Genomic DNA, 43653 nt, shown 5'->3' with positions numbered 1-43653 from the left:
AAACTCCAATGGAAACTCCAATGGAAACTCCAATGGAAACTCTAACGGAAACTCCAACGGTAACTCCAATGGCAATTCCAACGGAAACTCCAATGGCAATTCCAATGGACACTCTGATGGTAACTCCAACGGAAACTCTAACGGGAACTCCAACGGAAACTCTGATGGTAACTCCAATGGAAACTCTGACGGCAACTCAAATGGAAATTCGGACGGTAACTCCAACGGCAATAGCGATGGAAACTCGAATGGCAACGGAGACGGAAATGCCGATGGTAATTCCAATGGCGATGACGACGGCGGCGATAACGGTGGTGAAACCAATCAGCCTCCAGCTCAAAAAGAAGAAGCTAAGAAAAAGCTAAAAGCAAAATTGCTTCCTGCTTTCTTCTTGAACTTTGACTTCGGCACTCAGATCGTAAATCTAACTCAATACGATGCAACTAAGGCTAAACCGAACACAGTTGCAAACTACAACCCTGTTTTGGACACCATGGTTTACGGTGACTATGCAGGTGGTTTCCAAGTCACTAAATTCTCGACTCTTGCGGGTGGCTTAGGCGCCAACATTCTTTTCTATTTCGAAAATGCCACGGGCCTGCAAAAAGCTCTATGGGCGTCTGTCGGTTTGATCCCTTATGCGGGTCGCGATGTGGTGTCTGTGCGTTCCGCAAAAACGCTTCAACAGGCGTACGAACTTAAAGCTTTGACTGTGCCGCAAAAAGCCAGCGAGTTGAACACTTGGGCTCCTGGTGATTCCGTTACTTATGCGTCAAATGGTGGCGTGATCTTCTCTTCAAGCATCGGTGCCGCAATTGCGGGATTGGGCAACTCTTATGTAGCGCAAGGTTCTTTCCAAACTTATGTTGAGAAAGTGGATCAAAACAGTGTGTACGTCCGTTTGACTGATATTAACGTTAATACGTTCTCAGTTCAGACTTCAGCTTCCTTAGCGACTTTGAGCACAAGCAAGTTCAAGCAAGTTGATCAAGGTATGTCATTCCTTATTAACTTCAATGACACGACTGGAGCTAAGGCATTCAACGACCTTGTCAAAGGTAACGTTGCAGCGATCCAACAGTTAGCCGAAAAGAATATTGCTTCTGTGAAGAAGTACGAAAAACTGACGCATAAACAAGTCGGCAGAATGAACAACTTCTACTTCGGTATCCCTATCTTGGCTTACAATAGTTGGTCAGCGGGTAAAACATACGACATTTCAAATACCCAGGCGTTCTATGACAACACGAAGTCCACTGTTCAATACGGTATCTACTTGAAGGAAAAACGTTCTCGCCTATGGAATACTCATAGCGCAACAACTGAGGCCTTCTACGGCGGTATCTTTAAAGTCACTGACTTCGCAAACCGTCCTCTTACTAAAGGTGTTTTCGGTCAGTATACTTGGACTTCTGATGATGATTCTTCAAGCCATGGCGACATCCGTTCAGCAGTTAAAGGTCTTATCAGAAAAACGGGTCTGGTCCGCGAATTGTCTATCAACGTGCCATCGCTAAAAGACCTTCAATATTCAAAGGTGAGCTTCCAAGTAACGTTGAATGAAGAACAAACATTCCGTTTGATCAAACGCTTTACGTCTCTTTCTGCGAATGAAGTACGTGCTCTTGCGACTAAGAAATCTCGTGCTTACTTCGTTTCTAAAGCAGATCCCTATGAAATCTGTTTTTCTTCTGAACAAGAGAACGACAACTGCGAAAGCCGTATCGAAGGCGAAACTCGCAGTGCTGCGGCAGACATGTTCCAAGCTATCAACGTGATGGAATATCACTACCGTCAGTCTTACGATAAGGGCTTCGTGATGGCTTATGCCGATTTCGGTAAAGCTATGTTGAAGAATCCTTTCTTGTTCCAAACTGTTCTTGAGCTTGCTGGTTCAGATGTGCAAATGAACTACTCTATCAACAACACTTACTTGTCTTCTTACAACATCCAGTTGACGACAACAGGCGTTCCTGGAAAATACGTGAAGACATTCGTGCAAAATCCATTGATCAGTCTTCCAGCGCGCGCTGGCACTAACGCAAGTGGCGGGGTTTCTACTCTTCCATCCTTTGGTGCTCCAGTAGCTCCGTAAGAATCTGCATCATAGAAATAGAAAAGGCCGGTATCCCCGGCCTTTTTTTTTAAAATTGCATCGCTTTTTATTTCTTTTTCGATTTACGATACGCGAACCAACCTAAAGAAATAAATGAAAAGGCAATGGCCAGAATCACGTACACGCGGCCTTCTGCTGTATCATCCTGTGCGGACTTAATTCCAAAATAGAAAATCGCTGTTTTCGTGACAAAGGTCGCCTGAAGTAGAATCCAAATATAGGAAAACATCTCCCAGAAAACGCGATCTTCCTGGGTCTCGGGTTTCTTTTCTTTTTTTTGGAGTCTTTTCTCACCCCAGTGCGCCAGATGAAAATCCCGAATTACCGCAACCCAGGCTGCTTGAAAATCAGCCTGCGTCTTTCCTTGGACTTCGCCAGCCAGCTTTTGCATAGCAGCTTTTCTGAACTTTTCTGTGGATTCACGGCTCCAGATTCCTCCGGCGCTCTGCCAAAGATCTTGAGCAATATTTCTTTCCAGTTCCGCTAGAAAAGCCGCTCCCTCGGGAGATAAATCTTTGTGAAGCTTGAATTCATCTTGTAGGGAATGGCTCATTCAAAATTTTTACTGCAAAAGCTGACACCTGACAAGTCACCTTCACTATCGATCTTCGACGATGACGAGCGTACGATAGTTGACCCTGCGTATCACATTGCCGCGGCGATCACGAGAGACCGTGCCATTGCGATTGATCACAGGAACCAGGCCTCGGCCTTCCGACTGAATGCGATTAAAGACAAACGCGGCATTTTCGTGATGAAGGCGCACGCATCCGCCCGAAGCTCGAGTGCCCAAGTATTTATAAAGTCCTGGAGTCGTCGCATGAACAGCAATGCCACCATTAAAGAACACGCTGTAGGGCATCGGCGTTTGCCAAGTTTCTGAATAGTGATCTTTGTTCAACATATAAGGATAGAAGAAGCCCGCGGGAGTGACGGAAAAATAAGTGCGCCCACTTTTAGCAGTTTCCCATCTTTCTCTTCCGGTCGAAACGGGCCAATCATAAGTCAGATAGCCGTTCAAATAGACTTTCATGCGCTGAGCACCAGGCCCACTTTCCTTCTTATTAATGATCAGTATCACCGGATACTCGCGGAATATATCCAAGGCCTCTGTACGAGCGACGTCCTCTACTGTTTTTATGACCAGGGGGATTTCAGTGCGGGGAAAGCCATTTTCCTCGGCGATTTCATCCGGTGACATCAAGTCATCTAGCGGTCGATAATCGGCGGACTCTTGGGCGTTTGTCGTCAATGACATCAAGAGCATGAATGACATTAGGTACTTTTTCACGGTGTCTCCTTCGTAAGTTTTTCTGAGTCGTCAAAATGACTGGATCTCAGACGCTAACCCCGGGTTTTAGAAACACTCAAGAAACTATTGCTGATTTTGTCTGAATAAAGTTCTGACTAATTTAATAAGATGGCCGCAAAGGCAGCATCTAAAAATGCAAATTCACGTTAACAGTCAGTCCCGGATTCACGGCGAAGTTTCTTTCACGCACAAAATCCAAATTGGGAATGACATCGTAGTCCAAAATTCTTTTTAAGAGAATATGCCTCCAGGTCACAGAAAAGTTATATCCAGCCAACTGGTAGTTCGGACGATTGGACGAGGTTACGAATATGGCGTAAGACAAAGACCTGCTTTTCGTGAAACTCTGCCCCAGGGATAAACCATTCGTTGCGGTAAAGACATGGGGTCGACTTTGATAGTCGCCTTCATTAATCAAAGTCAAAGAGTACATGGCACTTAAGGGCCAGTTGAAGTTCAAAGCCTCAAAGATACCGGCCCCTTTCCCAGGGGTGGCATAAAATTCTAAATGGGGATTAATTCGATATTTCTTTTGTTCAATAATGGTTTCAAATTTCAGTGAATGCGATATTGCCGGCGTACCCTCGAAGGTAATCCGTGGCTGAAAAGACGTTCTGATTTCACCCATTCTTTTAAAAAGACTTAGCGACGCTCCATAATTTCTTTCGCGGGGTTCTGTCCGAAGATATTTGGTTTTGGCGTCCCGCTCTTCGTTTTCGTCGTAACTTGTAAAGGTCAGCTGCCAATATTCTTCCACATTGGGAAGACGCAAATCTATATTGAAGTTGAACGCCCCGGAAACCCCATCCGCCTCGGTGTAATAACCAGAGTTTTCCAGAGTCACCGCTGTCTTATTGGGCCTAGTCGTGTAGCGCTCACCCGCTAAAAACAAGTCCAGACCGTCAGCCACGCTATCCAGCCACTCTGATACATTGATATTCTGACGAATGAGAGTTTCTTCGACAGTCTCGTAGGCGGCCTGACCCGAGACCGAAGACAGCGAAACAATGCCGGCGCAGAGAAACGCCCGCCATTGCCGTCTCATTGAAAATTTTGATTGTATTTTTCCGATCAAAACTTAATCTCCCTACATGGACCACTGTAAACTAGTTTTTAGTATCTTGTCCTTTATTTTGTTGTTTTCTTTTTTAGAGGACGCTGAGGCCTATACTCCGCAAAGAGGAAATGTTCACACCTCAATGGGGCCTTATTTCTATCGGACAAACTACGATGGGGAAGGGGCTGAGCGTGGATATCGGACTGGTTTGAATTGGGTGATTATTGGCGATGTGAATGATCGAGGCAGCCTGGAGTTCACAACTACATTTATGAACAAAAGTTTTGTGGGACGCAAAGACGGCTATGTAGTTATCGAAGACACTCAAGTGGTCCATGCGGCGGCAGGATATCGGCGCTGGTTCGGCAGTCGCTATAGCGCCGTGATGTCACTGTATACTTCTTATCCCTTGGGAGATTCAGAAAAGGTCTATAACTCTTTCCCCGTCGATCCTGTAAAAACATATGCGCACGAAAATGCCGAAACCGGCTTGGACTTCGGCGCACAAGCCGAACTTTGGGCCCAAGGACGCTATGCCCTGACGACAGAAGCGCGCTATTCCTGGGCCTTAACAAAAAATCATGATGAGTTTTCGGATCAATACGGGTTCATGATTGTTCTGCGCTACTTCTTCCAGGGCCAGAACACTCCCCGCGAAGAACTTCTTAAATAAAAAAAGCCCCGGCCGACGCCGAGGCTTTTAGGATATCTAATATTCAAATTCCGCTTAGTATGATTTCGCGAACAGGACCCACTTGGTCGCCGGTTTTCCCGAGAATATACAATTCCCCGTCACCGCTTCTTGCTGCAAAGGCGCACAACGTGGCGTTACTTTCAGCTTCGCTAACAAGTCATGTCCCATTCCCTCTTCACACCAAGGCACCATCGCGAATCCCGGAGCCGAGGCCTCGTCGCCAGAGAAGTACTTTTCAAAGTCTTGTAAAGAAGTGATGCGCTTAATGTTCTCATCACGGAACTTTTTTGCTTTCTCGAAAAGCCCATCTTGGATTTCTTGCAGAAGATTTCCAATATTCGCAACAAAATCCGCCTTCGTTTGTGAAGCCTTTTCTTTAGGACCACGGTCACGACGACCGACGAAAACTTCACCCTTAGCCATGTCCCGAGGACCCACTTCCACGCGCAATGGAACACCCTGTTTGATGTACTGCCATGCTTTTTCTCCGCCGCGCAGATCACGATCGTCGATTTTCACGCGCACCGCAGAGCCTGAGAAGTTTTGTTGCTTAAGTTCTTTGGCCAAAGTTTGTACATAATCAAGAACTTGTGCCTTTTCTTCGTCATTGCGATAGATCGGAATGATGACAACGTGCAAAGGCGCAATTCTTGGAGGAGCCACAAAGCCATTATCATCACTGTGGGTCATGATCAAACCGCCGATAAGACGGGTTGAAACACCCCAGGACGTCGTCCATGCGAACTCTTCTTTTCCTTCCGCACTGAGATATTTGATCTCAGAAGCTTTTGCGAAATTTTGACCTAAGAAATGCGATGTCCCTGCTTGCAGGGCCTTACGATCTTGCATCAACGCTTCGATTGTATAAGTATCTACCGCGCCCGGAAATCTTTCGTCTGGCGTTTTCATACCTTTAATAACCGGCATCGCCATATACTTTTCAGCAAACTCGGAATAGACGTCCAGCATCTGCAAAGTTTCTTCCTGAGCCTCTTTCGCCGTCGCGTGAACGGTATGTCCTTCCTGCCATAGGAACTCTGCCGTTCTTAGGAACATGCGCGTACGCATTTCCCATCTCATCACGTTACACCACTGGTTCACCAAAATCGGTAAGTCACGATAAGATTTCACCCATTTTGCGAATTGGTGGCCAATGATAGTTTCAGAGGTTGGGCGAATGATAAGAGGCTCTTCCAGTTCTCCGTCCGGAACAAGCTTTCCGGTCCCATCGCCTTTAAGACGGTGATGAGTCACCACCGCACATTCTTTCGCAAAACCTTCGACGTGAGCCGCTTCTTTTTCTAGGAAGCTGAGCGGAATCAACAAAGGAAAGTAAGCATTCACATGCCCGGTGTCTTTGAACATACGATCTAAAACAGCCTGCATGTTTTCCCAAACAGCGTAGCCCCAAGGTTTGATCACCATGCAACCGCGAACCGGAGAATTTTCCGCCATGTCAGCCGCAGTGATGACCTGTTGGTACCACTCAGGATAATTTTGTGCTCGTGTAGGAACAATCGCTGTATCTGCCATTTTTTTGTCTCTTTCTCGTGAAAAAAGTCTTTGGGATCCTTTTTCCCCTAGTTGTCTTTAGTATCAATACCGTATGCTTTGATCTTTCTGTGAAGATAACTTCTTTCCAGACCGATCACTTCTGCTGTTTTACTGATGTTACCGCTATTTTCGGAAATCTTGCGAAGCAGATAATCTTTTTCAAATTGAGCGCGGGCTTCGCGGAATGTGGAAAGATCCTGCATCTCGACCGCTTTTTCATCGTCTTTGTCAATCAGACCGGCAAAGCGCACATCATGCACGTCCACGAATTCACCCGGAGTCAGGATGTAAACGCGCTCAATAAAATTTTTCAGCTCGCGCACATTGCCTGGCCAAGTGTAGGCAATCATTTTTTCGATCGCTTTTTCAGAAAATACTTTTTTCAAATAACCGCTTTCACGTGCCACGTTGTCAGAGAAGTAAGACACCAATACTGGGATGTCTTCGACATGTTCACGAAGTGCAGGAATGCGGAAAGGAATAACGTTCAGACGATAATAAAGGTCTTCGCGGAAGCGCCCCTCCTTAACCTCTTTCTCGAGATCTTTGGAAGAAGCAGCAATAACACGAACATCATTTTCGATCAGTTCATGACCACCAACGCGGGAGTACTTCTTTTCATCAAGATATTTTAAAAGTTTCGCCTGACATTCTTTATTCATCTCGCAGATCTCGGCGATATAAAGTGTTCCCCCTTGGGCCAGATCGAGTTTGCCTTTTTTTACTCGGTCCACGCCTGGCATAGCGCCCTTTTCGATACCGAAGATTTCGGAATCAAGAAGGTCCTCCGGGATACCGCCACAATTGATTTCAACAAAAGGACGGCTGGCGCGCGCGCTCATATAGTGCACGTTCTGCGCGACCAGCTCTTTGCCGGTGCCGACTTCCCCCTGGATTAAAATCCATGAATTGGTCGGCGCCACGCGGGCAATGATCTGCTTTGTTTGCATAATCGAAGCGGCTTCTCCGATAAGTGCAATCGACTTACGAAGTTTGTTTAATAACAACGCCTTTTCTTCTTTTTGTTGCTGGTAACTTAAAATATTCGAAATCACGATCAGGATTTTATCCATGGACAGAGGCTTTTCGATGAAATCCCAGGCGCCCAGCTTTGTGGACTTCACGGCTGTTTCGATCGTCCCATGACCCGAAATCATCACGAACTCGAGTTGGGGGAATTCTTTACGAGCCATCGTTAACACTTCGATGCCATCGTATTTACCCGGCATCCAGATATCCTGAAACACGATATCAGGTTGAACTTCGCGAATGGCTTTGAGTCCTGACTCTCCGTCATGGGCAAGGAAAACTTGATAGCCTTCGTCCTTCAATGAAGCCGAGAGCACATCACGAATCGGAGCTTCGTCATCAATAATCAGAATTTTTGTATTTTGAGCTGTCATCTAGGACCTCTTTCTACTCGCCAGCAGGTTTCCAAGCACCCACTTCATTGACTGGCATTTCGATCACCATTTTGACCCCTTTGGGTTCATTGGCTGTCGCACGAATGAAACCATTATGATCTTCGATGATCCTTTTCACAATGGCTAAGCCTAGCCCAGTTCCGCCCTCTTTTGTAGAGTAGTATGGCTCAAAAATGCGACTTCGATCTGCCGCAGGAATACCTTCGCCATTATCAGACACCGTTAAACGGACAGTTTTGATATCCTTGTCGTATCGAGTCACGATTTCCACTGTGGCCTGTGGCTCTTTTGCAACAGCTGAAACCGAATTGTCGACCAAATTTACGATCACGCGTTTAATCTGGTCAGGGTCAAATTTGAAGTCCGGCAATTCAGCATCCTTCGAAAAAACAAATTTGACGTTACCATGCGCTTGCCGATAAAGGCCCAGTGATTCCTCAACCACGCTATTAAGATTGGCGACCACAGGACGAGCTTGCGGCAGACGTGCAAAATTACTGAACTCGTTCACCAAGTTTTTCAAGCCATCGACCTGCTTTACGATCATCGTCGTGCATTCACGGAAAGCCGGATCGGTCACAGTGGCACCAAACTTTCTTTGCAGACGTTCTGCGGAAAGTTTGATCGGCGTCAAAGGGTTCTTGATTTCATGGGCGATACGGCGGGCCACTTCAGTCCAGGCCGCAGCCCGTTGAGCATTGGCAATCGGAGTTAAATCGTCAAAAACCAAAATCTTACCCATCTCGTGACCTCTTTCATCTTTCAAAATTGAAAGAGTCATCAAGAGTGGCAAAGCTTCGCCCTGGACGTTCAAACGAAGTTCTTTTTGGATACTTTCAACCTTGTGATCCACCATGGTTTTTTGCAGCTCTGCGAAGGTGCGGAAGTACTCTAATGTTAAAAGATCACGCACCGATTTTCCAATGTACCTGTCAGGATCAATTTTCAATAGATGAGCCGCATGACGGTTGATCGTAGAGACGACACCATGCTCATCCACCGAAATCACTCCGGCACTGACGTTCTTCAGGACGGTATCGGTATAACGCGCATGCTGATCCAATTCTTCCAGCGTCTTTTCGAGAGTCACCGTCATTTGGTTAAAACTTGAAATCAAATCATTGATTTCCTCTGAACCCGACTGAATTTGCAGGGGTGTATAGTCGCCGCCCGCGACACGACGAGTGGCTCGTCCCAATTGCACGATGGGAATCGACAACTGCTTCGCTAAATAGAACCCGAACCAGGTCGCGGCTAGCAAGATCACGAAAGTCATCAGAACAAGAATGTACAGATAGATCGACTTCAAAGGATATTCAAGAGGGTTGATATCACGAAACTCATCATAAGCCGTCGAAATATCATTCATCTTTGAGATCAGTGACAAAGGCAGAAAGCTAGAGACAACGACCGCGCCTTTTTCCGCCCCTTCTTGCACGGGGACAATCACACGCACCAGATTGCCGTCCCCGAACTGATGGATGATGCTGGCTTCCGCCTGCAATTTAATCCCTTTTTGCAAGAACTCTAAAGAGACTGCAGGAACGTTCGGAACCGTGTCGTCTTCCGCCGCCACCACCACGCGCTTACCAAAGAGCGAGGGATAATATTCGACGGCATCCAAACTGAATTCTTCCCGAAGATTTTCAATGCGCTTTTTTATTTCGTTCGGGTTCTGCACATTGCGAATGGAATCTGCGATTTTGTGTGCGAAGTGATAGTTGTCCTTCTTCGCATTGAAATAGTAGGCATTGGTCACTTCAATAGAGCTTTTTAGAACCCCCGCCATCTTGGCGCTGAACCATTTGTCGAAACTGGAGTTGATGTAGAAGACTGAAATAATGAACATCAGCACAGTCGGAACGAAACTGAAGGCCACAAACGCGGCAATCAACTTCGCTTTCAGACTGCTTCCGAAAACCTTGCCCTGTCGTTCGACGAAAACCTTCACGACATTGCGGAAGATCATGAACAGCAAAAGCAATAGCAGGATGATATTGAAGTTCACCAGACCAAAGAAGAAAATACTGTGCACGAATGGCAGTTGTTGGCTGGTGGCGAAAAGACGAATTTCAAACCAAGTCAGAAGACCGAATAAAAACGACACCAAAAGAACCAGAAAGATCTCGCGGCGTCGCTTCTTAAATTCCTGAGGACCAGGAGGCTGAAAATCGTCGTTTACGGGGGTGTTTTCCATCCCCCTTATGCTAGATTACTTTTTAGCATTTTTCTTCTTTTTTTGTGTTTTTGATGCAGCTTTCGAGGACTTGGCCGCCTTAGGTTTGGCCAAGATCGCCGCGGTTTTCAAAGTCGCCGGAATCTCTTGAGTCAAACCGATCATTTCCATAACCACCTGAGCGGCTTCTTCACCTTTATTACCGTGAGCACCACCCGCACGAGCCAAGGCCTGCTCTTCGTTCTCAGTCGTCAAAACACCAAACCCGATAGGTTTTTTGTAATCAAGCATCAACCGAGTGATTCCATCCGTTACCGAATTGCAGACATAGTCGTAATGAGAAGTTTCGCCACGAATCACGGCTCCCAGGGCCACGACGCCATCACAACCAGCATCCAGGAAAGCCTGACAAGCCAAAGGCAACTCGACTGCACCAGGAACAAGAGCCGCGAAGATTTCAACGCCTTCACAAGACTCAAGATAAGAGATTGCTCCTTCTTCCAGTTTTTCCGTGATTTCATTATTAAAACGAGCTGTGACTACACCAACTTTAAGACCCATTACTTGTGCCCCTTTACATTTTCAATAGCTACGATTTCTACAATTTCGATTCCGAAGGCCTTCAGGCCCACTTTCTTTTCAGGTTTGTTCGTTAGAAGACGAATCTTGTGCGCACCGATTTCACGCAGAATTTGCGCCCCAATGCCGTAATCCCGCTCATCCATCAACGGCGTTGATGGACGAACATCTTCCATTCCCGCCAGCATATTCAGCTCTTGAGTCAAACCATGCGTGCGGTTGTTACCACGAAGCAAGACAAAGGCGCCCGATTTTTGTTCGCTGATCAGCTTCAGACTTTCCAGAACTGTCGACGCACCTCTTTGTAATACCGCCATAAAGTCCCGGGTGAAATTATCGACATGCACACGCACCAAGGTTTCCTGATCCGGGGAAATCTCGCCCTTCTGGATCACCAAATGTTCAAGTCCATCTACAGTGCTGCGGAAAATGCGTGCCTTTAAACCTTCACCAAAAGAAGACGGCAGATCAATGGCCGAAAGCTCTTCGACCAAAGTTTCATTCGCCAAACGGTAGGCGATCAAATCGACGATGGTGCCGATTTTTAAGCCGTGTTTCTTGGCGAACTCTTTCAGATCCGTCACACGCGCCATGCTCCCGTCAGGATTCATGACCTCACAAATGACGGCCGCAGGATTCAGCCCCGCCAAACGAGCCAAATCTACGCTGGCTTCGGTATGTCCCGCGCGTTTAAGAACCCCGCCTTGCTGAGCGCGGATCGGGAAAATATGTCCCGGCATATGAATGTCTGAAGGCTTTGCATGCGGGTTCGCGGCCACTCGCAAAGTGTGCGCTCGGTCGGCAGCGGAAATCCCCGTCGAAATGCCCTCTGAGGCTTCAATGCTGACAGTGAATGCTGTTTTGTTGGGAGCAAAGTTCATGTCATCACGAACCATGAGCGGCAATTGCAAACGCTCGATCTGCTGGGCCGTCACTGTCAGACACACCAGACCGCGTGCTTCGGTGATCATAAAATTCACCGCTTGAGTCGTCACATGGTCCGTCGCAAGAATCAGATCGCCTTCGTTTTCACGATCTTCGTCATCGACAAGGATGACCATCTTTCCGTTGCGAATATCTTCGATGATTTCTGGAATAGTATTAAATGACATTAGTCTTTCCTTACTTCAAGAGAACGCTGGATCGCTCGCGCCATATAATCAGGCTCGACATTCACCGAGGAACCTTTTTTCAACTCGCCCAAATTCGTGCGTTTGATGGTTTCCGGAATTAAACACACCGAGACCACATGGTCTTGCAATTCGTTGACGGTCAGACTGACTCCATTCAGAGTGATGCTGCCCTTTTTCCAAACAAATGGTAGAATGCTGTCTTGCACTTTGACGTCGATAAACAACGACTCGCCATCAAGATCAGACCGCAGAACTTCACCAAGGCTGTCCACATGACCGGTCACGAGATGGCCGTGGATACGATCACCAAAACGAAGAGACCTTTCCAGGTTCATTTTTTTGCCAATCCAGCTTTGCGGATTCCAATTCAAAACTTTGATCGTCTCGGCGGCCAAAGCAAAGGTCATCAGGTCGTCGCTGAAGGCTTCCACCGTCAGGCAAACACCGTCGCAGGCAATACTGTCGCCCAATTTTATATCATTGAATTCTTTAGGTTTTTTAACTTGAATGCGGAAGGCATTATGAAGTTCCTCAGAACTTACAATAGGCATCACCGCTTCGACAATTCCTGAAAACATAACGGCCTCGGTTTGATGCCCGTGAAACTACACTCTTGCCCTCTTGAAGGCAAGGAACTCGTTCCCTGTTCCCAGACGTTATACAGAGGCCGCCCCAACTCGCGTTTTTTTGCCGCCAAATCAAATATAACGCGGCCTCAGGCCAAGAACATGAAAGAAACGGCTTTCAAGATGCTTTCGAATTGAGAAAAAAGAAAGGGAGAGTTCTTCAACTCTCCCTTTTTGCTTTAGCGACCTGGCTTGGTCGGATTGGAGGAACCTGAACCGGGATTTGTCACCACGGGAGTGACTGGCGTTACACCAGGATCTGCGGGTTTATAGTCGGCCGCGTGGAACTTGAATAATTTAACTTTTGCGCCGATCACGGCGTTCTCGTCATTTTGTTCAATCACTCGACCGCGCGAAATCTCATCACCCACCCAGTCGATTTCGATTTTTGCAACCGCAGAGCTTGCTTGTGCCCCACCGCCCAGATAATGGGAATTACAGGGTTCGCCTTCCCAATAGTAGTCTTCGTTGTAAACCAACAATTGGTCACCGGCTTCCAGTTTCACGTCTGATCCACCGACAATGATAAGATGAGTGTCGTGATTTGCCATCACTCGGGTGTACCACTCTTCAGACTTGAGCTGTTGATTCACGGAAGTCACACCTAAATTCAGCGCGTTCTTCGTAACATTCGCCAAAGGAGTTTGATAGTAGGCGCTGGGTCCTAAAGTGAAAGCGCCGAAGTTCAAACCAAAGCTTACTTTGGTTTTAGTTTGTTTCGAAGTCACGTTAGCCGCCGCAATGACTTTTGAAGTTAAAGGACGTGTCGCCACCATGGAAAGATCCAACTGCGCCCACTCCAAGTTGATTCCCGCTGACGCCAAACCATTTGTCGGATAAGCGCCGCTAGGATTGAAACCCAAGGTGATACCGCCGCCGCCAATCAATTCGAAAGAATTCACGGAGCCAGAGATTTTCGCTTGGGGAATATTCACCATACACCAGGCTGTCTTGGCGTACTGTACGTTGTAATTGTCTTTACCTGCAGCTTCGGCAAAGGCTTTCATCATCTGACCGTCTGCTTTGGTAAGATTGAAAAATCCCACATCGCCAGGCACAGCTTGCGAAGGCGGCACGGCAATCGGCGGGTTGTACTTCAAAGTAAATTCTTTGCTGTCTAAAAGAACACTATAGATCTGTTGATTGGCCACAAATTGAAAGTCGAAAGCGCCACCACCGGGAAACATGACCGGACTGGAGCGGATGGAGCCCAGCTCAACAATTTTTTTCAAAGCGCGAGGCGGTGTCACTGCTTGCTGTTGTTGCTCGCACTTTTGATTTCCCATCGTCATGGCGGCTCCCGCCACTAGAATCGATGCTTTAAAAATCTTCTTTGATAAATTTTGTGCTTTCATGAGGTTCCATCCCTTTCCACTCATTGCGCCATCTGCTGTACAGGCACAGTATACGGAATAGAACTGCTAGACCTTAAACTTACGCTAAGTGTTCGAAGCGACTTGCAAAAACAAAACCGATATCGTTATGAGACACGCTAAGTTGTTGAAATCAATTGCATCCTAAAAAATTCGCATTCACTAAAAAAAATGGATGTGTCGAAACTTTGAACTGTTTCACTAAACTTTATACGGACTGTTCGCGAAGTGTTCACTTGGAATGTAAAACTCTTTTTCAGAAACTTGGGAAATGCTTCACGCTAAAAAGTTCCGCCGCCGGAAAGGGTGATGAAGTACTGCACTTCATCCTTGCCCAGAACAAAATCATTCTTATCCGTGCGATCCTCTAAATAATGAAAAGCCTGCACACCACCACCGATACGCAGTCCCCCCAAGCCAAAAGTGATTCCGGCTTTGCCGAAAACCGCATTCGACTTTTCTGTTGCCAATCGCACACCGGGTCCCGCAAAAAACTCGACACCAAAGGCGCGATTTTGCGTGTAAAGATCGTAGTTCAAAAGGGCCGCAGAATCCAGACCATAGACAGTTTTGATTTCGCTTCCAAACTGCGTGAATAAAGAATTGCGCCAATTCAGCCAGTTGGTCGCGTAGTAGTTCAGCCCTAAGTGAATTTCTGAATAGCTTTCGCCGTCGCGCGAACCCGACGATCCACTGACATCGTAGGAAAAATGATTTTGCGCAAAGGCGACTGTAGACAGCAACAAGCTTACAACGAAAACAACGGCTGATTTTTTCATAAAACTATTTTGCGAACGGGCGCAAAAAAAGGTCAAACTTTTTTTTGTTCGCGCGTCCGCACTAAATAGACCACCACGACGATATTGACTAAAGTAATAGCCACCTTGATCCATGAAAAATGAAACCACGATTCATAAAATTCATAGGGCAGATAAATGCCTCCAGACACAATCCCCAACCACTGAGCCCAGGACCGTTCCCGCCAAAGCCCGTAGGCCTCAACCCACCGAAGTGCGCAGTAAGCCACAACTCCGATGGCTAAAATTTGCATGTTGTGATCCGAGATGCCGGAAAGGTACTGAGCCAAGGGTTTGGGAATCTGATGATGCGCGTTCAAGCCCGCGTGAGCCAGGAATTGTTCTCCGACATGCTGAGCCCGATAATGCAGAAGCTCCAGAAAGCCCAGGCCCGCTGTCAACACCGTCAACCCTTTTAAGAATTCAAACAGTGCTATGACTCGCAGGCCTGACATAGTTCGCTCATCCTTTAAAAGCTCAGTTTTTGATCGCTTCCTTTGACGTGCACGCTATCGCCAGCTTTGACTTTGCCGGAAATAATTTCTTTAGAAAGCGGATTCAAAAGTTCTGTTTGAATCACACGTTTTAAAGGCCGGGCACCGTAAATAGGATCGTAACCTTTCTTCGCCAGGAAATCGACCGCGCTTTGATCGAAGTCGATGCTGATTTTCTTTGCTTTCAAACGTTGCGCAACCAGATCCAGTTGCACCTTCACGATGCCTGAGATTTGCGATTCACCCAACGAGTGGAACATCACGATTTCATCAATACGATTTAAAAACTCGGGACGGAAGCGTTCGCGCAAAGCTTCATTCACGGCAGCACGTTTGTCATTTTCGTTCATACCTGGAGCCAAGATGGACTGCGATCCCACGTTCGACGTCATGATCAAAACCGTGTTCTTAAAATCCACCGTGCGCCCCTGACCATCGGTCAAGCGTCCGTCATCCAACACCTGCAGCAGGATATTGAAGACATCGGGGTGCGCTTTTTCTACCTCATCCAAAAGAACAACACTGTAAGGTCGGCGACGAACAGCTTCTGTCAACTGACCGCCCTCTTCATATCCCACATATCCCGGAGGAGCACCGATCAAACGAGCGACGGCATGTTTTTCCATGTACTCACTCATATCAATACGCACGACGGCCTGCTCGTCATCAAACAAGAACTCGGCCAAGGCCTTCACGGTTTCGGTCTTCCCGACCCCCGTCGGTCCCAGGAACATAAAGGTTCCAATCGGACGATTTGGATCGGAAATTTCCGCACGTGCACGGCGAATAGCATCGGATACAATCGTTAAAGCGTGGTCTTGACCAACAACGCGTTTTTGCAAAGCCTCTTCCATGCTCAAAAGCTTTTGCGATTCGCTTTCCAACATTTTGCTGACAGGAATTCCCGTCCACTTTGCCACGACTTCAGCCACGTCTTCAGGCCCCACCTCTTCCTTGAGCATGCGCTCTTCGGTGGCGGACTTTTGCTCTTTGCTTCGCTCTTCCAAACCTTTAAGCTTCTTTTCGGCTTCGGGAAGTTTGCCGTATTTTAATTCAGCCGCTTTCCCTAAATCCCCTTCGCGTTCCGCGCGAGAGACTGCCAATTTCAAATCTTCGATATCCGATTTTAATTTTTTAATCTGGTCGATGCCGCCCTTTTCGAACTCCCATTGTTCGCGCAACAGTTGGTTCTGCGCGTTTAAGCGGGACAGCTCTTTTTCAATAACCCCTAGGCGTTCTTTGGAGCCTTCATCTTTTTCTTTTTTTAGAGCTTCTTTTTCGATACGAAGCTGCATGAGTTCGCGCTCGATCTTATCGATCTCTTCCGGCACAGAACGGGTTTCAATTCCCAACTTGCTGGCCGCTTCATCGATAAGGTCAATCGCCTTATCCGGAAGGAACCGATTGGTAATATAACGATGGGATAACTTCACCGCCGCAACTAAAGCAGAATCAGTGATACGAATTCCGTGATGGACTTCGTACTTTTCCTTCAGGCCCCGCAAGATCGTGATGGCATCGTCCACGCTGGGCTCTTCCACCATGACCGTCTGGAAGCGTCTTTCCAAAGCGGCGTCTTTTTCAATGTATTTACGATACTCATCCAAAGTCGTCGCGCCGATACAACGCAACTCTCCGCGCGCAAGAGCCGGCTTCAACAATTGTCCGGCATCCATGGCGCCTTCGGTCTTACCCGCGCCGACAAGAGTATGCAGCTCGTCGATGAAGAGGATGATCTGACCGTCACTCGAAGTGACTTCTTTGATGACAGCCTTCAAGCGATCTTCGAACTCGCCGCGATACTTCGCACCCGCGATCAAGGCTCCCATATCCAGGGACATTAGTTTTTTTCCGACTAAGTTATCGGGAACGTCATGTTTGATGATTCTTAAAGCCAAGCCTTCCGCAATCGCGGTCTTACCCACCCCGGGCTCGCCGATCAAAACGGGATTGTTCTTTGTCCGACGGGAAAGAACCTGCACCACACGACGAATCTCTTCATCGCGACCAACCACGGGGTCAAGTTTGCCCTCGGCCGCCAGAGCAGTCAAATCACGTCCATATTTATTTAAGACTTCATATTTGTTTTCAGGATCGTCGTCCGTGACCTTTTGGCTGCCACGCATTTCCTGCAACGCTTGCTTGATCGCATCACCATTGATCTTAGCTTTCTTAAAGAGGCCGGAAAGTTCCGTATCCCCGCTTTTCAGCATCGCTAAAAAAAAGTGTTCAGTGGATATATAGGAGTCGCCCCACTGATTGGCTTCATCTTCGGCAAGTTTAAAGATTTTTTCTAATCTGGCACTGGCGAACATCTTCTGGCCGCCACCCGTTACTTGTGGAAAGCGGTCGATTTTAGCCCTGAGATCGTTCAGGAACTGGGCTTGTTGGACGCCCACTTTATCCAGCAAGCGCGGGACAATGCCTTCGGACTGCTGCACCAGCTCCATCAGAAGATGTTCTGGCTCGACAGAGGGGCTGCTTTTACGCTCGGCCAATTTTGCGGCCGCCTGCATGGCCTCCTGGCTTTTTCGCGTCATTTTTTCAATATCGTTGCTCATACAACCTCCATCTGGAATAAAGGATGAGTCTTATTTTGACTTTGTCAATGAGGGGTTTGTGAATGAATGCAGGTATTGTGAATCGCAAGGGAAATGGCAAGAAATCCCAGCCCCGCATCACGCCTTCGATCAAAAAAGACACTGTGAATCCTCAAGACTATTTGCGCTATGAAACGCGCTTTTCCTGCGAAGACTGTTCACACTTTGATGGTGAAAAAGTCGTTTGCACCATTGGCTACAACCCGCAACATCACCTGAAAGCCGTACAAACTCATCAGTATGAAACTGCGGGCAATATGGCCTTTTGTCGCTTTCTAGAAATTGACTGAGCCTACGGCCAGTAAATCACCTTTTTTCCCTCTGAAAGTATTGTATCTAAGTGGTTCAGGACAATCTTACGTCCTGAAATCCCGATCTATCGTTAGACTAGTATTGTAAAAAAAAAACAAAACCCGCCTGACGTCCTGTCAAGACATCGTCTCAAATCCCGATCTTATGACTATCAATGATTCACTCAGAAGGAGTCAGAGAGAGATGGTCACTCTCTCTGTATTACCGAAAGGAGGGCCTTCAAGGATGAAATAAAAAAGAACAACAGATTGTTCAAGCGCTGGGATGCAGGAACAACGAGAGGAAACTCTACCGGAACGATCCAGCGAAGGTTCTTAGAACCGAAAAATAAAAAGGCCATTAACTTAAGCACAGACTCGGATGTCAGTGCTCGGCAAAGCAGAGTAGGTTCTGCCTAGCCAAAAAAACAAATCAAGGAGGGTATTGAAAATGAAAAATAAATATTAACGGAGGAATTTAAAATGGGAATGAGAGTAACAACTAACATTAGCGCGATCAATGCACAACGTAACCTAGTAGGTTCACAAAGAGCGATCAACGATTCAATGGCGAAACTGGCTTCTGGCAGCCGTATTAATAAAGCTGCTGACGATGCTGCTGGTCTAGCGATCTCTGAAGGTTTGAAAGCTCAAATCCGCTCTGCGACTCAAGCTCAACGTAACGCGAACGATGGTATCTCCATGGTTCAAACTGCTGAGGGTGGCTTGAATGAGATCGGTAACATCGTGGTTCGTCTTCGTGAGTTGGGCATCCAGGCAGCTTCTGACACTGTTGGTGAGACAGAGCGTGGCATGTTGAATAAAGAGGTTCAACAATTGAAATCTGAGATTCAACGTATCGCTTCTGTAACTACTTGGGGTACTACTAAACTTCTAGATGGTTCATCTCCGAAGTTTGATTTCCAAGTTGGTTTGTTCAACAACGCTGAAGAAGATCGTATCTCTTTCAACGCGAGTGAGAACGTAGCTACTTTGGACGCTCTAGGATTGTCAGGCATTGACTTCTCTTCCAAAGAAGGCGCTCAGGATTCACTTGCAATGTTGGACAACGCTCAGACTTCAATCTCTGGAACACGCGCTAATCTTGGTGCCCTTCAGAACAGATTGACTTCGACAGTTGACAACTTGGGTGTGGCTCAAGAGAACTTGTCTGCAGCTAACAGCCGTATCCGTGATACTGACGTAGCTCAGGCTTCTTCTGAGATGACTCGTAACAACATCTTGTTGCAAGCTGGTACTTCAACATTGGCTCAAGCGAACCAATCAAATCAACTTGCTCTTAAGTTGATCGGTTAATAAGCCGAGCGCACACAGTGAGGGCGACAGGCTCGCCCGCAACTGAAGTGACTGAAAAGTTCTAAAAATAAACCCGATGAGTTCTTGCTCATCGGGTTTTCTTTTTTTGACCAAGCCTTATTCAGCGAAGAATTTTGATTCCGTAAAAAGTTTAAACACCACCCGTCTTAAGATTTAATTTTCGCAAAAAACTGTAAAACTTTTTTACCAATAATTTCAAATATTTAGCTAAAGTATCCGGGAATTTCCGCCGAAATTATGTAACGAGTGATAACTGAATGGCCAACCCCATTTGAGTTGCCACACAAAGAACACGGAGGAATTTCTATGATCACAACTCAAACAGCAAGACTTCTGGTGATGGCCCTTCTATCTACATCCCTGCTTGCAGCCTGTAGTAAAGGTGGTTTTGAAACACTCGCAACAGATGGCAATAGCAGCCAAGGTTCTTCTGGCGACAATTCAGGCCAGGATACCCCTCCCCCCTCCGTACCAAGTCAGTTCGATAAGCTGGATATGAATGCTTATGTAGGAAGTGGGACTTACGAAAATGAACAGGTCGTGGCGCTAGATAAAGCCAATAACGCGCTACTTCTATATCTTCCCTTACCCCCTGGACCTTTTAGTTCTGTCTATATTGATGTTCCAAGTGCTAAGGGCGTGAAGATTCAAACTGTTTTAGACTCTCAGCAGAAAGCCCGCGTGGCCGTCAGCATTCCGTTACGTCTGATCGTCAAAGACAAAGTCACTCTGCCGCCGGCGACAACATTGCCCGGTGGACGCGCATTGCCGATGATGCCTAGCGGAGAGTACCCGTCCCTAGCCCTGGGTCTTAATCAGAACTCTGACAACAAGATCTACCTGTACATGGGTGTCAATGCGGTCGGTTTGTTTGTGGAAAGCTCCTTCTTTCCGGAATATGTCGGCATTACAGCCCCCATCAAGAATCAGGCGCAAACACGCACTTTGGGATATTTCACCATCGTTCCTAAGCAAGGCAGCAATAAAGGTGGTCTATTCCTGTCTTTCCTGCTGCCCAATGACCTGGCTGCAATCATCGACGATCACTTGAGTGGTATTATCAACTAAACAAGACCGTCGAAATCTCATTCTAATTTTCTTTGCCTGCCCCCTTAAATGTCGCTAGTCTAAGGGGGCTAATCATTTTTGAACGAAGTTTGACTTCTAGCATTTTTAGGGAGCGATCAATGGCAAAGAAAAAAGCGAAAACAGCTAAGAAAGCCGCAACTAAAAAAGCAGCGAAAAAGCCTGCTAAAAAAGCTGCTGCAAAAAAAGCAACTAAGAAAACCGCAAAACCTGCGAAGAAAGCTGCTAAAAAAGCCGCAACAAAAAAAGCAGCCAAGCCTGCTAAAAAAGCGGCGACGAAAAAAGCCGCTACTAAAAAGGCAGCTCCCAAAAAAGCTGCGAAAAAGCCTGCTGCAAAGAAAGCGGCCCCAAAGAAAGAAAAAGTAGCTAAAGCCGCTGCTGTTGGCGCGGGTGCTGCTGAAGTATTGAAGCCTTCCACTTCTCCTGCGATCGAAGAAATTTCTTCTGATTTCGACGACGAAGCGGAAATGGACAGCATGATCGACATCGAGGAAGAAGACACTGGTTCTGACGACGAGTGGGAAACTGAATCTGATGAGGACACGGAGTCTGAAGAGGAAGAAGAAGGTTCCATCGAGGACGAAGAGTCTGAAGATGACATTTCTTCATCTGATGATGATGACGACGACGATGATGATGACGATGACGATGAAGACTTCGGAGATGACGAAGGTTACTTCTAGTCACTGAAATCACTTCGAAGAGGTATCTTCGAATAGGTTTAAAATTGAAAAGCGCTCTTTGATAAAATCAAGAGCGCTTTTTTTATATGCCTCAGCTAGGTTCGACGCAAAAGTCTTTGATAGTCAACGCCCCCCGTTTTGATTATGATTTCCCCATGTATAAACACCTTTATCAGCGGTTTTTAAAGGCTCATCCTCAGGAACTTCACTTCGCATGTCATAGCCATCACTACTGGCCCGATATTTCACGAGAGGCCCACATGCAATACTGGGATGACTCGGCGAAATTCGTTGATAATAAGTGGGAGCATATTTTTTCTACAAAGGTGCCTCAGGCGCAAAAGCTTATCGCTGAAGCCTTAAATCTTTCCCACCCGGAACAAATCGTCTTTGCACCGAATACTCATGAGTTTGTTTTTCGTCTGCTAAGTTCTTTGGACTGGAATAGAAAGCTTAGAATTCTTACCACAGATTCTGAGTTCTACAGTTTTGATCGGCAGATCAATCGCCTGTCTGAACTGGGAAATTTTGAAGTGGTGAAAGTACCGACCCTCCCTTTTGCGAGTTTTCACGAACGCTTCGAAAAAGAATTGCAACAAGGTGCTTGGGATATGGTTTTCATCAGCCATGTCTTTTTCAACTCAGGCCTGGCCTGCGATATCAAAAGGCTGGCGCAGAAAGCCCCCTCAGACAGTCTTTTTGTGATCGATGGGTATCACAGCTTCCTGGCGGTTCCGGTGGATCTTGCGCCTTTGCAGAAAAAAGTCTTCTATCTGGCCGGTTCGTACAAGTATGCACAAGGTGGTGAAGGGGCCTGTTTTCTTTATGTTCCTCCCGGTACACGGCATCGTCCTTTTCATACGGGTTGGTTTGCTGAACTTTCGCATCTTGCCGCCGTCGGAAATCAAGTGGGTTATCCCGAAGACGCCCTTCAATATGCCGGCAGCACCATGGACTTTTCGGGACTTTACCGTCTAATCGCAGTTCTTGAAAAGTTTAAGTCCGAAGGCTTAAGCGTCGCCAACATCCATCAGATCGTAAAAAGAAATCAGCAGTCTTTTCTCGCAGCTCTGGAGAAAAATCCGCATCCGGTTTTGAATGCGCAGAACTTAGTAAATCCTGAGATATCCGGATTGGATCGGGGACATTTTTTAACTTTCGAATGCCCGAGCGTGGAAAGAACCCAGACCCTGGTTGCCGAGCTGAAACGGCATCACGTCCAGACAGACTCTCGCTCGACGCGCTTGCGCTTTGGCTTTGGCCTTTATCATGATGCCGATGATATTCAGGAGCTTGTTTCTAGAATTTCGCGCCTCAGCTCATAGTCATCATGCATTTATAGAATATATAGTTTCTTTATATTCAGTTGTCGCAAAGTGCCTATTCACGATAGATACCTCGTCATTAATAAAACGGAGTTTCTATGAAAACACTTGTCTCTCTTTTGCTAATTTTAGCTTCTACATCCCCTGCTCAAGCGAAGCCTGCCGACGTAGAGCTGTGCACTTTAGAGCTTTATGAGGAAAGTGAAGCTCTTTTTGCCGCGGAAGAGGTTTTTGACATTCGCACGGCCACATCTGTATCCGCATCAGAACTAGAGATGCTCAACCAGCATATGAACTACATCAGCTTCGAAGAAGCTAGAACATATACTTTTGCGGAAATCCAAGAGCAGTTCAATGACAGCAGTGACGAGTTATACATTCACAAGCTGACGTCACGACAAACAGGTCGTGTATATCTTGAGGTGAAATCTTATCCTGGGGACAATCCCTATGGGTTGGTCTTCGATGCTGGAACAGGAACTTTGCTAGCAACGAATGGTGACGACTCTTACACACTTATCGATTCCAACGGCACAAAATTTTCCTGTTACGAATTGAATAAAGGAAAGTACTAATTGGGTAATAAAAAGCCTCCTTCGCAGGAGGCTTTTTAATTATTTCGTCAGAACGCTGGTGCTATGAACCATTTTCTCCAAAGTCCCACTGAAACTATTCAGCTCGTCGTGGCTGATTTGATTCCAAAATGCCGAAATCTTGGGCGCCCATTGCGGGAAAATTTCTTTTACCAAAGAAAGCCCTTTGTCCGTGATTTTAATTACGAACGAACGCCCATCCTTTTCGTGCATCTCGCGTTTGACTAACTCCGCTTTCTCAAGACCGTTGATCAGTCCAGAAATCGTGGCTTGAGTGACTCCGACTCGATTGGAAAGTTCTGAAGGCATCAAACCCTCGGGCGAGTCGCCCAACATATACAGCAGCGTAAAACGACCGCTGGACAAGTTGTGGGGCGCAAGCAGGCTTTCCATATAATTTTCCAGATCATTGGCCACTTTCATAAAAAGTAGATTTGAATACAACGCCTGAGAATCCACGGCGTCGTGAATGCGTGACGCCGAAGCTTTTAACTCTTCTTTCGAAGGCAGAGTTTGTATGAATAACTTAGCCATAAAATACTCCTATCTCTTTATCCTTCTGACAAACCGACTTCGGTGGATTCTGTACCGCCTTTGGCTTCAGAACCCAACTTCACTTCGACGTGACGGTCGGCCTTCTTTTTTTCATGTGTCGTAAAACGAGTGCCTAGGCCATTTGCCCAAATTCTAAAACGATCGACATAAGTAAACACGGCAGGAACCACAATCAGCGTCAGGATCGTTGACGAGATCATACCACCGATAATCGCAACCCCCATGGCTGTGCGGGACTTCGACGCTTCATTAAGACCGATAGCCACCGGCAAGGTCCCCGCAATCAAAGCAAAAGACGTCATCAGAATTGGACGAAGACGTGTCTTACCAGCTTCGACCAAGGCCTCGGCTCTGGATTTTCCCTGAGCCATCATTTGATTAGTGTAGTCGACCAAAAGAATCCCGTTCTTACCAGCGACACCGATCAACATAAAGAAACCGAAGATCGCAAAGATCGTCATGGTTTCGCCCATCAGGAAAAGCCCCAAGAAGGCTCCACAAAGAGCCAGTGGCAAGGCCACCATGATGGTGATTGGTGTGATAAACGACTCGTACAAACTAGCCAGGATCAAGTAGATGAACATGATCGCAAAGCCCAAGGCTAAAACAGTCGATGTCATCAACTCTTGCATGTTTTCAGCATCACCACCGAAGGTGTAACGCACACTTGGTGGAAAAGCTTCAGGCCCTGAACTCATCGACTTCACAACATCGTTAACAACAGTGCTTAAGCCCACACCCGGAGCCAGCCCCGCAGTGATCTGGATATAACGACCGCGGTCTTGACGCTCGATAGAGGCCGGACCAGTCGCCAAGTCCCCTGTCGCGACATCAGAAAGCTTCACAAGCTTTCTATTCACGTTCGGTACGTAAACCTGACTAAAGCTTTGTTTGATATCCCGCTGCTCTGGCAACAAACGAACGCGCACTTCATATTCACGGCCTTTTTCGCGGAACTTCGCTGGAGTCAATCCTTCCACCTGCGCGCGCAGCTCGCCACCCATGGTTTTCGTATTTATTCCATAAAGCTTCGCGGCACCCGGTTTTACATGCACCTGCAATTCGGGTTTTCCGGGACGGAAGTTTGAATCCACGTCTTTAAAACGAGGGTCCGCTTTCATTTTTTTCAAAACTGTCGTAGCCGAAGCTTCCAAGGCTTGAGGATCGGCAGAAATGATATTCAACACGAAAGGCTGTTGGCCCATACCGCCGCTGGCATCATATTTCTTAACTACAGGATTGGCATTGGTAAATCCGACGAGCTGCTGACGAACTTTATCACGGAACTGTTCTGTCGTCAGTTTTCCCCGTTCTTTGCCGTCTTTCATGCGGACGTAGAATTGGGACTTGTTAGATTCGCCGTACAAACTACCTACGATCATCGCGGTGTAGTTGACCTCAGGATTCGCACGAATCACTTGATCGACCTCGTCGGCAACTTTATTCATCCCCTCCAAGCTTGTGCCCGGCTCCATTTCTAAAGTGACTGAGAACTCACCCGCGTCGTCGTCTGTGATGAAGGCGCCGGGAACTTTAGTCACTGTGTAGATACTAAGAACGAAAACTAGGAAAGTCGCCGCGATCGTCATCAAAGGATGACGTAAAGTCACACGCAACAGTTTTTCGTAAATGGTTTCCAACCAGCTTTGGAAGCGATCAAAACCGCGCACCAGACGGCCTAAAGTTTTGTCATAAAGACCGTTTTGAGGTTTCGCGCCGTGACCACCACCATGCCCCGAGCCACCGAAGTAAGCTGTCAGCATCGGAATGATCGTCATCGCGACGAACCAACTGATGGCCATAGAAAAAACAACAGTCATACCGAACTGTTTCAAAAATTGACCGATCGTTCCTGACATCGTGCCGACCGGAACGAAAACCGCGATCACCACCAAAGTGATGGCCATAACCGCCATTTGAATTTCCGTAGTTCCTTTTTCCGCGGCTGTTAAAGAGTCTTCTCCCAACTCCATCCGACGATAGATATTTTCGATAACCACAATGGCGTCGTCGATTAAAAGACCCACCGCCAACGTCAAAGCCAGCATAGAAACGATGTTAATTGAAAACCCGGCGATCTTCATAATCATGAAAGCACCGATCAAAGAAATCGGCAAAGACAGCGCTGTAATCAAAGTGGAACGCGCGCTTCCCAAGAAGAAGAAAACCGTAATAACCGTCAAAATGATACCGATGATGATAGTTTCTTTAACATCATAGATATTGTTTTTGATTTTTGTGGAACCATTTGTGACGACTTGAACCTTGGGAGCTCCGTCCAGCTTCGCCAATTCCGGCCCAATACGATCCAATTGTTTGATCACATCATCAGCGACACGCACAGTGTTTGAACCCGACTGACGATAAACTTGTAAGAATAAGGCTTTTTCGCCATTCAGAAAGGCGCGAGATTTTTCATCCTGCATGGTATCGACCACTTGGCCCAAATCCGCGACTCGTGTAGGAACCTCATTGCCATACAGATTTACTAACGTATCGGCAATTTCCGGTACGGATTGAAACTCTCCCAAACCACGGAAGACCAGTTCTTTACCGCCTTGCTGTTCTACTTTACCGCTTGGAATATTTTCGCCGGAAGCGCCGACCTGTGCCGCCACTTGGCTAACGGAAATTTCGCGCGCACGCAGTTTATTGCGATCCAAAATGACATGAATCTCACGCTCGCGGCCCCCGAAAATTTCGATGGCGCCGACGTTGTTCACTTGCTCTAAGCGAGGTTTAATATATTGATCTGCGATATCGAACAACTGCGCATCATTCAAATTATTCGCCGTCAATGACACCATTAAAATCGGTGTATCAGACGGGTCAAATTTTCTGATCACAGAGTCTTCGGCTTCGTCAGGAAGCTTCGGCTTAGCGATATTCACCTTATCGCGCACTTGCTGTTCTGCGTATTTCACATCCACCGAACTATTGAATTCGACGATTACTTGAGAAACACCTTCCAAGCTTTTTGACGTCAAACGTTTGATGCCTGAAATCGTGCTGACTTCTTCTTCGATCGGACGGCTGACCAGAGTTTCTATCTCTGAAGGCCCCGCCCCCGGATAAGTTGTCTGTACAGTGACGACCGGAACACTGACGTCGGGGAACAAATCCACGCTCATTGATTTGAACGAGGCCCAGCCGACAACGATGATCGCGATCGTCACGCAGGCAATAAAGATCGGTCTGCTAATGGATATCTTAGGTAAGCTCATGATTAGTTTCCTCCTTCAACAGAGGCTTGGTAAAGTTTAACTCTTGCTTGCAGTCCCAGTATCTGTGCCGCCGCTTGCACGCGGTTGACTTCAGATTGTGAAAAGTCTTGTTCAAAAAGAAGAACCTGATACGTCGTGGTTCTTCCCTGACGAAGACGAGTGCGCTCATTTTCTAGTTTAGCTTTTTGCGCATTGACGATATTTGTGGCTAAACGAAGGCTTTCTTTTGCCTCGATCATTTGCTCCGCCAAGTTCGTCCATTCTTGCTCTTGATTGAATTGTTTGGCTTGGTAAGAATACTCCGCCGCTTTGCGAGCTTTTAAAGCCCCGGCCTTCGCATCATTCAAGGCAAAGACATTCAAAGGGAGATTAAAACGCACTCCCACAAAAGCAGTGTCTCGACCATCTTCACCAGCAGCTTTCAAGGCTTCGTTCAACTCTTCATTGCGCCCGTTCAAAGCATAGCTTCCGTAAAGATCCAAAGTGGGTTTGTTTTTTTCTTCCGTCACTTGCGCTGAAGCCTGAGCCAAGCGCGCTTGCGCCTCGGCAGCTTTCACGTCATAGCGATCTCCGGGTCTGGCCTTTGGGACTTCGATCGTTCCTAAAGAAGCGTAGTTGATCCCCTCCAAAGACGGAGCGGACTCTTCCGCATTTTTATTCAGGAAGGTATTGAATGCGCGACGAGCCGCTTTTTCGCGATTTTCCGCCTGCTGAACGCCAAACAGTGTGGCTTCCACCATGGCTTTGGCTTGCAGAACGTCGGCATTTTCACCCAAGTTCATGCGGGCTTTGCGGGAAACATAGTCCAAAATACTTTGCGCCTGCTTCAAGGCCCGCTTCTGCACTTGCACCAACTCTTGGGATGAGGCCAGCGTCCAGTAGGCTGCTTCCGCTTCAACTAAAGTTGAAACTGACTGAGCATCTGCCCCGAATTTTTCCGCGACGTTTTGTTGTCTTGTAAGTTCCTCATTAGCGCGAGCGGTTCGACCAAATCCATTTCCCCAAACCGGCATTGTCAGTTCAAGAAGTGGCGTCGCATCCCAAAAACTGTTGGGAACGCCGGCAGGAAGACTGGCACCGACAACTTCAGTGCGGTCCATGGCGTAAGATAGTTTTGTCTGCAGACCAAAGTTAAACTCTTGAGATAAACCCAAAGAGTAGTTCTGCATTTTCAACTCATCATAAGAAATGGTTGAGGCAAAAGGCTCTTTGCCATCGTAGCCAATTCTGGCATTCGCAAAAAGGCGCGGCGTAAAGAACAGGTCAGCTTCACGGGCTTTCAACTGCGAAGCTTCGGCCTGCTCAGAGCTGGCTTTGTACCCTAAACTATGTTGTTTCACTTGCTCTAAGTACTCGTTCAGATTCATGGCGGACGCCGAATTTCCAACCAGGGTGGCGGCAAGAATCAACGAGAAGCTTGCAACGTTTAATAAATCGGATCTTTTCATTTCATAACTCCGTTATGTAATCGCTTACATACTTAAAGTAGCGGAAGACGCTTAAGTATGCAATCAATTACTTTCTTGCGTCCTCTAAAGGCTTATGATACATTATATAAAGACAAGAGTTTTCATATAGTTAGGCAATTGTCAGGAGATTATCAATGAGTGAAACATCTCAATTAAAGACCCCCGGCGACGAAAGTCCTGCTCAAATAAAGGGCAAAAAAAGAGATCGATCGGCTTCAGAAGAACGCCTGATTCAGGCGGGTCTTGAGACCTTTGCCAAACATGGTTTTAATGGGGCCACGACGAAGATGATTGCCAAGAAAGCCGACGTCAATGAGTCGCTCATTGGTCGCTACTTCGATGGAAAAGAAGGTCTGCTTGTCGCTATCATTGAAAAATTCCTGGAACAAATGACTCACGAGGCTCTTCCCTATCCTCCGCAAAAAACTTTGTCGGAAGAACTTGAGCTGTATGTCACTTACCGCATGCAACAAGGGTGTATGCACGAAGATTTTGCGCGAATTGTTTTTTCTCAAGCTTTAGTTGATAGAAAATTTAAAAAGAAGGTCCGTGAAACAATCCCCTTAACGATCGATCCAAAACTTCTCGAGCGTGTTCAACTTCTAATACAAGACGGAAGATTGAAACCTGGCGTGGATCTTACCGAAGTTTGCGAACACATTGATTCTTTTCTGGATGGAGTTTTCTTCTTTGATCATATTCTGCACGAAGAGTCTGAAGAGTTTTTAAAGAAAAAGGCCATTCGTTTTGTGCAGGTCTATGCGAAGCTTTACGATAAATAAATTCCTGGTAGGGCTTTAAGTAAAAAACCCACAGCTGAAACTGTGGGTTTTTTATTTTTATTCTTCAAAAGCCGGCAAGTCTTCGATAGTCGCCGTTGGAGGAGGAGGAATGACTCCTGGCTCTTCCGTCTTCGTTCCCTTCTGAGCGTCCTGTTGGCGTTTTTCTTCTTGCTTACGAGCTTCTTCTTGTTTTCTTAGCTCTTCCTGTTTGCGAACCTGCTCTTGATTTTGGCGGCGTTGTTCTTCCGCTCGACGCTGAGCTTCGATCTTACGCTGTTCTGCGATTCTTTGCGCTTCGAGACGTTCCTGCTCCGCCCGACGCTGAGCCTCGCGGCGCGCTTTAATTTCGGGATCATACTCTTCCACGCATTTCATCGCCTGCTGAACACCATATTGGCCGCGGTCCGCTTTATTAATCACACAGTTCTTAACCAAGGCGGCCTGAGGGGTGCTGCAAATTCGCATCGCATCTGTGGCGTCTCGCGGATTAGAAACATAAAGACCACCACGAAGGAAAAGTTCTGAGGCGCATACGGCCACCTCAAATGAATTGGTATTCAAACAAGCTTCGGCCGCGTAAATAACGTTTTTCTTATGAGGATAGCCGTTCTTATCAAAGGCGCGGCTGTTCAAATGTTTAGTCAAGTAGATGGTGCAATCCTGGAAACGCATATCTGTGCGGCCCCGAGTACAGGCAACATCCGTTTTAGACGACATTGTGCTAAGGTTCTGATAGAGGAAATCAGAACATTCACGCTGTTGGTACGACATTGTATCTTCGTCTACATAAATGCTGGAATCGCTGTCATCATCGGCAACGACGTAAGCATTTGCATTCACAGATAAGAACAAAACTGAGAGCCACATGCCTAAAACGAGTTTCATATAAACCTCTTAATCCACGAGAAGGAATTGCAAGAGCAGGACCACGCCATCTCGAATTAATACACTTTTAAGCGACTGTGACTGCTTAGGCTTTTTACAGGGTGACGTTCTTCAAGAGAACCTTTGGGCAAAAAAAAGCCCGAGGTGGGAAGAGAGAAAACCACCTCGGGCCAGCTAGTAACGTTCTATTTAATTCTTATTTCATGGGCTTCGTGTGAACCGCGAATTTTTCAAACTCGCCGTACTCATGAAGTTTGTTATAAAGAGTTTTGATCGTAATACCCAAGTTGTTGGCCGCTTGAGTTTTATTACCGCCAAAGTGCGCTAGAGCTTTTAAGATATAACGCTTCTCTAGATCGTGTAAAGTCATACCAGGATCGTACTCGATCACGTCCTTTTCAGCCTCGCCGTTGCGGATATTCTCGGGAATATCGTTCAACATAATCATGTGGCCATCAGAAAGGATCTGCAGTCTTTCGCACACGTTTTGAAGTTCACGAATATTTCCCGGCCAGTCATAACGAACCAAAGCTTTCATCGCTTCTTCATTCACAGAACGACCACGGTTCAGATAGGCATGTTGCGAGTTGTTCAAGAAGTGGTTGATCAACGCCGGGATGTCTTCTTTACGACGACGAAGAGGCGGAGCACTAACCACGATCGTATTGATACGATAGAACAAGTCTTCACGGAAATTGCCTTTGATTACCTCTTGATCCAATTCTCTGTTCGTTGCACAGATCAAACGGATATCAACTTTGATAGGGTCTTTACCACCCACACGATAGATTTCACCTTCTTGGATGAAGCGCAGAAGTTTTGCCTGGATAGCAGGATCCAACTCACCGATTTCATCCAGGAACAACGTTCCGCCGTTGGCCGCTTCAGCCAAACCGATTTTACGAGTATAAGCGCCCGTGAATGATCCTTTTTCATGACCGAAAAGTTCTGACTCAAGAAGAGTCTCGCGAAGAGCACCGCAGTTGATTGCTACGAAAGCTTTGTTTTTACGATTAGAACGATCGTGGATAGAACGAGCGATAAGTTCCTTCCCTGTTCCAGACTCACCAAGAACCAAGATGTTCGCCGTTGAAGGCGCCACGCGGTCGATCATCTTCATCAAGCTTCCCATCACCTCAGATTGGTAGACGATAGTCTTGTTTTCCAAAACTTTGGAAGTTGTATTTGTATTCCACATCACTTGATTTGCATTCTGAGAAGAGGGCAAGATCGTAGAGTTGTTATCGTTCATGGGTTCCACCTTTCGGTAACGTACTTAAAAATCTGGGTGGGTGTCTCAGATTGAATATCTCGTTCTGATACACCGCAGCAACGCATTGAGTTATAACTTTGGTCGTGTAAGTTTTGCAAGTAAAATTTTGCATGGCGTTAGATTTTTTTTAGGGCGCAGGCTTCAACCAATAGGATTTCAGCATCATGGGACAGCCGTTTAAGTTGGCCGAAAACATTGATAAATATTTGAAATTCATGACTTTTGTGAAGTCAGCTTCGCCGTTAACCATCAAACACTATAGTTTAGATCTGAGGCAGGCTTTTAATTACGAAAAATCCTCATCTTCTTTGTCGGAGGCTGAACTCCTGGCAACTGCTCGGGGCGCATTCAATCAGTGGGCTCACCTTTCTTTAGCCTCCCGCAATCGCAAAGCGGCCACCCTGAAGAGCTTTTTTTCCTGGGCCTTTGCCGAGGGTCTTACAGAACGAGACCTTTCACTGCAAATCACCTGTCCTCGAGTTCCCAAAAAAATTCCGCATTTCCTGAGTGTGGATGAAGCTTTGGCTGTTCTTAAAAGTTTTAATACCGGCGCCGAAGCTTCACTAAAAGAGAAAGTACTCTTCTTGTTGCTTTATGGTGGAGGCCTGCGGGTGAGTGAAGCGTGTCAGCTCAAATGGGCCCAGGTTTTCACTTCACAGAAAGTTCTTCGCGTAACGGGAAAAGGCTCCAAGGAACGAGTGATCGCCCTGCCCTCATTGACCATTCAAGCTTTACAAGCATGGAAAAAGCAAAGTGGTTTTAGCGAATTTGTTTTTGGCGAAGAGCCCCTAAATCCCCGCACCGCTTATGACATGGTAAAAATCAGCGGCCAGCGAGCCGGCCTTCTGAAACCGTTGCACCCTCATGCTCTTCGCCATAGTTTTGCCACTCATCTTCTTTCAAGTGGCGCTAACCTGCGAACCCTGCAAGAGCTTTTAGGTCATGAGAGTCTGCAGGCCACCGAAAAGTACACGCATCTGGGCATTGATCAATTAGCGAGAACCATGGAAAGCATGCATCCTTTAGGCAAACGCAAATAACTAAAGCGTTGCATGCTCAAGATAGTGACGGATCATAGCTTCGACATTGCGAAGTTCTTCATCAACAAGTTCACGATAGGTCAGAAGTCTGTCGGTCTCTGCCAGATTGGCTTTAAAGAAAGGCGCCATCCAGGGCTCTGCATTGACGACCCCTTGCTGCAAAAGAAACTTAATATAGAAATGCATTTTTAAAACCAGAGGGTCTTTGGCGATCTCTGCTGTCTTCAACGCATTCCCCAGTAAATTGAAAAGAAATTCAGAGGACTTGTCGCCTTCCTGACTGACCTTGCTTACACAATCAATCATATGAAGTGCCAGTTCCAATCGATCATAATCCTGGCGCAGTCCGGGAAAATCGTTCAACAAGGTCGCTTCCTGAAGAACATTCAATTGTCCCTGTTCCGCTTGCTTATAAGTGAAACTGACGAAATGCGTGGGTTCTAAGACGCCCCCACCAAAACGCTTTTTACTTTTCAGCGCGCCTCGAGCGATGAATGACAGCTTTTCCCCCACCGGCGACAAGGCGTGCAGAATCAAATCGGCTTCCGAATATTTGATTTTTCTAAGAATGATAAAGCGGTCTTTACCTTGCGTCACACATCCCAACTTTGCTGTGCTTTTACCTCTTCATACGAAGATATCATTAGCTTGGCAAAGTCTTTTGTATTCAAAAGATTCAATCCTACAATCAACAGGCCCCGCAGCTGATCCTGGGTCGGCGTCGGCTCCCACCAATGCCGGAACATTTTAATGGCTGACCAATGGCACATGTTTGTGCTGGCCAACTGCTGCCATCCTTCGTGCGAGGTCAGGCCGATTTTTTTAAAAAGATTTTCCGCAACGGCTTCGGCACTGACATCGTGAAAACTGATCACGGCGCGGTCGTAAAGACGCGAAGTCCCTGCGGCAAAATACAAGGATGCCGTAGGCGACATTTCCTTTTCAAACTTTTCGACTAATAAAGGATTGTTTTGGTGCAACCCACGAGAATCCGAGATCTGCTTTAGAAAATCCGTATTATCCCAACTCATGTTTTGCGCCACCATGGCGGGAGAGCGAAAACGCTCACCCGTAACTGCCACCGCCGCTGTCGGCGAGTACGAACACAACCGGACCGTGTAAGGACGAACAGAAAAACTTTGGTGGTGATGATGGGCATGAGAAACCCGGAACGAGAAAATGCGTTTTTCATTGAGCAATTTATCCAATTCCTCGGCGAATGGATAAACTTCACCAGTCACTGGATGGTCTTCAGCGAAAAGCACGAAGTTGGTGTCCTTCTTCAAAGCATCCACCCAGCCCTTAACATCGTGCAGTTGCAAATGCGAAAGTGCGGCCACCTCGTAAGTTTCTTTGTAATAGTAAGGCAACAATCCTTCGAAAGCAGAAGTCTGCCCCAAAATCACGCCGATGGCTTTTTTGTGAGACATGAACTGCGCTGTACTTTGCGAAATTTCAAAAACCGCGGCGGCAATACCAGAAAAACAACGTGCACGTGACTTGGGGTCCAACCCTAAGGCCGTTTTGACTTGATCATTTAGTTCTTCCCAAGCTTCCGGTCGTACAACGTCGATAAACATCCTCCAAATTTATCAGATTCCCTCATAAAAGAGAGTGCGACGAAGGTCTTATTTTCACCAGGAATTTGAGTCTACCCGTCGGCACCAAGTAAACTTATGAAATCGATAGTTTCAGGAGAGCGTTTATGAAATGGAATAAGTTGGCGTCCGCATTTTTATTGTTTGTGTTGGGTCTGTTTACGTCTCTTTCGGCCCAGGCACTTTTTGAAACTCGTGTGACCTACGGACTCCTTGCCAACAATCCTGCGCTCGACCCTCTTTGTCCCTCTTGTGGCTCGGCAGCTCCTTCGGTGACGGCCTCTTATGGTCTTGGCGTTGATGGCGTTTTGACGCTTCCTTTTCCGCTTATTCCCGGCATAGGATTGCGCTATGAAAATTTGAGTTTCACAGCCAACGGTGCCGCTGAATATAAAATGGATTACACAAGAACCGCGCTGCTATTTAATTGGCGCCCCATTGATAATTTGTTCTTTTTGGGCCCCATTTTTTCTTGGGGACTGTCACACTCGACTCGTCTCAAGACAGAAGAAGGTGGCGTCTTAAAAGCAGATTTTTCTAGTGATTCCGTCAAATCATACAGCCTTGGCCTAGAGGGCGGCGTTAAGCTGACAGGCTTTGTCGTCGGAGCTGAAGTAGGCTACCTTGATTTTCGCTGGGACGGTGCCACCGATGCAACGGGTAACGCAGCCACGCAAGATATTAATATGAGTGGAACTTACGCTAAAATTATCCTTGGCTTTTCTATTTAAGTGTCGAAATCTACACACCTCTGTTAGACTTGTATCTGTGAGGTGCTCATGACAAAAAAACGTATTGAATGGCCAGTAGCTTTATTCCTGGTATTGAATCCTCTGGCCACGTTGATTCTTACGCCAATTTATTTTTATTTTTATGGCTTTCAGTTAGATATTCTTTTATTTGCTTTGATCTTCGCTGCCGCGACAAATCTAAGTATTACGGCGGGCTATCATCGTTTGTTTTCACACAAAAGTTATGATGCGCATCCCGTTGCAAAAGCTCTATTTCTTTTGGTGGGCGCGTCCGGCTTTCAAGGTTCTGCTTTGAAATGGTCTTCGGATCATCGCCGTCATCACACGCATATTGATGGAGAAAAAGATCCTTACAATATCAACAATGGTTTTTGGTATGCCCACATGGGCTGGCTATTTTTCAAAGATTCTGTTGATCAAAAGATTCACGCCCCGGATCTGGAAAAAGACTGGATGGTCCAATTTCAACATAAATATTATGTGCCATTAGCGATCTTCATGGGCTTTGCAGTACCTACGCTGATTGGCTGGGCGATGGGATCGGCTTTAGGTGGTTTTGTTATCGCTGGCGGCCTACGCATTGCTTTGACTCAGCAAAGTACCTTCTTCGTCAATTCCCTGTGCCACACTCTAGGTAAACAGACGTATTCGAAAGAGATTTCCGCTCGGGACTCTTGGTTTGTTGCGATTCTGACCCACGGTGAGGGCTACCATAACTTCCATCACAAGTTTCAAATCGATTATCGAAATGGCATCAAGTGGTACCAGTGGGACCCTACTAAATGGGTGATCAAGTCCCTGAACTTCATGGGTCTTGCGACTAAGTTGCGTCAGATTTCCAACGCTGAAATCTTGAAGGCTCGCTTACAAGCGGAAGCCGCTGAGCTGACCCAACATGGTTTTGCGGAAGACAAACTGCAGGCGATGAGAGAAAAAATTCTGGAAGCGCAGAACAAGATGAAAAAGCTTCGTGAAGACTACGAACAATTTAAGGTCGACGCCGCTCGTAAACGCGAGGAACTGAAAGAGGCTTATGATCTGAAACTGGCCGAGATCAAACGTGAGATGGAAATTGCCAAGCTGGAATTCCAAATGGGAATGAAGCAATGGCAAGTATGTTTGAGATCTGTCTAAAAGTGATTCTTCAGAAATGAAAAAGGGAGCTTACGCTCCCTTTTTTTTATTTACAGTCCTTCGACTTATTGTAGAAAAAGAAATGAAAATTTGAGGAGTCCACAGAAGCCCCAATATCCCTGTCATTAGGGAATCTGCCGGACTCTTTGAAGGCTTTCTCCTTCATGCAATCCTGATAACGATATTCTTCATTCATCGCCATCATGTCCTGGAATGACGGAAGATATCCATTTTTCTTATAGAACTCAGCCTCTTTGGCATACAAATTCTTTTCCAGTGTTTTTGCGACTGCTTCAAATTGCACGTTGGTTTTAATACTTCCCAACGGCATGTATTTAGGAAGAGTATCTGCCGCCACACCAAATTGGCGTACGAATTTGGCAAAATAGGACTTCACGGAGTGTTGAGGCGCCCAGTGATACTCATAACCCTTGTCAATCATCCAATCGTAGACGCTCTGAAGAACCGCATCCTGCGCACGAACTTGTCGAAGCAGAGGATACCAGCGATATTCCGCAACGAAATCAAAACGCGGGTCCACTTCAATATCGTAAGGCGCAAACAAAGACGTTTTTGCCACACCCATATTCTTTAGGTAGTCGGTGTTTTTAAACTTCGTGGCGCCACTGCGATACTTGGGCACCATGAACTGACCATTAGAGGCTCTGTCATATGCCATCCGGATCACTTCGGAACAAAAAATGGAAGAATAGTCATCATCATCCATCGCGAAGTCATAGCGAATACCTTTTTTCTTGTCTAAGGCCTCTTTGGCAATATCGTACATTTTTCGCGCGGCTGCTTTACCTAAGGCTTCGTCAGGTTGTCGGTACAACGCCACACGGGCGTCTTCCGCTTTTCTCCACTGCTCCAAAGGCGTTACAATAACGCCATATTGAATCAAAGATTCCACGACGAAAAGTTTGCCGTTTTTATCTTCGCCCACCAAAGCCAAGTGAGAAAAATTGCCTTCCTCATCGCCGATGCGCGCGATCATTGCCGAAACATGCGACTTACCACGGATGAGCATTACATCCCCACTTTTCAATTTAAAGTCTGCGAAGCGTGGATTAGTCCATGTGCTGGGTTTTGAATTCACCAAGATCGGTGTTTTTTCAAACTTAAAAACTTTTTGGTTATGCAACCACTCTAAAAGATACTCTTCTGCGAAGCGAGCGTACTGAAAGCCTTCGCGGATCTCCGTAATACATTCTTTGGAAAGCTCATTCCGAGAATCAAACTGTTGCAGCTTATCGTGCAGCACAACCCGGATCTGGAAAATGGTATCCATGGCTTCACTGCCGCGGGCTTTCAATTGTTCCACTTCCGCAGGCGTTTTCGGAACGAAATGGTCAGACGGAAGATAGAAAAGATAGTCCGTCACCTGATTCACAAAAGTCGCACAGGTTTTCGGATTGAAAATTTGTGGATTGTTTAAATCGCTCAACACCTTTTGACTTCCGCTCAGAAGTTCTTCTGTGTTCGCGGGACGTCTATAGGAAGCGATGTCGTTCGATTTAAAAAAGGGACTCTGACAGGCTGTCAGCGTCAGAAATGCAGAGCCGAGAAGTAAGCACTTTTTCATTAGGAATTCCCCCATTCCTGCTTCTTCGGAAACTTTCTTCGGTTTCCTAACTGGACCATCGGCGAGATGCGATGAGCCCGTTGTGCAAGTGTCTAAGCCTTGGACGGAGTCATGACCGTTTGGGCATCGTTCTTACAGAGTCTCAAATTGAGACACGTACAAAGAGTGTAATTTGTTGAAATCACTGGCGCCTGCTTGGCAGAGCTCTTGCTGGGTACAACCCTAAGGAGACCTGCTGATGAAAACTGGCACGCCACTATTATATAAATTGTTGCTGTTGAACCTGTGTTTCACCGCAGGTTGGAGTCTAGGATCCCCTGTTTTTTCAACATCCGATCTGGCTTCGAGCGAAAAAGGCCTGTCCGTGCCTTTCAATATTGATGAACCAGCAGCTCCGATTATTGAGCACGCTCTGGATCAAATCGATAAGGCGAAAAACGTGCAAAACATTATGGGCAATGTGAACAACGTGGCCAATCGAAATTGTCCCGATTGCGAACAGCAAGTCACAAACCTGCGTTACAATCAGTGCAACCGTCAGAATGACTATTTGGAAAAAGAGCTCCAACAAACAACCCAAGGGAGTTCTTTGCTTTCGACCCTGACCCGATCTCCGGTTCGTGCAAATTCGATCATCAAGCCGACTTGCATGCGCATGTCAATGGAGGCGAAGTTTTCCGCTAGCAGCAAATCTTTCCGCCAATGTTCAGCAGCGGGCACCCTTTCGCAAACATTCCGCCCTTGTATCTCTGAAAACTATTTTAAACTTGTGAACAACAGTTTTGATGTTGTTAGTTCATGTATGAAGGACTTTATTGCTCCAGGTGAAAGCGAAGAAATGCAAAAGCTGGATATCCGTGCCGTTTATGCTTTGATCAATGTTGAGTCTGGCTTTCACGTCAACGCTATGAGTGGAACCGGGGCCGGTGGCATCGGTCAGTTCACCCAACCGGCAATCCAAGACGTCAACATGAATGAACTTAATGAGGTGCGCATCTCTTTAGAAAGCAACCCGAACCGCGTCTGTTCAAAGTTATCCCTAGAGTTCTTGGATTCCATGAATCCGATCCGTCCGCAAAAAAGTTATGCCTGCGATCGGATCTCTTTGAAAAAGGGCAACCCCGTGACGAACATGATTTACACCTACGCGTATCTAAAGGGTGTTAAGAAAGACATGAACACAATGATTTTTAATAACAAAAATTATCGCGCGAAATTTCGTCTTTCTGAATTTGATATGAATAAAGTCAAACGCGCACTTATGGTTTGGTCCCACAACACCGGCCCGGCGGGAACGTGGACGCCTGCCAAAACCCTTCTGAATACCTATTACCGCAATCGTCCCGTGACGAATGCTGACGAGTTTATCAATCAGATGCAACAGTACATGCAAAAGTTTCCAGCCAGCGCGAATAAAAGTTCCGCGCGACGCAAAGAAACGTCCTCTTATTTCCCCGCAATCACAAAAACTCTTAACGATATCGAAAAGAACGCTGGAGGTGGATCATGCGTAAATTAATTCTGATGATTTGTTTACTGACGTCCCAGTCCGTTTTGGCTTTTACCGACTCTATCACCGTACAGGCGGCTGATAACCTTATCGTTCACCTGCAGCGCCAGGAAAATCCCGCTCTTCGCCTGCGCGACCTGGAAACATTTAAACAGTTCCTTTTCCAACGTTTAAATACGATCGAGATTCCCGACGTGGCTACGACACCGGAAGACGATCCCGCCTTCGAAGAATATCGCAGCCTGACTGAATACGACAACTACATCAATTTGATCTACATGAAAGACATCACTTCGACTTCGTGTGGACGCATGAAGATTCGTATTACCAATGCCACAAGCCGTGAAGGCGAAATCGTTGTGCCAGAGGCAGCCGAAGCGATGAAGGTGCTAGCGGCTCTTTGCCATAATTTATAAGGTAAAACTTTTCATAAGTTTCGCGGCCACCGGATTACTGATTTTCCGGTCGGCCGAAGCCAACCAGATTTCTTCCGTCACTCCTTTAAGTTTACCTAAAACCACCAACTTTTTTTCTTTGATAAGCTCATCAGCGGCCATCAACGAGATCGGTATCAACCCCACGCCTTCCTGCCCCAGCAGCTTTTGCAAGCTGGTATCTTGAGTTTCGGCAATTCGGTCTACCCAGATACTATTGACTTTAAAATAGTGATCTAAATCACGACGGAGTTTGCTGTGCACCGTCGGAAAAACGAAGGGCTGTCCCTCCAACGATCGTGGAAAATCTTTTTTCAGATGCTTAAATTTTTCGGAAGCACAAACCACAACGTCCAATTTAGCAATGGCGCGAGCATGAATACTTTGCGTATCGACGTTGGGTGGGTAATTGGCCAAAAGCAAATCAATCTGATGGGCGCTGAGTTCGCGCAACAGTTCTCCGCCCCCACCTTCGACAACTGACACTGAACAGTTACCCTGTTGATGGGCTTGCAAAATAATTTCCAAAAGAATGTGCTTAGGCACGCTGTCCAGTGCGCCGATCTGCACATGCACACGGTTGTTCTGAAGGCGGTCATGCAAGGCTTCGACCATTTCCGCACCCAAACGAAAAACTTGATCCGCATATTCAAAAGCCAGCTTACCGGCCTCTGTCAGATGCAGTCTTTGTTTGCGTCGTTCAAAAAGATTTTTGCCCAATGACTCTTCCAGTTGCCGAAGCTGCGTGCTTAACGAAGGTTGACCCATCTTCAGTTTTTCGGCAGCCTTTGCGATACTTCCCTCTTTTGCTATTGTGTAGAAATAGTGGAGATGGTGATAATTAAGCCACTGCATTTGGTTTGCTACTTTTACAGGCATGAGACCTCTTCGTTAAAATCAAATAACTTGTTAAAGATTATCGATTTTTTATAATTTGGGAAAGCCCTTATACTCTGAGTCCGGAGGCCTTTTTTGTGACACAGATTCTTTTGTTCCCTTTTGCAGACTATTGGTGGTTTTACGCTGGATTTATCGCTTTCGTTTTGGCGATGCTTGCCTTGGACCTTGGAGTATTTCATAAACATTCTCATACCGTGGGTTTCAGAGAAGCCACGATTTGGTCTATCGTTTGGGTCAGCTTAGCCTTGCTGTTCAACGCCGGCCTGTACTTTTACGCGCTTAATAAGTTTCCCGATCCCACGACCGCCAAGGACGTCGCCCTGCAGTTTCTGACCGGTTATGTTATCGAAAAGTCGCTCTCGATTGATAATATCTTCGTCTTTGTGGTGGTTTTCGGATTCTTTGGAGTTCCTCCCAAATACCAACACCGTGTTCTTTTTTATGGAATTCTGGGCGCCTTGATCTTCCGTGCGATATTTATCGCCCTGGGCTCTGTGCTTATGCAGTACCAAACGGTTGTTATGGTCTTCGGTGTCTTCCTGATTATCACCGGTTTAAAAATGATGATTCAACCCGAGCGGGAAATAGATCCCACTCAAAACTGGCTTATCAAATTCATGAGAAAATACGTTCGCATTCACGAGCGTATGCATGAAGACCGTTTCTTCGTTATCGAAAATGGTATTCGTTATGCGACTCCTTTATTTGTCGCCTTGATCTTTCTGGAAGCGACGGACATTATTTTTGCGGTCGATTCAGTACCCGCTATTTTTGCGATTACCAATGAACCTTTGTTGGTCTTCACTTCGAATATCTTCGCCATCCTGGGCTTGCGTTCGCTTTATTTCCTCCTAGCCGGGGTTGTCGATAAATTCCATCTGTTGAAGTATGGTCTAGCCTTAGTCCTTATTTTCGTTGGCCTAAAGATGGTATGGCTGAACAAACTCTTTGACGGTCACTTCCCGATTCTTTGGTCCTTAGGCATTATTGCCTTCTTTATCGGTGGTTCCGTTGTTCTTTCTTTACTAATTAAACCAAAGAATAAATGACAAGCGCCCCTAAGATCCTGATAATGATCTTAGGGGGCTTTTTATGAATAGAAGACTGTTCTTCGCTCTTAATGCCACGGATCCTCTTTCCGAATCCTTCCTACCCACTTACAAAAAATTGAAAATCAACGCCGATCGGCGCGAAATCAATGTGAAGTGGGTGCCCGTTGATAACTTCCATATCACCGTCAGCTTTTTGGGCGAGCAGCCTGAAGAAAGACTGCCCGCGCTGGCAGAGACCCTGCGCGAAGTCTGTGCTCAGTTTACGCCCTTTGATCTTAAGATCGAAGATATGGGCGCCTTTTCCAATGAACACGACGCCCGCGTTTTATGGTTGGGTGTTCAGAACAAAAGATATTTAGGTGAATTTAAATATGCCCTAGATGATCTTCTTTTAGAGCGCGGTCTGCTGGATCATCCGGATGCACGTGAATTCAAGCCTCACCTGACCTTCGGGCGCCTTCGCAATCCCCGCAGTGTGAAAGATATGATTTCTCCGTTTAAAAGAAAAAGCTTCGGGAAAATACATGTCAATGAAATCGTGCTTTATGAATCCAAGCTGCAAGGTGTATTTCCGGTGTATACGCCGGTCTTACGCTGTCCTCTGACGGGTGAAGAAAAGGCCGCAGAGGAAGAAGCCTTTCCATTTATAGTTCCATAAAAAAAAGGGAGCTTGCCGCTCCCTTTTTTGTTATCTGTGGGCCCATCCGTAAAGGCGAACATAGATTGTGCTGTTCTTAAGATAGAACATCAAATCGCCATAGTAATGGCCTTCGAATGCGGGCCAGAAGAAAACGCGAGTCCAACAAGTCTGGCGCGGAGGCAAAACTCTTGGGCAGTTCGTCGTTGCATCGAAAGCCTGCCCACGAATAGAAACACCTTGAAGATCAATTTGCTGCTCGCCCGCCGTCAAAGAAAAGTCCGCGTACATACGGCTATTCACCCAAGTAGAGCCAAAGTTATAGCTGTAATACTGATCCTGTTGTTTTTCTGAGTCGGCGACCAACGCTGTGACGTCGCTGGCCGAAGCCATGGCCGTCGTGAAAATTAAAGACATAAAAACGATAAGCTTCATCATAGTTCCCCCTGCCTCTAAGTCTGAAAGACGCCGGAAAGTGAATCAACGCAAATGCACGCGTTTTATGCAGAGGGTTGCAAAAAAGAAGAGGGCCGCAAAACTGATTATTGGTTCATAACTATTCGTCTTTATGGGGGGCCAGGTGGGCTTAAAAGAGAGGGAGCCTGAGACGGCTCCCTACTGCCAGTTTACTGACATTGAACATTGGCTGTGGCATTTACGAAGTAGTACGGACCATTCGCATAAACGTAGGCGTACTGGAAGCCGCCTGCGGGAACCCACACTTGAAACCAAGAATTCATCCACACACCCGTTTGTGTAAGGCCAAATACTTGCCCTTGGCAGAAGGCATTGACGCCTGTGTAGTTATACACTTGAACTGCAGCCCATTGAGGAGTGACTTGGAATTGCATTTGCGGAACCCACCAAGCAAAACCCAATGAAGGAAGCATAAAGCCTGCGATAGCGACGATTAGATTTCTCATGAATACTCCTCTGGCGAAAATTTAAGAGCCTCGTAACATGTCTTTAGAGCGTGTTTCAAGAAAGAAGCAATGCACAACAAATCTAAGACCGCCATCCCCGCCTAATTCGCGCAGGGCCCTCTAGATGGCTTTGTTTTAATACACTTTGCCGCCGCGGAATCCACAGAGAAAAATGAAAATAAAAAGGGGAAATCATGCGTCTTACAAAGATCTTACTCGCAATGTCTCTAGCTTTTTTGGGGCACGCAACGATGGCACAGCAGCTTTCGCGCCCCAAACAGAAACCCGTCAACGCCTCTAAACTGCCGAAGCCACCGCAGCAGGTACCCAGCGAAGAAGCCAAAAAAGAGGCGCATGACCGTGTTGAAAACCGCAAATATGATTTAGAGACGAAAATTCGCGAAGGAAAATCGCCCCAAGAAATTGGCAAAGCAAAGGCGCAATTGCAAACCGACCGCACTGAAAGCAACCGCCAAGACTATTTTGATAAAAAACGCGAAGAGCAGAAAACGGAATAAACTGCACCACTTGCCTGGTGCTGCCGCTCAATACCAAGTCTGATCCTCGGACCGGACCTTGGTTGCTTTTGATTTCTATTGTGCCTTAACCCTGAACACTCTTTGCTGAGACAGCGATATATATGTCTCAGC

General features: G+C 46.6%; 42 protein-coding genes. 17 read left to right on the top strand and 25 right to left on the bottom strand.

All coding sequences use genetic code 11. The annotated features are described in order from the left end of the window. Window positions 1-2095, top strand: a 2095-nt coding sequence (locus OM95_RS17280; RefSeq protein ID WP_291516086.1) for a hypothetical protein, incomplete at its 5' end; no start/stop codon positions are given. A 67-nt stretch (window positions 2096-2162) separates the two neighbouring features. On the opposite strand, the gene OM95_RS10135 is transcribed toward OM95_RS17280, so the two are convergent. The 3 genes from OM95_RS10135 to OM95_RS10125 form a co-directional block, all read right to left on the bottom strand. Continuing rightward, the gene (locus OM95_RS10135) at window positions 2163-2669 is read right to left on the bottom strand and encodes a hypothetical protein (protein ID WP_041873259.1); all 507 of its coding nucleotides are present in this window, start codon (window positions 2667-2669) and stop codon (window positions 2163-2165) included. A gap of 45 nt (window positions 2670-2714) precedes the next feature. Next, window positions 2715-3407: a L,D-transpeptidase gene (locus OM95_RS10130; protein WP_041873256.1), complete on the bottom strand. Its 693-nt coding sequence runs from the start codon at window positions 3405-3407 to the stop codon at window positions 2715-2717. A gap of 148 nt (window positions 3408-3555) precedes the next feature. Beyond that, window positions 3556-4473, bottom strand: a complete 918-nt coding sequence (locus OM95_RS10125; RefSeq protein ID WP_291516084.1) for a hypothetical protein — start codon at window positions 4471-4473, stop codon at window positions 3556-3558. 46 nt (window positions 4474-4519) lie between these two features. Here OM95_RS10125 and OM95_RS10120 point away from each other — a divergent pair, with 46 nt between their 5' ends. Beyond that, a complete protein-coding gene (locus OM95_RS10120) occupies window positions 4520-5158 on the top strand; it encodes a hypothetical protein (RefSeq protein ID WP_291516082.1) in 639 nt (212 codons plus the stop codon). Window positions 5159-5212: 54 nt separating this feature from the next. On the opposite strand, the gene proS is transcribed toward OM95_RS10120, so the two are convergent. From proS to clpB, 10 genes are all read right to left on the bottom strand, one after another. After that, the gene (gene proS, locus OM95_RS10115) at window positions 5213-6712 is read right to left on the bottom strand and encodes a proline--tRNA ligase (protein WP_041873253.1); all 1500 of its coding nucleotides are present in this window, start codon (window positions 6710-6712) and stop codon (window positions 5213-5215) included. A 47-nt stretch (window positions 6713-6759) separates the two neighbouring features. Beyond that, the gene (locus OM95_RS10110) at window positions 6760-8136 is read right to left on the bottom strand and encodes a sigma-54 dependent transcriptional regulator (RefSeq protein WP_041873252.1); all 1377 of its coding nucleotides are present in this window, start codon (window positions 8134-8136) and stop codon (window positions 6760-6762) included. Window positions 8137-8149: 13 nt separating this feature from the next. Next, a complete protein-coding gene (locus OM95_RS10105; protein WP_041873249.1) occupies window positions 8150-10354 on the bottom strand; it encodes an ATP-binding protein in 2205 nt (734 codons plus the stop codon). A gap of 15 nt (window positions 10355-10369) precedes the next feature. Next, window positions 10370-10894, bottom strand: a complete 525-nt coding sequence (gene ribH / locus OM95_RS10100; RefSeq protein WP_041873247.1) for a 6,7-dimethyl-8-ribityllumazine synthase — start codon at window positions 10892-10894, stop codon at window positions 10370-10372. Then, the gene (gene ribB, locus OM95_RS10095; RefSeq protein ID WP_041873244.1) at window positions 10894-12024 is read right to left on the bottom strand and encodes a 3,4-dihydroxy-2-butanone-4-phosphate synthase; all 1131 of its coding nucleotides are present in this window, start codon (window positions 12022-12024) and stop codon (window positions 10894-10896) included. Before ribB ends, ribH begins: the two co-directional genes overlap by 1 nt. Further along, a complete protein-coding gene (locus tag OM95_RS10090; RefSeq protein WP_041873242.1) occupies window positions 12024-12623 on the bottom strand; it encodes a riboflavin synthase in 600 nt (199 codons plus the stop codon). Before OM95_RS10090 ends, ribB begins: the two co-directional genes overlap by 1 nt. A gap of 227 nt (window positions 12624-12850) precedes the next feature. Further along, window positions 12851-14026 carry a hypothetical protein gene (locus OM95_RS10085; protein WP_291516080.1) on the bottom strand — a complete coding sequence of 392 codons (1176 nt, stop codon included), beginning with the start codon at window positions 14024-14026 and terminating at the stop codon, window positions 12851-12853. A gap of 299 nt (window positions 14027-14325) precedes the next feature. Next, window positions 14326-14823, bottom strand: a complete 498-nt coding sequence (locus OM95_RS10080; protein ID WP_041873279.1) for a hypothetical protein — start codon at window positions 14821-14823, stop codon at window positions 14326-14328. A gap of 32 nt (window positions 14824-14855) precedes the next feature. After that, window positions 14856-15296, bottom strand: coding sequence for a DUF2127 domain-containing protein (locus tag OM95_RS10075; protein ID WP_041873236.1), 441 nt, complete (start codon window positions 15294-15296; stop codon window positions 14856-14858). Window positions 15297-15310: 14 nt separating this feature from the next. After that, on the bottom strand, window positions 15311-17896 hold the full coding sequence (gene clpB, locus OM95_RS10070; protein ID WP_041873234.1) for an ATP-dependent chaperone ClpB: 2586 nt from the start codon (window positions 17894-17896) through the stop codon (window positions 15311-15313). 62 nt (window positions 17897-17958) lie between these two features. On the opposite strand from clpB, the gene OM95_RS10065 reads away from it, so the two are divergent. From OM95_RS10065 to OM95_RS10055, 3 genes are all read left to right on the top strand, one after another. Further along, window positions 17959-18225 (top strand): hypothetical protein, encoded by a 267-nt coding sequence (locus OM95_RS10065; RefSeq protein ID WP_041873233.1) that lies wholly within the window; start codon window positions 17959-17961, stop codon window positions 18223-18225. Between the two features lie 483 nt (window positions 18226-18708). Next, on the top strand, window positions 18709-19542 hold the full coding sequence (locus tag OM95_RS10060; RefSeq protein ID WP_041873232.1) for a flagellin: 834 nt from the start codon (window positions 18709-18711) through the stop codon (window positions 19540-19542). 327 nt (window positions 19543-19869) lie between these two features. Next, complete coding sequence (locus tag OM95_RS10055; RefSeq protein WP_041873231.1) at window positions 19870-20631, top strand: hypothetical protein; 762 nt, start codon at window positions 19870-19872, stop codon at window positions 20629-20631. Between the two features lie 22 nt (window positions 20632-20653). Here the strand turns inward: OM95_RS10055 and OM95_RS17275 are convergent, their stop codons facing one another. After that, entirely contained in the window at window positions 20654-21067 is a 414-nt protein-coding gene (locus OM95_RS17275; RefSeq protein WP_291516078.1) for a hypothetical protein, read from the bottom strand. Here OM95_RS17275 and OM95_RS17270 point away from each other — a divergent pair. The 3 genes from OM95_RS17270 (at window position 21054) to OM95_RS10040 (ending at window position 23232) form a co-directional block, all read left to right on the top strand. After that, window positions 21054-21332, top strand: a complete 279-nt coding sequence (locus OM95_RS17270) for a hypothetical protein (protein ID WP_291516076.1) — start codon at window positions 21054-21056, stop codon at window positions 21330-21332. The two genes, OM95_RS17275 and OM95_RS17270, sit on opposite strands and share 14 nt — an antisense overlap. A gap of 155 nt (window positions 21333-21487) precedes the next feature. After that, window positions 21488-22657 (top strand): aminotransferase class V-fold PLP-dependent enzyme, encoded by a 1170-nt coding sequence (locus OM95_RS10045; RefSeq protein ID WP_041873276.1) that lies wholly within the window; start codon window positions 21488-21490, stop codon window positions 22655-22657. A 98-nt stretch (window positions 22658-22755) separates the two neighbouring features. Then, the gene (locus tag OM95_RS10040) at window positions 22756-23232 is read left to right on the top strand and encodes a hypothetical protein (RefSeq protein WP_041873229.1); all 477 of its coding nucleotides are present in this window, start codon (window positions 22756-22758) and stop codon (window positions 23230-23232) included. 39 nt (window positions 23233-23271) lie between these two features. On the opposite strand, the gene OM95_RS10035 is transcribed toward OM95_RS10040, so the two are convergent. Genes OM95_RS10035 through OM95_RS10025 form a run of 3 tightly spaced genes read right to left on the bottom strand, consistent with a single transcriptional unit; the run spans window position 23272 to window position 28477 of the window. Then, a complete protein-coding gene (locus tag OM95_RS10035; RefSeq protein ID WP_041873228.1) occupies window positions 23272-23784 on the bottom strand; it encodes a MarR family transcriptional regulator in 513 nt (170 codons plus the stop codon). Window positions 23785-23801: 17 nt separating this feature from the next. Further along, window positions 23802-27029, bottom strand: a complete 3228-nt coding sequence (locus OM95_RS10030) for an efflux RND transporter permease subunit (protein ID WP_291516073.1) — start codon at window positions 27027-27029, stop codon at window positions 23802-23804. Between the two features lie 2 nt (window positions 27030-27031). Continuing rightward, window positions 27032-28477, bottom strand: a complete 1446-nt coding sequence (locus tag OM95_RS10025; RefSeq protein WP_291516071.1) for a TolC family protein — start codon at window positions 28475-28477, stop codon at window positions 27032-27034. Window positions 28478-28632: 155 nt separating this feature from the next. Between OM95_RS10025 and OM95_RS10020 the strand changes: the two genes are divergently transcribed. Further along, complete coding sequence (locus OM95_RS10020) at window positions 28633-29280, top strand: TetR/AcrR family transcriptional regulator (RefSeq protein ID WP_041873226.1); 648 nt, start codon at window positions 28633-28635, stop codon at window positions 29278-29280. A 57-nt stretch (window positions 29281-29337) separates the two neighbouring features. On the opposite strand, the gene OM95_RS17265 is transcribed toward OM95_RS10020, so the two are convergent. Continuing rightward, the gene (locus OM95_RS17265; RefSeq protein WP_291516069.1) at window positions 29338-30165 is read right to left on the bottom strand and encodes a hypothetical protein; all 828 of its coding nucleotides are present in this window, start codon (window positions 30163-30165) and stop codon (window positions 29338-29340) included. A 196-nt stretch (window positions 30166-30361) separates the two neighbouring features. After that, window positions 30362-31417 (bottom strand): sigma-54 dependent transcriptional regulator, encoded by a 1056-nt coding sequence (locus OM95_RS10010; protein WP_041873225.1) that lies wholly within the window; start codon window positions 31415-31417, stop codon window positions 30362-30364. 185 nt (window positions 31418-31602) lie between these two features. On the opposite strand from OM95_RS10010, the gene OM95_RS10005 reads away from it, so the two are divergent. Then, window positions 31603-32478 (top strand): tyrosine-type recombinase/integrase, encoded by an 876-nt coding sequence (locus OM95_RS10005; protein WP_041873224.1) that lies wholly within the window; start codon window positions 31603-31605, stop codon window positions 32476-32478. Here the strand turns inward: OM95_RS10005 and recO are convergent, their stop codons facing one another. Further along, on the bottom strand, window positions 32479-33075 hold the full coding sequence (gene recO, locus OM95_RS10000; protein ID WP_041873223.1) for a DNA repair protein RecO: 597 nt from the start codon (window positions 33073-33075) through the stop codon (window positions 32479-32481). Next, window positions 33072-34058: a hypothetical protein gene (locus OM95_RS09995; RefSeq protein WP_041873222.1), complete on the bottom strand. Its 987-nt coding sequence runs from the start codon at window positions 34056-34058 to the stop codon at window positions 33072-33074. The genes recO and OM95_RS09995 overlap by 4 nt, the downstream gene beginning before the upstream one ends. A 125-nt stretch (window positions 34059-34183) precedes the next feature. Between OM95_RS09995 and OM95_RS09990 the strand changes: the two genes are divergently transcribed. Beyond that, window positions 34184-34807 carry a hypothetical protein gene (locus tag OM95_RS09990; RefSeq protein ID WP_041873220.1) on the top strand — a complete coding sequence of 208 codons (624 nt, stop codon included), beginning with the start codon at window positions 34184-34186 and terminating at the stop codon, window positions 34805-34807. Between the two features lie 48 nt (window positions 34808-34855). After that, a complete protein-coding gene (locus tag OM95_RS09985; RefSeq protein ID WP_041873219.1) occupies window positions 34856-35962 on the top strand; it encodes a fatty acid desaturase in 1107 nt (368 codons plus the stop codon). Between the two features lie 46 nt (window positions 35963-36008). Here the strand turns inward: OM95_RS09985 and OM95_RS09980 are convergent, their stop codons facing one another. After that, the gene (locus tag OM95_RS09980) at window positions 36009-37547 is read right to left on the bottom strand and encodes a YiiX/YebB-like N1pC/P60 family cysteine hydrolase (RefSeq protein ID WP_041873217.1); all 1539 of its coding nucleotides are present in this window, start codon (window positions 37545-37547) and stop codon (window positions 36009-36011) included. A gap of 238 nt (window positions 37548-37785) precedes the next feature. On the opposite strand from OM95_RS09980, the gene OM95_RS09975 reads away from it, so the two are divergent. Both OM95_RS09975 and OM95_RS09970 read left to right on the top strand, forming a co-directional pair. Continuing rightward, window positions 37786-39066 carry a transglycosylase SLT domain-containing protein gene (locus OM95_RS09975; RefSeq protein WP_041873216.1) on the top strand — a complete coding sequence of 427 codons (1281 nt, stop codon included), beginning with the start codon at window positions 37786-37788 and terminating at the stop codon, window positions 39064-39066. Further along, window positions 39054-39473 (top strand): hypothetical protein, encoded by a 420-nt coding sequence (locus OM95_RS09970; protein WP_291516067.1) that lies wholly within the window; start codon window positions 39054-39056, stop codon window positions 39471-39473. The genes OM95_RS09975 and OM95_RS09970 overlap by 13 nt, the downstream gene beginning before the upstream one ends. Here OM95_RS09970 and OM95_RS09965 read toward each other — a convergent pair. Next, window positions 39468-40370: a LysR family transcriptional regulator gene (locus OM95_RS09965; protein ID WP_041873214.1), complete on the bottom strand. Its 903-nt coding sequence runs from the start codon at window positions 40368-40370 to the stop codon at window positions 39468-39470. The genes OM95_RS09970 and OM95_RS09965 overlap by 6 nt on opposite strands. A 95-nt stretch (window positions 40371-40465) precedes the next feature. Between OM95_RS09965 and OM95_RS09960 the strand changes: the two genes are divergently transcribed. Beyond that, window positions 40466-41440 carry a TerC family protein gene (locus OM95_RS09960; RefSeq protein ID WP_291516064.1) on the top strand — a complete coding sequence of 325 codons (975 nt, stop codon included), beginning with the start codon at window positions 40466-40468 and terminating at the stop codon, window positions 41438-41440. Window positions 41441-41483: 43 nt separating this feature from the next. Beyond that, complete coding sequence (gene thpR, locus OM95_RS09955) at window positions 41484-42101, top strand: RNA 2',3'-cyclic phosphodiesterase (protein WP_291516062.1); 618 nt, start codon at window positions 41484-41486, stop codon at window positions 42099-42101. 30 nt (window positions 42102-42131) lie between these two features. On the opposite strand, the gene OM95_RS09950 is transcribed toward thpR, so the two are convergent. Further along, on the bottom strand, window positions 42132-42518 hold the full coding sequence (locus tag OM95_RS09950) for a hypothetical protein (RefSeq protein ID WP_291516060.1): 387 nt from the start codon (window positions 42516-42518) through the stop codon (window positions 42132-42134). A 188-nt stretch (window positions 42519-42706) separates the two neighbouring features. Then, window positions 42707-43003 (bottom strand): hypothetical protein, encoded by a 297-nt coding sequence (locus OM95_RS09945; RefSeq protein WP_041873211.1) that lies wholly within the window; start codon window positions 43001-43003, stop codon window positions 42707-42709. Between the two features lie 221 nt (window positions 43004-43224). On the opposite strand from OM95_RS09945, the gene OM95_RS09940 reads away from it, so the two are divergent. Then, the gene (locus tag OM95_RS09940) at window positions 43225-43521 is read left to right on the top strand and encodes a hypothetical protein (RefSeq protein ID WP_291516058.1); all 297 of its coding nucleotides are present in this window, start codon (window positions 43225-43227) and stop codon (window positions 43519-43521) included. Window positions 43522-43653 lie beyond the last annotated feature (132 nt).

This window comes from Bdellovibrio sp. ArHS, from assembly GCF_000786105.1.
Taxonomy (GTDB): Bacteria; Bdellovibrionota; Bdellovibrionia; order Bdellovibrionales; family Bdellovibrionaceae; genus Bdellovibrio.
Note: the sequence above shows the minus strand (reverse complement) of the source record. Positions and strands in the feature narration are given on the sequence as shown.

Excerpts from the sequence above, each read along its gene's own strand:
- OM95_RS10105 (WP_041873249.1), bottom strand. The coding sequence starts at position 10,354 with ATGGAAAACACCCCCGTAAACGACGATTTTCAGCCTCCTGGTCCTCAG.
- OM95_RS09995 (WP_041873222.1), bottom strand. The coding sequence starts at position 34,058 with ATGTTTATCGACGTTGTACGACCGGAAGCTTGGGAAGAACTAAATGAT.
- OM95_RS10125 (WP_291516084.1), bottom strand. The coding sequence starts at position 4,473 with ATGAGACGGCAATGGCGGGCGTTTCTCTGCGCCGGCATTGTTTCGCTG.
- OM95_RS10110 (WP_041873252.1), bottom strand. The coding sequence starts at position 8,136 with ATGACAGCTCAAAATACAAAAATTCTGATTATTGATGACGAAGCTCCG.
- thpR (WP_291516062.1), top strand. The coding sequence starts at position 41,484 with ATGAATAGAAGACTGTTCTTCGCTCTTAATGCCACGGATCCTCTTTCC.
- OM95_RS10080 (WP_041873279.1), bottom strand. The coding sequence starts at position 14,823 with ATGAAAAAATCAGCCGTTGTTTTCGTTGTAAGCTTGTTGCTGTCTACA.
- OM95_RS10055 (WP_041873231.1), top strand. The coding sequence starts at position 19,870 with ATGATCACAACTCAAACAGCAAGACTTCTGGTGATGGCCCTTCTATCT.
- OM95_RS10030 (WP_291516073.1), bottom strand. The coding sequence starts at position 27,029 with ATGAGCTTACCTAAGATATCCATTAGCAGACCGATCTTTATTGCCTGC.
- ribH (WP_041873247.1), bottom strand. The coding sequence starts at position 10,894 with ATGGGTCTTAAAGTTGGTGTAGTCACAGCTCGTTTTAATAATGAAATC.
- OM95_RS10060 (WP_041873232.1), top strand. The coding sequence starts at position 18,709 with ATGGGAATGAGAGTAACAACTAACATTAGCGCGATCAATGCACAACGT.
- OM95_RS10040 (WP_041873229.1), top strand. The coding sequence starts at position 22,756 with ATGAAAACACTTGTCTCTCTTTTGCTAATTTTAGCTTCTACATCCCCT.
- OM95_RS09975 (WP_041873216.1), top strand. The coding sequence starts at position 37,786 with ATGAAAACTGGCACGCCACTATTATATAAATTGTTGCTGTTGAACCTG.
- OM95_RS10065 (WP_041873233.1), top strand. The coding sequence starts at position 17,959 with ATGAATGCAGGTATTGTGAATCGCAAGGGAAATGGCAAGAAATCCCAG.
- proS (WP_041873253.1), bottom strand. The coding sequence starts at position 6,712 with ATGGCAGATACAGCGATTGTTCCTACACGAGCACAAAATTATCCTGAG.
- OM95_RS10025 (WP_291516071.1), bottom strand. The coding sequence starts at position 28,477 with ATGAAAAGATCCGATTTATTAAACGTTGCAAGCTTCTCGTTGATTCTT.
- OM95_RS10005 (WP_041873224.1), top strand. The coding sequence starts at position 31,603 with ATGGGACAGCCGTTTAAGTTGGCCGAAAACATTGATAAATATTTGAAA.
- OM95_RS09940 (WP_291516058.1), top strand. The coding sequence starts at position 43,225 with ATGTCTCTAGCTTTTTTGGGGCACGCAACGATGGCACAGCAGCTTTCG.
- OM95_RS17265 (WP_291516069.1), bottom strand. The coding sequence starts at position 30,165 with ATGAAACTCGTTTTAGGCATGTGGCTCTCAGTTTTGTTCTTATCTGTG.
- OM95_RS10020 (WP_041873226.1), top strand. The coding sequence starts at position 28,633 with ATGAGTGAAACATCTCAATTAAAGACCCCCGGCGACGAAAGTCCTGCT.
- OM95_RS10010 (WP_041873225.1), bottom strand. The coding sequence starts at position 31,417 with ATGAACGATAACAACTCTACGATCTTGCCCTCTTCTCAGAATGCAAAT.
- OM95_RS10135 (WP_041873259.1), bottom strand. The coding sequence starts at position 2,669 with ATGAGCCATTCCCTACAAGATGAATTCAAGCTTCACAAAGATTTATCT.
- OM95_RS09990 (WP_041873220.1), top strand. The coding sequence starts at position 34,184 with ATGAAATGGAATAAGTTGGCGTCCGCATTTTTATTGTTTGTGTTGGGT.
- OM95_RS09985 (WP_041873219.1), top strand. The coding sequence starts at position 34,856 with ATGACAAAAAAACGTATTGAATGGCCAGTAGCTTTATTCCTGGTATTG.
- ribB (WP_041873244.1), bottom strand. The coding sequence starts at position 12,024 with ATGTCATTTAATACTATTCCAGAAATCATCGAAGATATTCGCAACGGA.
- OM95_RS10120 (WP_291516082.1), top strand. The coding sequence starts at position 4,520 with ATGGACCACTGTAAACTAGTTTTTAGTATCTTGTCCTTTATTTTGTTG.
- OM95_RS10090 (WP_041873242.1), bottom strand. The coding sequence starts at position 12,623 with ATGTTTTCAGGAATTGTCGAAGCGGTGATGCCTATTGTAAGTTCTGAG.
- OM95_RS09965 (WP_041873214.1), bottom strand. The coding sequence starts at position 40,370 with ATGCCTGTAAAAGTAGCAAACCAAATGCAGTGGCTTAATTATCACCAT.
- OM95_RS09980 (WP_041873217.1), bottom strand. The coding sequence starts at position 37,547 with ATGAAAAAGTGCTTACTTCTCGGCTCTGCATTTCTGACGCTGACAGCC.
- OM95_RS10085 (WP_291516080.1), bottom strand. The coding sequence starts at position 14,026 with ATGAAAGCACAAAATTTATCAAAGAAGATTTTTAAAGCATCGATTCTA.
- OM95_RS10035 (WP_041873228.1), bottom strand. The coding sequence starts at position 23,784 with ATGGCTAAGTTATTCATACAAACTCTGCCTTCGAAAGAAGAGTTAAAA.
- OM95_RS10045 (WP_041873276.1), top strand. The coding sequence starts at position 21,488 with ATGTATAAACACCTTTATCAGCGGTTTTTAAAGGCTCATCCTCAGGAA.
- clpB (WP_041873234.1), bottom strand. The coding sequence starts at position 17,896 with ATGAGCAACGATATTGAAAAAATGACGCGAAAAAGCCAGGAGGCCATG.
- OM95_RS09945 (WP_041873211.1), bottom strand. The coding sequence starts at position 43,003 with ATGAGAAATCTAATCGTCGCTATCGCAGGCTTTATGCTTCCTTCATTG.
- OM95_RS09950 (WP_291516060.1), bottom strand. The coding sequence starts at position 42,518 with ATGATGAAGCTTATCGTTTTTATGTCTTTAATTTTCACGACGGCCATG.
- OM95_RS10075 (WP_041873236.1), bottom strand. The coding sequence starts at position 15,296 with ATGTCAGGCCTGCGAGTCATAGCACTGTTTGAATTCTTAAAAGGGTTG.
- OM95_RS09970 (WP_291516067.1), top strand. The coding sequence starts at position 39,054 with ATGCGTAAATTAATTCTGATGATTTGTTTACTGACGTCCCAGTCCGTT.